This window comes from Agrococcus sp. GW821-FHT14H11, assembly GCF_058803545.1.
The window spans coordinates 1-54,715 of sequence record NZ_JBXAPA010000007.1 but is presented as its reverse complement, the minus strand read 5'-3'; the positions used below and the strand labels follow the sequence as shown (position 1 = coordinate 54,715).

Annotated in this window: 54 protein-coding genes and 2 tRNA genes (1 of these 56 cut by a window edge); 36 read left to right on the top strand and 20 right to left on the bottom strand. The window is 74.7% G+C overall.

The window, feature by feature from the left end; genetic code table 11:
- On the bottom strand, nucleotides 1-54 hold the start of the coding sequence (locus AC1RNL_RS09175; protein WP_492935043.1) for an aminopeptidase P family protein. 1,398 nt of this gene lie to the left of the window's left edge; 54 of the gene's 1,452 nt are visible here — the first part of the coding sequence; the start codon lies at nucleotides 52-54; the stop codon falls past the left edge of the window.
- Between the two features lie 57 nt (nucleotides 55-111).
- On the opposite strand from AC1RNL_RS09175, the gene AC1RNL_RS09170 reads away from it, so the two are divergent.
- The gene (locus tag AC1RNL_RS09170) at nucleotides 112-891 is read left to right on the top strand and encodes an esterase/lipase family protein (RefSeq protein WP_492935042.1); all 780 of its coding nucleotides are present in this window, start codon (nucleotides 112-114) and stop codon (nucleotides 889-891) included.
- Here AC1RNL_RS09170 and AC1RNL_RS09165 read toward each other — a convergent pair.
- Entirely contained in the window at nucleotides 879-1,886 is a 1,008-nt protein-coding gene (locus tag AC1RNL_RS09165) for an endonuclease/exonuclease/phosphatase family protein (protein WP_492935041.1), read from the bottom strand. The genes AC1RNL_RS09170 and AC1RNL_RS09165 overlap by 13 nt on opposite strands.
- Before the next feature lie 23 nt (nucleotides 1,887-1,909).
- Between AC1RNL_RS09165 and AC1RNL_RS09160 the strand changes: the two genes are divergently transcribed.
- A complete protein-coding gene (locus AC1RNL_RS09160; RefSeq protein WP_225792763.1) occupies nucleotides 1,910-2,779 on the top strand; it encodes a PHP domain-containing protein in 870 nt (289 codons plus the stop codon).
- Between the two features lie 420 nt (nucleotides 2,780-3,199).
- On the opposite strand, the gene AC1RNL_RS09155 is transcribed toward AC1RNL_RS09160, so the two are convergent.
- Nucleotides 3,200-4,639 carry a DEAD/DEAH box helicase gene (locus tag AC1RNL_RS09155; protein ID WP_192575897.1) on the bottom strand — a complete coding sequence of 480 codons (1,440 nt, stop codon included), beginning with the start codon at nucleotides 4,637-4,639 and terminating at the stop codon, nucleotides 3,200-3,202.
- Nucleotides 4,640-4,762: 123 nt separating this feature from the next.
- Between AC1RNL_RS09155 and AC1RNL_RS09150 the strand changes: the two genes are divergently transcribed.
- A complete protein-coding gene (locus AC1RNL_RS09150) occupies nucleotides 4,763-5,485 on the top strand; it encodes a ferritin-like fold-containing protein (RefSeq protein ID WP_246991701.1) in 723 nt (240 codons plus the stop codon).
- A 36-nt stretch (nucleotides 5,486-5,521) separates the two neighbouring features.
- On the opposite strand, the gene AC1RNL_RS09145 is transcribed toward AC1RNL_RS09150, so the two are convergent.
- Entirely contained in the window at nucleotides 5,522-5,827 is a 306-nt protein-coding gene (locus AC1RNL_RS09145) for a hypothetical protein (protein ID WP_246991699.1), read from the bottom strand.
- Nucleotides 5,827-6,045: a DUF3107 domain-containing protein gene (locus AC1RNL_RS09140; RefSeq protein WP_128190749.1), complete on the bottom strand. Its 219-nt coding sequence runs from the start codon at nucleotides 6,043-6,045 to the stop codon at nucleotides 5,827-5,829. Before AC1RNL_RS09140 ends, AC1RNL_RS09145 begins: the two co-directional genes overlap by 1 nt.
- 113 nt (nucleotides 6,046-6,158) lie before the next feature.
- On the opposite strand from AC1RNL_RS09140, the gene AC1RNL_RS09135 reads away from it, so the two are divergent.
- Both AC1RNL_RS09135 and AC1RNL_RS09130 read left to right on the top strand, forming a co-directional pair.
- Entirely contained in the window at nucleotides 6,159-9,248 is a 3,090-nt protein-coding gene (locus AC1RNL_RS09135) for a PD-(D/E)XK nuclease family protein (protein ID WP_492935040.1), read from the top strand.
- The gene (locus tag AC1RNL_RS09130; RefSeq protein WP_492935039.1) at nucleotides 9,245-12,391 is read left to right on the top strand and encodes an ATP-dependent DNA helicase; all 3,147 of its coding nucleotides are present in this window, start codon (nucleotides 9,245-9,247) and stop codon (nucleotides 12,389-12,391) included. Before AC1RNL_RS09135 ends, AC1RNL_RS09130 begins: the two co-directional genes overlap by 4 nt.
- An 11-nt stretch (nucleotides 12,392-12,402) precedes the next feature.
- Here the strand turns inward: AC1RNL_RS09130 and AC1RNL_RS09125 are convergent, their stop codons facing one another.
- Nucleotides 12,403-13,443 carry a phosphotransferase gene (locus AC1RNL_RS09125; RefSeq protein WP_492935038.1) on the bottom strand — a complete coding sequence of 347 codons (1,041 nt, stop codon included), beginning with the start codon at nucleotides 13,441-13,443 and terminating at the stop codon, nucleotides 12,403-12,405.
- 58 nt (nucleotides 13,444-13,501) lie between these two features.
- Between AC1RNL_RS09125 and nudC the strand changes: the two genes are divergently transcribed.
- Nucleotides 13,502-14,416, top strand: a complete 915-nt coding sequence (gene nudC / locus AC1RNL_RS09120; RefSeq protein ID WP_492935037.1) for an NAD(+) diphosphatase — start codon at nucleotides 13,502-13,504, stop codon at nucleotides 14,414-14,416.
- Nucleotides 14,383-16,122: an ATP-dependent helicase gene (locus AC1RNL_RS09115; protein WP_246991692.1), complete on the top strand. Its 1,740-nt coding sequence runs from the start codon at nucleotides 14,383-14,385 to the stop codon at nucleotides 16,120-16,122. The genes nudC and AC1RNL_RS09115 overlap by 34 nt, the downstream gene beginning before the upstream one ends.
- Here the strand turns inward: AC1RNL_RS09115 and AC1RNL_RS09110 are convergent.
- Nucleotides 16,049-16,756 carry a hypothetical protein gene (locus AC1RNL_RS09110; protein ID WP_492935036.1) on the bottom strand — a complete coding sequence of 236 codons (708 nt, stop codon included), beginning with the start codon at nucleotides 16,754-16,756 and terminating at the stop codon, nucleotides 16,049-16,051. The two genes, AC1RNL_RS09115 and AC1RNL_RS09110, sit on opposite strands and share 74 nt — an antisense overlap.
- A gap of 67 nt (nucleotides 16,757-16,823) precedes the next feature.
- Complete coding sequence (locus tag AC1RNL_RS09105; RefSeq protein ID WP_492935035.1) at nucleotides 16,824-18,302, bottom strand: zinc-dependent metalloprotease; 1,479 nt, start codon at nucleotides 18,300-18,302, stop codon at nucleotides 16,824-16,826.
- Nucleotides 18,303-18,322: 20 nt separating this feature from the next.
- On the opposite strand from AC1RNL_RS09105, the gene AC1RNL_RS09100 reads away from it, so the two are divergent.
- The 4 genes from AC1RNL_RS09100 (at nucleotide 18,323) to AC1RNL_RS09085 (ending at nucleotide 23,447) form a co-directional block, all read left to right on the top strand.
- Nucleotides 18,323-19,459, top strand: coding sequence for a YlbL family protein (locus tag AC1RNL_RS09100; protein ID WP_128188422.1), 1,137 nt, complete (start codon nucleotides 18,323-18,325; stop codon nucleotides 19,457-19,459).
- Between the two features lie 121 nt (nucleotides 19,460-19,580).
- On the top strand, nucleotides 19,581-22,481 hold the full coding sequence (locus AC1RNL_RS09095) for a UPF0182 family membrane protein (RefSeq protein ID WP_492935034.1): 2,901 nt from the start codon (nucleotides 19,581-19,583) through the stop codon (nucleotides 22,479-22,481).
- A 46-nt stretch (nucleotides 22,482-22,527) separates the two neighbouring features.
- Nucleotides 22,528-22,601, top strand: a tRNA-Met gene (locus AC1RNL_RS09090).
- A gap of 78 nt (nucleotides 22,602-22,679) precedes the next feature.
- Nucleotides 22,680-23,447, top strand: a complete 768-nt coding sequence (locus AC1RNL_RS09085) for a class I SAM-dependent methyltransferase (protein WP_492935033.1) — start codon at nucleotides 22,680-22,682, stop codon at nucleotides 23,445-23,447.
- A 5-nt stretch (nucleotides 23,448-23,452) separates the two neighbouring features.
- Here the strand turns inward: AC1RNL_RS09085 and AC1RNL_RS09080 are convergent, their stop codons facing one another.
- Nucleotides 23,453-24,166, bottom strand: a complete 714-nt coding sequence (locus tag AC1RNL_RS09080; RefSeq protein WP_128188424.1) for an AIM24 family protein — start codon at nucleotides 24,164-24,166, stop codon at nucleotides 23,453-23,455.
- Nucleotides 24,163-24,468: a thiamine-binding protein gene (locus AC1RNL_RS09075; RefSeq protein WP_128188425.1), complete on the bottom strand. Its 306-nt coding sequence runs from the start codon at nucleotides 24,466-24,468 to the stop codon at nucleotides 24,163-24,165. Before AC1RNL_RS09075 ends, AC1RNL_RS09080 begins: the two co-directional genes overlap by 4 nt.
- Nucleotides 24,469-24,541: 73 nt before the next feature.
- Here AC1RNL_RS09075 and AC1RNL_RS09070 point away from each other — a divergent pair, with 73 nt between their 5' ends.
- Entirely contained in the window at nucleotides 24,542-25,351 is an 810-nt protein-coding gene (locus AC1RNL_RS09070; protein ID WP_492935032.1) for a carbon-nitrogen hydrolase family protein, read from the top strand.
- Nucleotides 25,352-25,355: 4 nt separating this feature from the next.
- Here the strand turns inward: AC1RNL_RS09070 and AC1RNL_RS09065 are convergent, their stop codons facing one another.
- Nucleotides 25,356-26,564 (bottom strand): aminotransferase class I/II-fold pyridoxal phosphate-dependent enzyme, encoded by a 1,209-nt coding sequence (locus AC1RNL_RS09065; protein WP_492935031.1) that lies wholly within the window; start codon nucleotides 26,562-26,564, stop codon nucleotides 25,356-25,358.
- 92 nt (nucleotides 26,565-26,656) lie between these two features.
- Between AC1RNL_RS09065 and AC1RNL_RS09060 the strand changes: the two genes are divergently transcribed.
- Nucleotides 26,657-28,033 carry a S1C family serine protease gene (locus AC1RNL_RS09060; protein WP_400529757.1) on the top strand — a complete coding sequence of 459 codons (1,377 nt, stop codon included), beginning with the start codon at nucleotides 26,657-26,659 and terminating at the stop codon, nucleotides 28,031-28,033.
- On the opposite strand, the gene AC1RNL_RS09055 is transcribed toward AC1RNL_RS09060, so the two are convergent.
- Nucleotides 28,030-28,977, bottom strand: coding sequence for a hypothetical protein (locus tag AC1RNL_RS09055; RefSeq protein WP_246991685.1), 948 nt, complete (start codon nucleotides 28,975-28,977; stop codon nucleotides 28,030-28,032). The genes AC1RNL_RS09060 and AC1RNL_RS09055 overlap by 4 nt on opposite strands.
- Nucleotides 28,978-29,075: 98 nt before the next feature.
- On the opposite strand from AC1RNL_RS09055, the gene AC1RNL_RS09050 reads away from it, so the two are divergent.
- Complete coding sequence (locus AC1RNL_RS09050) at nucleotides 29,076-29,369, top strand: DUF3039 domain-containing protein (protein ID WP_146356735.1); 294 nt, start codon at nucleotides 29,076-29,078, stop codon at nucleotides 29,367-29,369.
- Nucleotides 29,370-29,402: 33 nt separating this feature from the next.
- On the opposite strand, the gene AC1RNL_RS09045 is transcribed toward AC1RNL_RS09050, so the two are convergent.
- Nucleotides 29,403-30,692, bottom strand: coding sequence for a nicotinate phosphoribosyltransferase (locus AC1RNL_RS09045; protein WP_435869492.1), 1,290 nt, complete (start codon nucleotides 30,690-30,692; stop codon nucleotides 29,403-29,405).
- Between the two features lie 81 nt (nucleotides 30,693-30,773).
- Between AC1RNL_RS09045 and AC1RNL_RS09040 the strand changes: the two genes are divergently transcribed.
- Complete coding sequence (locus AC1RNL_RS09040) at nucleotides 30,774-31,331, top strand: GNAT family N-acetyltransferase (protein WP_492935030.1); 558 nt, start codon at nucleotides 30,774-30,776, stop codon at nucleotides 31,329-31,331.
- A 27-nt stretch (nucleotides 31,332-31,358) separates the two neighbouring features.
- Here AC1RNL_RS09040 and AC1RNL_RS09035 read toward each other — a convergent pair whose 3' ends face one another.
- The 4 genes from AC1RNL_RS09035 to AC1RNL_RS09020 are packed head-to-tail and all read right to left on the bottom strand — an operon-like array spanning nucleotide 31,359 to nucleotide 34,458.
- Nucleotides 31,359-32,291, bottom strand: a complete 933-nt coding sequence (locus AC1RNL_RS09035) for an ABC transporter substrate-binding protein (protein ID WP_146356739.1) — start codon at nucleotides 32,289-32,291, stop codon at nucleotides 31,359-31,361.
- Nucleotides 32,288-32,998, bottom strand: coding sequence for an ABC transporter permease (locus AC1RNL_RS09030; protein ID WP_400529762.1), 711 nt, complete (start codon nucleotides 32,996-32,998; stop codon nucleotides 32,288-32,290). The genes AC1RNL_RS09035 and AC1RNL_RS09030 overlap by 4 nt, the downstream gene beginning before the upstream one ends.
- Nucleotides 32,995-33,636 carry an ABC transporter permease gene (locus AC1RNL_RS09025; protein WP_492935029.1) on the bottom strand — a complete coding sequence of 214 codons (642 nt, stop codon included), beginning with the start codon at nucleotides 33,634-33,636 and terminating at the stop codon, nucleotides 32,995-32,997. Before AC1RNL_RS09025 ends, AC1RNL_RS09030 begins: the two co-directional genes overlap by 4 nt.
- A gap of 9 nt (nucleotides 33,637-33,645) precedes the next feature.
- Complete coding sequence (locus AC1RNL_RS09020) at nucleotides 33,646-34,458, bottom strand: ABC transporter ATP-binding protein (RefSeq protein WP_492935028.1); 813 nt, start codon at nucleotides 34,456-34,458, stop codon at nucleotides 33,646-33,648.
- Nucleotides 34,459-34,548: 90 nt separating this feature from the next.
- Here AC1RNL_RS09020 and murI point away from each other — a divergent pair, with 90 nt between their 5' ends.
- Genes murI through AC1RNL_RS08985 form a run of 7 tightly spaced genes read left to right on the top strand, consistent with a single transcriptional unit; the run spans nucleotide 34,549 to nucleotide 39,914 of the window.
- Nucleotides 34,549-35,385, top strand: coding sequence for a glutamate racemase (gene murI, locus AC1RNL_RS09015; RefSeq protein ID WP_128188435.1), 837 nt, complete (start codon nucleotides 34,549-34,551; stop codon nucleotides 35,383-35,385).
- Between the two features lie 11 nt (nucleotides 35,386-35,396).
- Nucleotides 35,397-36,122 (top strand): ribonuclease PH, encoded by a 726-nt coding sequence (rph, locus tag AC1RNL_RS09010; protein ID WP_492935027.1) that lies wholly within the window; start codon nucleotides 35,397-35,399, stop codon nucleotides 36,120-36,122.
- Nucleotides 36,119-36,736 (top strand): RdgB/HAM1 family non-canonical purine NTP pyrophosphatase, encoded by a 618-nt coding sequence (gene rdgB / locus AC1RNL_RS09005; RefSeq protein ID WP_492935026.1) that lies wholly within the window; start codon nucleotides 36,119-36,121, stop codon nucleotides 36,734-36,736. The genes rph and rdgB overlap by 4 nt, the downstream gene beginning before the upstream one ends.
- Before the next feature lie 59 nt (nucleotides 36,737-36,795).
- A complete protein-coding gene (locus AC1RNL_RS09000) occupies nucleotides 36,796-37,683 on the top strand; it encodes a metal ABC transporter solute-binding protein, Zn/Mn family (RefSeq protein ID WP_492935025.1) in 888 nt (295 codons plus the stop codon).
- Nucleotides 37,680-38,408 (top strand): metal ABC transporter ATP-binding protein, encoded by a 729-nt coding sequence (locus AC1RNL_RS08995; protein WP_128188439.1) that lies wholly within the window; start codon nucleotides 37,680-37,682, stop codon nucleotides 38,406-38,408. Before AC1RNL_RS09000 ends, AC1RNL_RS08995 begins: the two co-directional genes overlap by 4 nt.
- Entirely contained in the window at nucleotides 38,408-39,280 is an 873-nt protein-coding gene (locus AC1RNL_RS08990) for a metal ABC transporter permease (protein ID WP_246991652.1), read from the top strand. The genes AC1RNL_RS08995 and AC1RNL_RS08990 overlap by 1 nt, the downstream gene beginning before the upstream one ends.
- A complete protein-coding gene (locus AC1RNL_RS08985; protein ID WP_128188441.1) occupies nucleotides 39,261-39,914 on the top strand; it encodes a metal-dependent transcriptional regulator in 654 nt (217 codons plus the stop codon). Before AC1RNL_RS08990 ends, AC1RNL_RS08985 begins: the two co-directional genes overlap by 20 nt.
- Nucleotides 39,915-39,945: 31 nt before the next feature.
- Here the strand turns inward: AC1RNL_RS08985 and AC1RNL_RS08980 are convergent, their stop codons facing one another.
- Both AC1RNL_RS08980 and AC1RNL_RS08975 read right to left on the bottom strand, forming a co-directional pair.
- Entirely contained in the window at nucleotides 39,946-40,671 is a 726-nt protein-coding gene (locus tag AC1RNL_RS08980) for a DedA family protein (RefSeq protein ID WP_128188442.1), read from the bottom strand.
- A 31-nt stretch (nucleotides 40,672-40,702) separates the two neighbouring features.
- Nucleotides 40,703-40,785: transfer RNA gene (locus AC1RNL_RS08975), tRNA-Leu, on the bottom strand.
- Between the two features lie 64 nt (nucleotides 40,786-40,849).
- Between AC1RNL_RS08975 and AC1RNL_RS08970 the strand changes: the two genes are divergently transcribed.
- The 14 genes from AC1RNL_RS08970 (at nucleotide 40,850) to AC1RNL_RS08905 (ending at nucleotide 51,932) form a co-directional block, all read left to right on the top strand.
- A complete protein-coding gene (locus AC1RNL_RS08970; protein WP_246991650.1) occupies nucleotides 40,850-41,629 on the top strand; it encodes an SDR family NAD(P)-dependent oxidoreductase in 780 nt (259 codons plus the stop codon).
- On the top strand, nucleotides 41,626-42,483 hold the full coding sequence (locus AC1RNL_RS08965; RefSeq protein ID WP_246991648.1) for a 3-hydroxyacyl-CoA dehydrogenase family protein: 858 nt from the start codon (nucleotides 41,626-41,628) through the stop codon (nucleotides 42,481-42,483). Before AC1RNL_RS08970 ends, AC1RNL_RS08965 begins: the two co-directional genes overlap by 4 nt.
- An 89-nt stretch (nucleotides 42,484-42,572) precedes the next feature.
- Nucleotides 42,573-43,346: an SDR family NAD(P)-dependent oxidoreductase gene (locus AC1RNL_RS08960; RefSeq protein ID WP_310124379.1), complete on the top strand. Its 774-nt coding sequence runs from the start codon at nucleotides 42,573-42,575 to the stop codon at nucleotides 43,344-43,346.
- 66 nt (nucleotides 43,347-43,412) lie between these two features.
- Nucleotides 43,413-44,117 (top strand): flavodoxin family protein, encoded by a 705-nt coding sequence (locus tag AC1RNL_RS08955; RefSeq protein WP_128188445.1) that lies wholly within the window; start codon nucleotides 43,413-43,415, stop codon nucleotides 44,115-44,117.
- Nucleotides 44,118-44,127: 10 nt separating this feature from the next.
- A complete protein-coding gene (locus tag AC1RNL_RS08950) occupies nucleotides 44,128-44,931 on the top strand; it encodes an alpha/beta fold hydrolase (RefSeq protein ID WP_492935024.1) in 804 nt (267 codons plus the stop codon).
- Nucleotides 44,931-45,857 carry a hypothetical protein gene (locus AC1RNL_RS08945; RefSeq protein ID WP_492935023.1) on the top strand — a complete coding sequence of 309 codons (927 nt, stop codon included), beginning with the start codon at nucleotides 44,931-44,933 and terminating at the stop codon, nucleotides 45,855-45,857. Before AC1RNL_RS08950 ends, AC1RNL_RS08945 begins: the two co-directional genes overlap by 1 nt.
- Nucleotides 45,858-45,912: 55 nt before the next feature.
- Complete coding sequence (locus AC1RNL_RS08940) at nucleotides 45,913-47,142, top strand: TadA family conjugal transfer-associated ATPase (protein WP_492935022.1); 1,230 nt, start codon at nucleotides 45,913-45,915, stop codon at nucleotides 47,140-47,142.
- The gene (locus AC1RNL_RS08935; protein WP_400529788.1) at nucleotides 47,139-47,996 is read left to right on the top strand and encodes a type II secretion system F family protein; all 858 of its coding nucleotides are present in this window, start codon (nucleotides 47,139-47,141) and stop codon (nucleotides 47,994-47,996) included. The genes AC1RNL_RS08940 and AC1RNL_RS08935 overlap by 4 nt, the downstream gene beginning before the upstream one ends.
- Nucleotides 47,993-48,928: a type II secretion system F family protein gene (locus AC1RNL_RS08930; protein WP_246991667.1), complete on the top strand. Its 936-nt coding sequence runs from the start codon at nucleotides 47,993-47,995 to the stop codon at nucleotides 48,926-48,928. The genes AC1RNL_RS08935 and AC1RNL_RS08930 overlap by 4 nt, the downstream gene beginning before the upstream one ends.
- A gap of 11 nt (nucleotides 48,929-48,939) precedes the next feature.
- Nucleotides 48,940-49,128: a hypothetical protein gene (locus AC1RNL_RS08925; RefSeq protein ID WP_246991623.1), complete on the top strand. Its 189-nt coding sequence runs from the start codon at nucleotides 48,940-48,942 to the stop codon at nucleotides 49,126-49,128.
- Complete coding sequence (locus AC1RNL_RS08920) at nucleotides 49,128-49,508, top strand: TadE/TadG family type IV pilus assembly protein (RefSeq protein ID WP_310124406.1); 381 nt, start codon at nucleotides 49,128-49,130, stop codon at nucleotides 49,506-49,508. Before AC1RNL_RS08925 ends, AC1RNL_RS08920 begins: the two co-directional genes overlap by 1 nt.
- On the top strand, nucleotides 49,483-49,956 hold the full coding sequence (locus AC1RNL_RS08915; RefSeq protein WP_246991621.1) for a hypothetical protein: 474 nt from the start codon (nucleotides 49,483-49,485) through the stop codon (nucleotides 49,954-49,956). The genes AC1RNL_RS08920 and AC1RNL_RS08915 overlap by 26 nt, the downstream gene beginning before the upstream one ends.
- Complete coding sequence (locus AC1RNL_RS08910; protein ID WP_246991619.1) at nucleotides 49,953-50,399, top strand: pilus assembly protein TadG-related protein; 447 nt, start codon at nucleotides 49,953-49,955, stop codon at nucleotides 50,397-50,399. Before AC1RNL_RS08915 ends, AC1RNL_RS08910 begins: the two co-directional genes overlap by 4 nt.
- 48 nt (nucleotides 50,400-50,447) lie before the next feature.
- Nucleotides 50,448-51,932 (top strand): serine/threonine-protein kinase, encoded by a 1,485-nt coding sequence (locus AC1RNL_RS08905; RefSeq protein ID WP_400529796.1) that lies wholly within the window; start codon nucleotides 50,448-50,450, stop codon nucleotides 51,930-51,932.
- A gap of 10 nt (nucleotides 51,933-51,942) precedes the next feature.
- Here AC1RNL_RS08905 and AC1RNL_RS08900 read toward each other — a convergent pair whose 3' ends face one another.
- Complete coding sequence (locus AC1RNL_RS08900; protein WP_492935021.1) at nucleotides 51,943-54,651, bottom strand: PKD domain-containing protein; 2,709 nt, start codon at nucleotides 54,649-54,651, stop codon at nucleotides 51,943-51,945.
- Nucleotides 54,652-54,715: the final 64 nt, after the last annotated feature.

Below are 54,715 nucleotides of genomic sequence, written 5' to 3'. Positions count from 1 at the left end.
CGTCGGCGTGGTGGAACGGTTGGTCGTGCCCTGCATCGTCGTCGACTCGCTCATGGGCCCCATCATCCCACCGCCGAGGAGGCTCGCAGGCCCGCGATCTAGACTGCCCCGATGCGCGTGCCGGCACCGATCGACCTCAGCGGGATCGACCCGATCGCGCCCGAGGAGGTGCGCGTGTGGGCGCGCGACTACGCCTTCGCGGCGCACATGCACGTGCGCTCCGCGCTCGACCCGTCGCCGCCGCGGCTGACGGGGATGCCGGGCGCGCGCGTGCACGCGGTGCTCATCCCCGGCGTCGTCGAGACGTGGCGCTTCATGGAGCCGCTCGCGAAGCGGCTCGTGCACGCCGGGCACGCGGTGCACTTCGTGCCCGACCTCGGCCGCAACCTGCGCCCGGTGCTCGAGTCGGCGCCCGTCGTCGGGGCGGTCGTCGATCGCGTCGCCGCCGCGCACCCGCACGCGCGCATCGTGCTCGTCGGCCACTCGAAGGGCGGCCTGATCGGCAAGCGCGTGCTCGTCGACCGCGCGCTCGACGCGGCGCAGGCGCAGCCGGCCGGGCTCGTGGCGCTCGCCACGCCGTTCGCCGGCTCGTCGCGCGCCAGGCTGCTGCCGGGCGGCTACATCCGCGAGTTCGACCCGTCGAACGCGATGCTCGCCGCGCTCGCGGCCGAGCGCAGCGCCGACGCCCGCATCCGCGTGGTGCTGCCGCGCATCGACCCGCACGTGCCGCAGAACCGCGTGCCCGACGGCATGCGCGGCGTGCGCCTCGAGGCCGCCGGGCACTTCCGGCCGCTCGCGACCCGGGAGGCGGCGGATGCGGTGCTCGCGGCGATCGCGGAGCTCACGGGGGAGCCGGCCGGGTCGCCCGCGGCCCCGGCTCAGCCGCGGTAGCGCAGCTGCACGAGCACCGGCCGGTGGTCGGTGCCGACGTCGTCGAGCCCCGTCAGCACGCGCGCGGCGACCGGCTCCCAGTCGGGCGTCGCGACCACGTGGTCGATCTGCGCGCCGAGCCACGGCGGCGCCCACGTCGGCCACGAGCCGACCGCGCCCGCGCCCACGGCGCTCGCGGCGTCGCGGCACGTGCCGAGGTCGCCGCCGTCGGTGCGCGTCGACCACCAGTGGTCGAGGGTCGAGTTGAAGTCGCCGGCCATCACGACCGAGTCGGAGCCGTCGCAGAGGCCCGCGACGAAGTCGAGGTCGGCGCGCCAGTTGCGCATCTGCTGCGGCACCGGCGCGACCGGGTGGGCCGACACGAGCACCGGCCCGTCGCCGTCGTCGGGCCGCGCCACGACGGTCGGCAGCGTGCGCGTGCCGCCGACCGACAGGTCGGTCGTGTACTCGCCGAGGGCCGCCGAGATGAGCAGCGTCGTGTTGAGCGCGCCGTAGCTGGGGGAGTAGTCGGTGGTGTGCACCCAGAACGGGTTGCCGCGCGCGCCGAGCAGCTCGGCCACCTCGACGCCCAGCGGCAGCGTCGTCTCGGGCAGCATCACCGCATCCGCCCCCGTCTCGTCGATGACGCGCGCGATCTCCTCGGCGCCGGGCTCGTCGCCGAGGGTGTTCCAGGTGAGCACGATGAGGTCGTCGGAGGCGCGGTCGAGCGCCTGCCCGTCGTCGAGGCCGCGCGAGGCGTGGATGCCGCCCGAGACGAGCGAGAACACGAGCAGCATCGATACGACGCCGAGCACGAAGGGCCGCACGCGCCGCCAGCCGACGAAGCACAGCGCGATCACCGCGAGCGCGAGCGCGATGCCGATGACGCCCACCCGCATCGACACCACCTGCGCCACGACCGGCGCCTGCTCGAGCCCGAGCGCCTGCGGCCACGCGGCGACCGCGAGGCACGCGGCGATCACGAGGGCGAGCAGCCAGCCGAGGATCACGAGCATCACGGCGAGCGTAGTCTTCCAGGGTGGAGCACGACTGGGAGGGCATCGGCCCCATCGACCTGCACGCCCACTCGCGCGAGTCGGACGGCACGGATGCGCCGGGCGACGTCGTGCGGGCGGCCGCGGCCGCGGGCCTCGGTGCCGTCGCGCTCACCGACCACGACACGGTCGCCGGCTGGGCGGAGGCCGCGGTCGCGGCGATCGAGAGCGGCATCGTGCTCATCCCCGGCGTCGAGTTCTCGGCGCAGATCGGTCCGGCGAGCGTGCACGTGCTCGGCTACCTGCTCGACCCGGAGGCCGAGGCGTTCATCGGCGAGCGCGAGCGCATCCGGCTCGAGCGCGTCGAGCGCGCCGAGCGCATGGTGCACGCGATCGGCCAGGACTACCCGCTCACGTGGCAGCACGTCGAGGAGCACTCCGCGCCCGGCGCCACGATCGGCCGCCCCCACATCGCCGACGCGCTCGTCACGCTCGGCATCGTCGCCGACCGGTCGGCCGCGTTCGAGGGCATCCTGCACTGGCAGGGCGGCTACTACCAGCCGCACCACGCGCCGGCGCCCGAGGAGGCGATCGGCATCATCAAGGACGCGGGCGGCGTCGCCGTGCTCGCGCACCCGGCGGCGCGCGGGCGCGCGGTGATGCGGATGGGCTCGCTCGGCGACCTGGTCGGAGCCGGCCTCGACGGCGTCGAGGTGTGGCACCGCGACAACGACGAGCCCTCCCGGCGACAGCTGCTCGCCGACGCCGAGCGGCTGTCGCTGCTCGTCACCGGCTCGAGCGACTACCACGGCGACGGCAAGCCGAACCGGCTGGGGGAGCACACGACCGACCCCGCCGTGCTCGCCGAGATCGTGCGCCGCGCGACCGGCTGGGCCCCGGTCATCCCCGCCTGACACGCGCGGCGGCGCCCCGTCCGCGCCCCGTCCGCAGCGCGACCGGTCGAGTGGCGCCCCCGGCGGTCCAGTGGCGCCTGCGGTCATCGAGTGGCGCCCCCGGCGATCGAGTGGCGCCCGCGGCGATCGAGTGGCGCCCCCGGCGATCGAGTGGCGCCCCCGGCGATCGAGTGGCGCTTCCGGGGAATGACTGGCGCCTCCGGTCATCGACAGGCGGAAGCGCGAGGTCAGCCGGCCGTCGCCGCTCGATCGCACAAGCCGCCACTCGATCGCACAAGCCGCCACTCGATCGCGCGGGGCGCCACTCGATCGCGGGAGGCGCCACTCGGGGGAGGCGGGGCGCGGGCGGGGCGCACGACGACGGCCGCCCCGCGGAGTGCGGAGCGGCCGTCGAGCGGATGCGCGGTGCGCGGCGGGCGGTCAGGCCTGCGCGGGCGGCGGGGTGGCCGAGCCCGAGCGGCTGCGGCGGCGCCGACGGCGCGCCGGGGCGGCGTTGCCGTCGTGGTGCTCGGTGCCGCCGCCGTCGTGCGTGCCGCGTCCCTCGGGCGCGGGCACCGCATCCGTGGTCCTGGGCTGGCCCTCGCCGCCCGAGCGGCCGCGGCCGCCGCGACGACGGCGCGGGCGGTCGCCCTCGGCGCGCTCGCGGCCGGGCGCCTCGGCGCGCGCGCCGGGCGCGACGCCCTCGCGCTTGGCCTCCTTGTTGGGCGGCGTCGCGTGCAGGCGGCCCTTGACCCCGGCCGGGATGTTGAGGTCGCTGTAGAGGTGCGGGCTCGACGAGTAGGTCTCGACCGGCTCGGGGCGCCCGAACTCGAGCGCGCGGTCGATGAGCGCCCACTTGTGCAGGTCGTCCCAGTCGACGAACGTGACGGCGATGCCGGTGCGGCCGGCGCGGCCGGTGCGGCCGACGCGGTGCAGGTAGGCCTTCTCGTCCTCGGGGATCGTGTGGTTGATGACGTGCGTGATGTCGTCGACGTCGATGCCGCGGGCGGCGACGTCGGTCGCGATGAGCACGTCCTTCTTGCCGGCCTTGAACTGCGCCATGGCGCGCTCGCGCGCCTCCTGGCTCATGTCGCCGTGCACGGCGGCGGCCGAGAAGCCGCGGTCGATGAGCTCCTCGGTGAGCCGCGAGGCGGCGCGCTTCGTGCGCGTGAAGACGACGGCCTTGCCGCGGCCCTCGGCCTGCAGGATGCGGGCGACGACCTCGTCCTTGTCGAGCGAGTGCGCCCGGTAGACGACGTGCTGGATGTTGGCCTGCGCGATGGTCTCGTCGACGTCGGTCGCGCGGATGTGCAGCGGCCGCGACATGAAGCGGCGCGCGAGGGCGACGACCGCGCCCGGCATGGTGGCCGAGAACAGCATCGTGTGCCGCACCGCGGGGGTCTTCGAGAAGATCTTCTCGACGTCTGGGAGGAACCCGAGGTCGAGCATCTTGTCGGCCTCGTCGAGCACCATCTCCTTCACGTTGGAGAGGTCGAGGATGCGCTGCTGCACGAGGTCGAGGAGGCGGCCGGGGGTGCCGACCACGATCTGCGCGCCGGCCTTCAGCTGGTCGATCTGGCCCTCGTAGGCCTTGCCGCCGTAGATGGAGACGACCGTCGTCGGACGGTTGGAGGTGATGAGCTCCATGTCCTCGGTCACCTGCACGGCGAGCTCGCGCGTGGGCACCACGATGAGCGCCTGCACGCCGGCCGCGGGCTCGGCGCCGAGGCGCTGCGCGAGCGGCAGGCCGAACGCGAAGGTCTTGCCGGTGCCGGTCTTCGCCTGGCCGATGATGTCCTGGCCCGACAGCGCGAGCGGGATCGTCTGCGTCTGGATCGGGAAGGGCTCGAGGATGCCGCGGTCGGCGAGGGCCTGGACCATGTCGGCGTCGATGGAGAGGTCTTGGAAGGTCAAGAGAGGGTTCCGCCTGTTCGTCTACTCCGACCAGCGTACCCGGGGGCGTGCGGGCGCGGCCGCATCGCGGCCCTAGACTGCTCGACTGTGGTGAAGTGGTTCGACAGGACGCCGCGCGACGTGACGCGCCAGCTGCTGCGGCATCACCGCGTGCCGGTGGTCGGCGACCGCGTGCTGCTGCAGGACGTGCGGCCCGCGCTCGTGCCGTTCGTCGGCCAGGCGCTCGGCCTCGAGCTCGACCTCGTGGCGAAGGCCGGCCGCGTGCTGGAGCAGGCGCCGTCGCTCGAGACGCAGGTGGCGCTCGCCGACGTGGTGCGCATCCACGCGACGCGCGCGGGGGCGTTCGCGCGCATCCTGGACGGCGAGGGCGTCGAGCCCGAGGAGGCGATGCGCCCGTTCGCCGATGCCACGCGGGACTTCTCGAACCTGGTCGAGGGCGCCGACTGGTACGAGCAGGTGCTCGCGATCCACGTCATCAGCGGCCTGCTCGAGGACTTCTTCGTCGCGATCGTGCCGGGGCTGCCCGAGGACGACCAGGACGCCATGCTGCGGGCGCTCCGCGGCGAGAGCGCGCACGGGCACCTCGTGCGCATCCTCCAGGCCGCGATCCACGCGACGCCGCGGCTCTCCGACCGGCTGGCCGTGTGGGGCCGCCGGCTCGTCGGCGACGCGCTGCTGCAGATGTACCTCGCGGTCAACGGGCCCGACGACTCCGGTCGCGCCGTGCCGAGCCAGCCGCGGCTCGAGCCCGCGTTCAACGACATCGTCGCGTCGCACACCCGCCGCATGGACGAGCTGGGCCTCACGGCCTGAGGCCGAGCCCCGCGGCTCAGGCCGGGTTGGTGGGCGTCAGGCCTTGCGTGCCCCGGTGAGCTCTGCGAGGTACGCGGCGTCCGCGCGCTCGCGGCGCTGCGGCAGGACCTTCGGCAGCGCGACCGCGACGACGAGCGCGGCGACGAGGCTGCCGATCCAGGCCCAGCCGTTGTCGGCTGCGGCGCCGAGCATCGCGGCGACCGTCCACACGACGCCGGCGGCGGCGGCGGGCGCGAGCACGTTGAGGAAGAGGCCCACCCACTCGCGGCCCGGCAGCAGGTAGCGGGCCACGAGCCCGATCGCGGCGCCGAACACCATCGGCACGATGACCAGGATGGGCATCAGGCGACGAAGCCGATCTTGCGCGTCGACTCGCTGCCGATCTCGACGTAGGCGATGTTCGCGCTCGGCACGATGTAGCGGCGCCCCTTCGCGTCGTCGAGCGCGAGGTGCCCGGCCTCGAGCGCGGCGAGCACCGCGGACTCGACCTCCTGGGCGGTCTGCGACGAGTCGAATGCGATCTCGCGTGCCGAGTCCTTGATGCCGATGCGGATGTCCATGCTCCCGAGGATAGGCGATCGGATGCGGCCGTCCCGCCGTGTCCGCCGAGGGCGATCACCGCCCTCGCGCGGCGCTCGCGCCGCCTGTGGGCGGCCGCGGATACCGTGGCCGCATGCCCAGCCAGAGCCTGCTCGAGACGAGCGTCGACCTCGACGAGTCCCAGCGCGCCGTGCTCGCGCTGCCCGAGGGCGCATCCGCCATCGTCCTCGGCGTCGCCGGCTCCGGCAAGACCACCGCGCTCGTCGAGCTCGCCGCCGCGCGGCTCGCGGGCGGGCTCGAGCCGTCGGGCCTGCTCGTGGTGGCCGGCTCCCGGCAGGCCGCGACGGCGCTGCGCGACCGGCTCGCGCGACGCACGGCGCGCGTCACGCCCGGGCCGCTCGCGCGCTCGATGCCGTCGTTCGCGCACGCGCTGCTCACGGCCGCGGCGATGGCCGACGAGCGGCCCGCGCCGCAGCTGCTCTCGGGCGCCGAGCAGGACCGCATCATCGCGGCGATGCTCGCCGGCCACGCCGACGACGCGGCCGAGGGCGTCGCGCGCGGGCCGCGCTGGCCCGAGCACCTGCACGCCGAGGTGCGCGAGCAGGCGGGCTTCCGCGCCGAGCTGCGCGAGCTCATGGCGGCGGCCGAGGAGCGCGGCATGGATGCGTCGGCGCTCGCTGCGCGCGCGGCCGAGCGCGGGGTGCCGGAGTGGGCGGCGGCCGCCGAGTTCATGGCCGAGCTCGAGCGGCTCCAGCGGCTCGAGCGGCGGGGCGCCGAGGCCGTGACCGCCGCGTCGCTGCTGCGCCGCGCGGCCGGCGCGATCGCCGAGACCCGGGTGCCGCTGCCGAGCCTCGTGCTCGTCGACGACGCGCAGGAGCTCACCGAAGGCGCGGTCGTCGTGCTCGAGGCGCTCCGCGCGCGCGGCGCCGCGGTCGTCGCCTTCGGCGACCCCGACACGACGACGGGCGGCTTCCGCGGCGCCGACGCCGCGCTGCTCGCGGCCCTGCCCGCGCGGCTCGGGTTCGCGCACGAGCACGGCCACCGGCTCGAGCTCGCGCACGACCACCGCCACGGCGAGACGGTGCGCGCGTTCCTCGCGAGGTCCGTGCAGGGCATCGGCACCGCAGGGGCGGGCACGCACCGGCAGGCCGCGCCGCGCGCCGAGGCGGGCGACGACGTGCTCGAGCTGCACCTCGCCCAGTCGCTCGACGAGCAGGCGCGCCGCATCGCGCGGCTGATCCACGAGCGCCGGGCGCGGGGCGTCGGGTTCGACGAGATCGCGGTGATCGCGCGCACCGGCCGAGCCGCCGCCGAGCTCGGCTCGCTGCTGTCGGCGCTCGAGGTGCCGGTCGCGTCGGGCGGGCCGACGCGCCTGCGCGAGGCCGAGGTCGTCGAGGCGCTCGTGAGCGTGCTCGCCGTCGCCACCGGCCGCCGAGTGCTCGACGCGCAGCTCGCCGAGCAGCTGCTGCGCAGCGATCTGCTCGGCCTCGACGCGCTCGCGGTGCGCCGGCTGAAGCGCGCGCTGCGGCACCGCATCGTCGCTGCCGGCGGCCAGGTGCACGTCGCCGGGGCCGAGCTCGTGCGCGATGCGATCGTCGCCGCCGCGGCGGGCGACGACCAGCAGCTGGAGGGGCTCGCCGCCGCCCGCCAGGGCGCCGCCGGCGCCCGCCGGCTCGCGCGCATGCTCGCCGACGCGCGGGCGCTGCTGACGGCCGACGATCCGGCGGGAGCCGACCGCGTGCTGTGGGCCGCGTGGAGCGCCGCCGGCGTCGCCGAGGCGTGGCGTCGCGCGGCGCTCGCGGGCTCGGGCGTCGAGAGCGCGCTCGCGAACCGGCGGCTCGACGCGGTCGTGGCGCTCTTCGACCAGGTGGCGCGCCTGATCGAGCGGCGGCCCGACGCCGACACCGGCGCCTTCGTCGACGCGTGGCTCGCGTCGAGCGTCGACGACGACTCCCTCGCCGCCCGCGCCGAGGGCGCCCGCGTCGCGATCGGCACCCCCGGCCAGTTCGTCGGGCGCGAGCTCGACACCGTGATCGTCGCCGGGCTGCAGGACGGCGTGTGGCCCAACCTCCGGCCGCGCGGGTCGCTGCTGGGCGCCAACCGGCTCGACGGCGACCCCACCGAGGACGCCCGTGCGGGGGTGCTCCACGACGAGCTGCGCACGTTCGTGAAAGCGGTCTCGACCGCGCGCGCCGCCGTGCTGCTGACGGCGGTCGCGAGCGAGGACGAGCAGCCGTCGCCGTTCGTGCTCGCGGTCGAGCCGGAGCCGGTCCCCGGCGCCGACGACAGCTGGCACTCGCTGCGCTCGCTCGTCGCGAGCCTGCGGCGGAGGGTCGTCGACCGCCGCCCCGACGCCGACCGGGCGGCGGCGGCGCTCCGCCGCCTCGCCGATGCGGGCGTGCCGGGCGCCTCGCCCGCCGAGTGGGCCGGGCTGCTGGCGGTCTCGACGACCGAGCGGCTCGACGCGAGCGAGCAGGTGCGCGTGAGCCCCTCGGCGCTGCAGGGCCTCGTCGAGTGCGAGCTCTCGTGGGTGGTGGGCCGGCTCGCCGGCGGCACCTCCAACCGCGCCGCGGCGCTCGGCACGATCGTGCACGACGCGGTCGAGCGCGTCGACGCGACCGACGCCGCGGCGATCGAGGCGGCCGTCGAGGCGCGCTTCGCCGAGCTCGACCACCCCTCGACGTGGGAGGCGGCGCAGCAGCGCGACGAGGTCGTGCCGATGGCGGGCGCGCTCGCCGGCTACTTCCAGGTGCTGCGCGGCGCCGGCTGGAGGATCGAGCGCGACGAGCGCGAGGCCCGCTTCTCGGTCGAGGTCGGCGGCGCGGTGCTCTCCGGCGCGATCGACTGGATCGAGCACGGGCCGGCGGGCGAGGTGCGCATCGTCGACCTGAAGACGGGCAAGAAGGTGCCGAGCACCGTGCCCGGGCTCGGCAACCTCCAGCTGCGCGCCTACCAGCTCGCCGTCGCGCTCGGCGGCATCGAGGGCATCGAGGCGGGCGCGCAGACCACGGCGCGGCTCGTCATGCCCAAGCTCGCCCGCAAGGAGAAGACGGTCGACTCCGAGCCGTTCGACGAGGTGGCGGATGCGTTCCGCGAGCACCTGCGGACGGCGGTCGAGACCATGGGCGGCGCCACGTTCGTCGCCCGGCCCGAGCTGCACTGCAGCGGCGACTACAGCTTCGGCCAGTGCGCCATCCACGTCATCCCGGAGGTCACCGAGTGATCAGCGCCATCGAGATCACCGAGGCGATCGCTGCCGTGCGGGGCCGCGATCCGCAGCTGCCGACCGACGAGCAGATCGCGGTCATCGAGGCGCCCGAGGCTCCCACGCTCGTCGTCGCGGGCGCCGGCAGCGGCAAGACGCACACGATGGCGCAGCGCGTGCTGTGGCTCGTCGCGAACGGCTCGGTCGCGCCCGACGAGGTGCTCGGGCTCACGTTCACCCGCAAGGCCGCCGGCGAGCTCGGCGAGCGGCTGCACGCCGAGCTGCGCGCGCTGGCGCAGGCGGGGCTCGTCGACGCGGAGGTCGCCGCGACGCGCAGGCCCGTCGTGCAGACCTACAACTCCTTCGCGAGCGCGCTGTTCCGCGAGTGGGCGCTGCTCATCGGCCGCGACCCCGAGTCCGAGGTGCTCACCGACCCCGCGGCCTTCCTGCTCGCGCTGCGCGTCGCGCGCGCCTCCGACGACCTGCGGCTCGCGGCGCTCGGCCGCGCCGAGACGATCGCCGACCGCGTCGTGCAGCTCGCCGGAACGCTCGGCGACCACCGCGTCTCGACCGCGGAGCTGCGGCGCGGGCGCTACCCGGAGCGCTTCCGCGCGCTGCTCGAGCTGCCGACCGCCGACGAGCCGAAGGACTTCCGCGCGGCCCACGCGAAGGCGATCGCGCAGGACGTGGAGCGCATCGGTGGCCTCGAGCCGCTCGCCGACCTGGTCGACGCGTTCGACGACGCCAAGCGCCGCCGCGGCGCGGTGCAGTTCAGCGACCAGGTGCGGCTCGCGCTCGACGCCGTGAGCGCGCACGCGGGCGCGGTCGACGAGCTGCGCTCGCGCCACCGCGCCGTGCTGCTCGACGAGTTCCAGGACACCTCCGTGCTGCAGCTGCAGCTCATCCACGCGCTCTTCGACGGCTCACCCGTCATGGCCGTCGGCGACCCGAACCAGGCGATCTACGGCTTCCGCGGCGCGAGCGCCGGCACCCTCGCCCTCTTCGCGCAGCGCTTCCGCGTCGAGCGCACCCTCACGCTCTCGACGAGCTGGCGCAACGACGAGGACGTGCTCGCGCTCGCGCACGCCGTCGCGAGCGAGCTGCCGGAGCAGCCGGGCGTGCCGGTCAAGCGGCTCGAGCCGCGCCGGGGCGCCGGCCCGGGCGACGTCGCCGTGCGCCACCTGCCGACGATCGAGGACGAGTCGCGCGAGCTCGCGGCCTGGCTGCGCTCGCACGGCGCCGGCGTCGCGGGTTCGCCGGTGACGGGCGCGGTGCTCGTGCGCTCCCACTCGCAGGGCGTCGAGCTCACGCGCGCGCTCCGTGCCGAGGGCATCCGCGTCTTCCGTTCCGGCGGCGGCGGGCTGCTCGACGAGCCGGAGGTCGTCGACCTCGTCGCCGCGCTCCGCGTGCTCGGCCGGCCGGAGGAGGGCTCGAGCCTCGTGCGGCTGCTGGCCGGCAGCCGCTGGCGCGTCGGCGTCGCCGACCTCGCGGCGCTGCAGCGCCACGCCGCCGCGCTCGCGAAGCGCGGCCTGAGCGACGACCAGCGCAGCGCCGACCGCGGTGCGATCGCGCCGGAGGCCCACGTGTCGATCGTCGACGCGCTCGATGCGCTCGTCGACGACCCGCGCCTCGACGGCGCGACCGAGGTCGGGATCGCGCGCATGCGCGAGGCCGGGTCGCTGCTGCGCGAGCTGCGCCGACGCGCCGGCATGCCGCTCGCCGAGCTCGTGCGCAGCGTCGAGCAGGCGCTGCGGCTCGACATCGAGGTGGCGGCGAAGCGCCACCACGCCCACGGCGCGCTCGACGCGTTCGGTCGCGAGGTGCAGGCGTTCGCCGCCGCCGACGAGCGCGGCTCGCTCGAGGCCTTCCTCACCTACCTCGACGTGCTCGAGGCGGGCCGCGGGCCCGATGTGCCCGAGCCCGAGCCGGAGCCCGGCTGGGTGCAGGTGCTCACCATGCACGCGTCGAAGGGGCTCGAGTGGGACGTCGTGGCCCTGCCGCGGCTCGCGGCCGCGAAGCAGGACGACCAGCCGCTCGGCTGGCTCACGCACGCGACGCTGCCCTACCCGCTGCGCGGCGACGTCGACCTGCTGCCGCACCTCGAGTGGCAGGGGCACGCGACGCAGCACGACTACGCGCTCGCCCGCGAGCGCTTCCTCGGGCAGCTCTGGGAGCACTACCAGTCCGAGGAGGACCGGCTCGCCTACGTCGGCGTCACGCGCGCCCGCCGCGCGCTGTGGCTCTCCGGCGCGCAGTGGTACGGCATGGCGCGCACGCCCGCGAAGCCCAAGCGCCTGCTCGAGCTCGCGGCCCGCGCCATGCGCGCCGAGCTGCTCGAGCAGCCCGAGAAGGGCGCCGAGAACCCGCTCGGCGACCGCAGCCCCTCGCTCGCGTGGCCCGTCGATCCGCTCGGCGCCCGGCGCGCCGCGGTCGAGGCGGCCGCCGCGAGCGTCGAGGCGGCGGATGCGTCGACGCCGACCCCGTGGGACGAGGCGATCGAGCTGCTGCTCGCCGACCGCGGCGCGACCGAGCTCACCCTCCCGACCCGCATCGCCGCATCCGGCTTCAAGGACTGGGCGGCCGACCCCGTCGCGGTCGCCCGCCAGATCGCACGCCCCATGCCGCAGCAGCCGTTCGCCGCGACGCGCCTGGGCACGCTGTTCCACGGCTGGGTCGAGCGGCGCGGGAGCGCCGTCGGCCTCGGCGACGCGATCGACGACGAGGCCCTCGATGAGGAGCTCGTCGGCATCGACGCCGAGCGCCTCGATCGGCTGAAGCGCACGTTCGCGGCCTCGCCCTACGGCGACCGCGCGCCGGCCGAGACCGAGATCGAGATCCACCTGCCGCTCGCGGGCACGACCGTCGTCTGCAAGATCGACGCCGTCTACCGCGACGGCGACCGCGCGACCGTCGTCGACTGGAAGACCGGCGCCCTCCCGAAGGGCGCGGCCGACCTCGAGGCGAGGCAGCTGCAGCTCGCGCTGTACCGCGCGGCCTACGCGGCGCACGCCGGGCTCGACCCCGAGCAGGTCGACGCGGAGCTGTACTTCGTCGAGCACGACCGCGTCGTGCGGCCCGAGCGCATCGAGTCGCTCGCCGAGCTCGAGGCCCGCTGGCTGCGGGCGCAGCAGGCGGTGGCGGAGGCCTCGGCGCTCGCCTGAGCGCCGTCCCGCTAGGGCCGGTCGCCGTCCGCGCGATCGGGCGCCCCGGGCACCTCGCCCGTGGCGGCGGGCGACTCGCCGAGGTACTCCTGCACCCCGGTGAGGTCCATGGTCTCGAGCCGCTGCGGGGCGATCGCGGCGCCCGGATCGCGGTCGACGCGGGCGACGAGGCCGGCGAGCATGCCCTTCGCGTCGTCGACGATCGACTCGTCGCCCTTCGCGACGCCGTGCAGCAGCCAGCGGGCGATGTCGAGCTCCGCGTGCAGCATCGCGCGCTGCCGCACCTGCCGATCGCCGATGCCGCGCGCGGCGGCGTGCGCGTCGAACGCCTCGTCGACGCTGCCGAACTCCGTCGAGCCGAGCAGGAACGCGAGATCGCGCGCGGGGTCGCCCACCGAGAGCGCGTGCCAGCCGTCGAGCCCCACGACGCGCGGGCCCTCCACGCGGAACGCGGGCGCCTGCAGGTCGCCGTGCACGAGCGTCGGCTTGAACTGCCACAGGCGGTCGTCGCCGAGCGCGCCCTCCCAGCGCTCGAGCAGCGCCGCGGGCACCGCACCGGTCGCGGCGGCGCGGTCGAACGTGTCGAGCAGCTGCTGGCGGAGCGCCGGCGCGCCCTCGTGCGGGAGCCCGGCGTCGGCGGCGACCGACGTCGGCAGCTCGTGGATCGCGGCGATCGCCTGGCCGACGGCGGCGGCGAGCCCGGGGCGCGCGGGGGAGAGGTCGCCGAGCCGCATGACCTCGCCGCCGAGCCGCGTGAGCACGAACAGCCGGGACCGGCCGGCGTCGACGGTGCCGAGCACCGACGGCACCTCGAACGGCAGGCGCGAGCGGGTCGCGAGCGTCAGGGCCGCGAGGGCGGCCGCGTGCTCCTCGGCGGAGCGCAGCGCCGCCACGGAGCGGGGGAGCACGACCTGGACGGTCTCGCCGTCCGCGAGCCGCGCGGCGACGACCGAGCGGTGCTCGTCCGAGCCGTCCTCCGAGGCGCCCACGACGTCCAGGCCCTCGACGGCGGTGGTGGCGAGCGCGGCTAGAGTGAAGGGGTTCGTGCTCATGGATGCCAGGCTAGGCCGACCTCGACCCGAGGCGGACGCGCCACGCGACGGAGGTGACGTGGAGGTTCCCCCGCTCGCCCGATCGGGCCTCGATCGCGACCACGCGACCCGCATCGCGGACGACGCGGTCGATCGCGCGCTCGAGGACCCCTCGACGCGGATCGTCGTGATCGCCGGCGATCGCGCGCCGGTGCGCGACGGCCGGCTCGTGCGCCTCGCCCACCACGAGCTGCCGGATGCCGTGGTGCGCGTCGAGCCGCACGTGCCGCCCAGCTGGCTCGGCAGGCTGCGCCCGCTCCCGGACGGCACGCCGGGCGGGGTGGTGCTGAGCCTGCTCGTCGCCGAGCCGTTCGAGGTCGAGGGCGCCGAGTGGCGGTCGCTGCGCGAGGTCGGGGCCGACCTCGACGACGCCGACGCCGGCGTGCTCGTGCAGGCGGTCGCGCTCGGCGTCTGGCAGCGCGAGAGCCACCACAGCCCGGTCGACGGCAGCGCCGCGGCGTTCGAGGAGTCGGGCTGGGTCCGGCGCGACGCCGGCGGCGGTGCGCACTTCCCGCGCACCGACCCCGCGGTGATCGTGGCGATCCACGACCCCGCCGACGAGCGCATCCTGCTCGGCCACAACGCGGCGTGGCCCGAGGGGCGGTACTCGCTCATCGCCGGCTTCGTCGATCCGGGCGAGTCGCTCGAGGCCGCGGTCGTGCGCGAGGTGCTCGAGGAGACGGGCCTGCGCGTCGAGCGGCCCCGCTACCTCGGCTCGCAGCCGTGGCCGTTCCCGCGCAGCCTCATGATCGGCTTCGAGTGCGTCGCGCCCGATCCGAGCACGATCGTGCCCGACGGCGTCGAGATCCTCGACGTGCGGTGGTTCGCCCGCGACGAGCTGCGCGCGGGCGCGGTGCAGCTGCCCGGCCGCACCTCCATCGCCTCCTGGATCCTCGACGCGTGGCTCGCCCGGCAGCCGGGCTCGGCGCGGTGACCGCGGGCGCGAAGCCCGACGCCGACCGCATCCTCGCCGGTCTCGACGAGCAGCAGCGGCTGGCGGCGACCACCCTCGGCGGCCCCGTCGCGATCCTCGCCGGCGCCGGCACGGGCAAGACGCGCGCGATCACGCACCGCATCGCCTACGCGGTCGCGACCGGCGACCAGGTCGAGCACGCCTCGCTCGCGCTCACCTTCACGAGCCGCGCCGCGGGCGAGATGCGCACGCGCCTCGCGCGCCTCGGCGCCGGCGGCGTGCAGGCGCGCACCTTCCACGCCGCCGCGCTCGCGCAGCTGTCGCACTTCTGGCCGCGCATCACCGGCTCGCGCATGCCGCAGCTGCTGCCGCAGAAGGCGAAGCTGCTCGCCGACGCCGCCGCGCAGCTGCGGCTGCGGCTGCCGACGGCGCAGCTGCGCGACGCCGCGGGCGAGATCGAGTGGCGCAAGTCGCAGGCGATGACGATGGAGGACTACGGGTTGCAGGCGCGCATCCGCCCCATGCCGACGGGCGTCGACGCCGAGACGATGATCGACCTGCACATGGCGTACGAGCGCGTGAAGGACGAGCGCCGGCAGATCGACTTCGAGGACGTGCTGCTCGCGACCACCGGCATGCTCGAGCGCGAGCCCGTCGTCGCCGACGAGGTGCGCTCGCGCTACCGGCACTTCACCGTCGACGAGTACCAGGACGTCTCGCCCATGCAGCAGCAGCTGCTCGCCGCGTGGCTCGGCGACCGCCGCGACGTCTGCGTCGTCGGCGACCCGAGCCAGACCATCTACTCGTTCGCCGGCGCCGACCCGGCGAGCCTGTCGCGCTTCGTGCACGACAACCCCGACGCCGAGGTGGTGCGGCTCGAGCGCTCCTACCGCTCCACGGCCGCGATCGTCGGCTGCGCCAACCGGCTGATGCGCGGCCGCGACGCGCTCACGCTCACCGCCGCGTCGGGGGAGCACGGACTCGAGCCCGCGGTCGCGGTGCACGGCAACGACACCGCCGAGGCGGCGGCGATCGCGGCCGCATGCCGCGCGCAGGTCGACGCGGGCGCCGACCCCGGCAGCATCGCCGTGCTCACGCGCTTCCACGCGCAGTCGGGCCTCATCGAGCAGGCGCTCGCCGGCGTCGGCCTGTCGTCGACGGTGCGCGGCTCGGTGCGCTTCTTCGAGCTGCCCGTCATCAAGCGCGCCGTCATGATGCTGCGGAGCGCCCCTGCCGACGGCCGGCCGGTCTTCCAGGCGGTCACCGACATCGTGATGGGGCTCGGCTACCGGGCGGAGCCGCCCGCCACGCACGGCGAGGAGCGCTCGCAGTGGGATGCGCTGCACGCGCTCGTCACGCTCGCGGAGGAGGCGGGCGGCACCGACCTGCCCGCGTTCGCCGCCGACCTGCAGCGCCGGGCCCAGACCGAGCACGAGCCGACGGTCGCGGCCGTCACGATCGCCACGATCCACGCGGCGAAGGGCCTCGAGTGGCAGCACGTGCACGTGTGCGGCCTCGCCGAGGGGCTCCTGCCGATCTCGCACGCGACGACGCTCGCCGAGATCGACGAGGAGCGCCGGCTCCTCTACGTCGCCATCACCCGCGCGCAGCGCAGCCTGTCGCTGACGTGGGCGCAGCACTCGGGGCACGCCGTCAGGCAGCCATCCCGGTTCCTCGCCGAGCTGCGTGCGGGCAGGCCCGCGGCCGCGGGCGGCGCAGCGCGCTGACCGCGCCGTCGCGCTGCGCGATCCGGGCGCCCCACCCCGCCGGCAGGCCGTCCGCCTCGAGCCGCCGCAGCGCATCCAGCACCGTCACGACGGTCTGCGCGGCGGCGCTCGGGCTCGGCACGGGCACGAGGTGGCCCGGCACGAGCGCATCGTCGACCGGCGCGCACGCCGAGCAGCCGGCGCCGCCCGGCACGTAGGGGCCGACCTGCACCCAGGCGTCGCCGACGACGACGGGCAGGTGCGCGACGCCGGCGTCGAGCAGCCGCTCCTGCTCGCGCGGCGGCAGGCGCCACGCGGCGACCGGGATCACGAGCCCGTCGTCGGCGGCCGGGTGCCCCGCGGCGCGCACCGCGCGGTGCACGTCGAGGGCGAGCCGGATGCGCCCGCGCACGCGGGCGGGCAGGCGCGGCGCGGTCTCGACGAGCGCGGGCGCGAGCCGCTCGAGCAGCGCCCCGGCCGGCTCGTCGCCGAGCAGCTGCTCGAGCTCGCGGCGCACGACGCCCCGCGTCAGCAGGGCGACGCCGCGCAGCGTCGGCTCGTCGGCGTCGAGCTCGACGACCGGCTGCTGCGCGCCGATCGCGATCCGGTCGGGGGAGGTGCGGAAGACGGCGAGGTGCGGATCGAGTCGGAGCATGGCGGCATGGTGCGCCAGCAGCCGCGATCGCGTCGGCGGCTCTCCACAGGCGCGGCGGCGCCCCGGCTCAGGCCCGGGTCGGCCCGCCGTCCGCGTCGTCGTCGGGCTCGGGCTCGTCGGCGCTGGCCTCGTCGGCAGCTGGCTCGTCGACGCTGGCCTCGTCGGCGCCGGCCTCCTCGGCAGCGGGCCCTTCGCCGTCGGCCGGCTCGGACCCCGCCGCCGGCTCCGCCGCGCCGCGCTCGGCGTCGTCGAGCAGCTCCTGCAGCGCGAGGTCCATCTCGTCGAGCTCGCCCGCGCCCTGCAGGCGGGCGATCACGCGCGAGGGGTCGTCGATGTCGGCCGAGCCGGCCATGAGGTCGGGCTGGTCCCAGAGCGAGTCGCGCACCTGCGGGCCCACCGCATCCGTCACCGCGCGCCAGAACGCCGCGGCCTCGCGCAGCCTGCGCGGGCGGATCTCGAGGCCGACGAGCGTGCCGAACGCCTTCTCGGCCGGGCCGCCCGAGGCGCGGCGGCGCCGCACGGTCTCGGCGATCGCGTCGCGCCGCGGCAGCCGCTGCGTCGCCGACTCCGTGACGGCGTCGACCCAGCCCTCGATGAGCGCGATCGTCGTCTCGAGCCGCGCGAGCGTCTCGACCTGCTCGTCGGTCTTCGGCGGGATGAGCGCGCCGCTCTGCAGCGCCTGCCGCAGCTCCTCGGGGTTGGTGGGGTCGAAGGTCTCGGCGAGCTCCTCGAGGCGGTCGACGTCGATGCGGATGCCCTCGGCGTACTCGCGCACGGAGGAGAGCACGTGCAGCCGCAGCCAGCGCGCGTGGTGGAACAGGCGCGCGTGGGCGAGCTCGCGCACCGCCATCCAGATGCGCACCTGGTCCTCGGGGATCTCGAGCCCCTCCGCGGCGGTGCGCAGGTTCACCGGGAGCAGCGCGCCGTGCCCCTCGAGCAGCGGGAAGCCGAAGTCGCCGCCCGCGACGGTCTCGCGCGCGAGCTGGCCCACGACCGTGCCCAGCTGCATCGCGAACATCGTGCCGCCCACGTTGCGCAGGATGCGCTCGGCGCCCGCGAGCATCTCCTGCGCCTCCTCCGGCGCGTGCTCCTGCATGGCGCGCGTGAGGGCGCTCGCGATGCTGTTGGCGACCGGCTCGCTCATCTCCTGCCAGACGGGCATCGTGGCGTCGACCCACTGCTGGCGCGAGAGCAGCTGCAGCTCGGTCGCGGCCACGCCGATGTCGGTCGTCTCGCCGAGCCACAGGGCGGCGAGGTCGGCGGCCTGGCGCACGGCGTCGCGCTCGGCGCTCGTGACGGAGCCGGGGTCGCGCTGCACGGCGGCGGACGCCTGCCGCGTGGCGGCCGACCAGTCGATGCCGTCCTCCGTGCGCGAGAGCGCCGCCTGCAGCTGCGCCATGAGCGCCTGCAGCTGCGCGGGGTCGGCGGGCATGCCCGCCGCGCCCGCGAGGCGGGTGGGGTCGATGGGCCCCTCGCCCGAGAGGAAGCGCTGCAGCATCTCTCGCAGCTCGTCCTCAGGGCGGCGGTCGTCGGAGTCCTCAGGCATGCGACTACGCTAGCCCCGTCATGTCTGAACCCGCCGGGATCGCGCCCCTGACGCCCTCCGCCGTCCGCGAACAGCACGCGCGTCCGCGCTTCCCCGACATCCGCCCGAGGCGCCTGCGGCGCATCGGCTGGGTCGGCCTCGCGGCCGCCGGCGCCGCCTCGCTCGCGCTCGCGTTCGTGCCGTCGCCCTACGTGGTCGAGGTGCCGGGGCCGACGTTCGACACCCTGGGCGAGACGGATGCGGGACCGCTCATCTCCATCGAGGGCGTCGAGACCTACCCCACGGAGGGCGAGCTGCGGCTGCTCACCGTCTCGCTCTTCGGCAACCCCGAGCGGCCGCTGACGTGGGTCGACGTCGCCGAGGCGTACCTCGACCCCTCCGACTCGATCATCCCGATGGACGCGGCGTTCCCGCCCGACGTGTCGGTGCAGGACTCGAACGAGGCCGGCCGCATCGAGATGCAGAACTCGCAGGCAGCCGCGATCGCGGCCGCGCTGCTGCACGAGGGCTACCCGGTCGACAGCGACGTGCGCGTCGCGGGCGTCATCGACGGCTCGCCCGCCGAGGGCGTCCTGCGCGAGGACGACCGCATCCTGCGGGTCAACGGCGACACCGCCTACGACGTGTGGTCGATCCGCGAGTCGATCGCCGCCGTGGACGGCGCGACGTCGTTCGAGATCGAGCGCGACGGCGAGCCGCTGACGGTCGAGGTGACGCCGCTCGTGGAGGGCGACCAGCGGCTCGTGGGCATCTACCCGGCCAACGAGTTCGAGTTCCCCTTCGAGGTCGACATCCAGCTGCCCAACGTGGGCGGGCCGAGCGCCGGCATGATGTTCGCGCTCGGCATCGTCGACGAGCTGACGCCGGGCGCGCTCACCGCGGGCACGCAGTGGGCGGGCACGGGCACCATCTCGGCGCTCGGCGACGTGGGCGGCATCGGCGGCATCGTGCAGAAGATGCACGGCGCGGTCGACGCGGGCGCGACGCACTTCCTGGCGCCGGCGGACAACTGCGGCGAGGTCGTCGGGCACGTGCCGGAGGGGCTCACCGTGTACGCCGTCGAGACGCTCGACGACGCGATCGCCGCCGTCGAGGCGGTGGCGATGAACGCCGACACCTCGGGGCTGCCGGTCTGCGGAGCCGCACCGGCCTCATAGGCTCGGCGGATACGATGGGCGGCACCGCCCGCACCACAGCTTGGAGCTCCACGACGTGTCCGCCAACGCCGAACGACCGACCGCCTCGACGACGGGCAGGAGGGGCCCTTCGCCGCTCCTGGTGACGGTGCTGATCGTGGGTGCCATCATCGGCGCCTTCGTGATGTTCTCGGGCTTCTACGCCGACATCCTCTGGTTCGACCAGCTCGGCTTCATCCAGGTGCTCCAGACGCGCTGGCTGTCGATGCTCGTGATGTTCCTCATCGGCTTCGTCGCGATGGCCGTGCCGGTCGCCCTCAGCGTGCAGATCGCCTACCGCTCGCGCCCCGTCTACGCGCAGCTCAACTCGCAGCTCGACCGCTACCAGGAGCTCGTCGAGCCGCTGCGGAAGGTCGGCATGTGGACGGCGCCGGTCGCGCTGGGCCTCTTCTCGGGGCTCGCGTCGGCCTCGCAGTGGGAGACGGCGCAGCTGTGGCTCAACAGGAAGCCCTTCGGCGAGGTCGACCCGCAGTTCGGCCTCGACATCGGCTTCTACGTCTTCGAGCTGCCCTTCTACCAGCAGGTGCTCGGCTTCGCGCTCGCGGTGCTGTTCATCTCGGCCGTCGCCTCGCTCGCCACGGCCTACCTCTACGGCGCCATCCGCGTCACGGGCCGCGAGGTGCGCGTCTCCCGGTCGGCGCGCATCCAGCTCGCCGTCATCGGCGCGCTCTACATGCTCGCGCTCGGCGCTTCGATCTGGCTCGGCCAGTACGCGGCGCTCGCGCAGACCTCGCAGGGCTTCCTCGCCACCGGCGCGGGCTACACCGAGGTCAACGCCACCATCCCCGGCGCGCAGATCCTCGCCGGCATCGCCGCGCTCGTCGGCGTCTTCTTCATCGTCACCGCCGTGATCGGCCGCTGGCGCATCGCCGTCGTCGGCACGGCCCTGCTCATCGCCGCGTCGCTCGTCGTCGGCGTCGCCTACCCGGCGATCGTGCAGCGCTTCCAGGTCGACCCGAGCGCGCGCACGCTCGAGGCCGAGTACATCCAGCGCAACATCGACGCGACCCGTGCAGCGTGGGACGTCGACGACATGGTCGAGACCGACTCCGACGCGCGCACCGACGCCGAGCCCGGCGCGCTCCGCGCCGACGCCGAGACGACGGCGAACATCCGCATCATCGACCCCGCGCTCGTCTCCGACGCCTTCGCCAACCTGCAGGAGTACCGCCAGTACTACGGCTTCGCCGAGCAGCTCGACGTCGACCGCTACGAGATCGACGGCGAGATCCAGGACACCGTGATCGCGCTGCGCGAGCTCGACCTCTCGGGGCTCGACGAGGACAGCTGGTACAACCGCCACATCGTCTACACGCACGGCTACGGCGCCGTCGCGGCGTACGGCAACCAGCGCGGCCAGGAGGGCCAGCCCGTCTTCCTGCAGGGCGGCATCCCGACCGACGGCGCGCTCGGCGAGTTCGAGCCGCGCGTGTACTTCGGCGAGTCGACCCCCGACTACTCGATCGTCGGCGGCCCCGAGGGCTCGCCCGACCTCGAGCTCGACTACCCGCGCTCGACCGAGGAGGGCAGCGGCAACGCGACGACGACCTTCTCGGGCGACGGCGGCCCGCGGCTCGACAGCGTCATCAACCGGCTCGCGTACGCGCTGAAGTTCCAGTCCGAGCAGATCATCCTCTCCGACGCCGTCACCTCCGAGTCGCAGATCCTCTACGACCGCCACCCCCGCGACCGCGTCGCGGCCGTCGCGCCGTACCTGACGCTCGACTCCGACACCTACCCGGCGGTCGTCGACGAGCGGCTCGTGTGGATCGTCGACGGCATGACGACCTCGTCGAGCTACCCGTACTCGTCGCACCGGTCGTTCTCGCAGACGATCGCCGACACCACGAACGCGAACCCGTCGCTCGTGCCCGGCGACATCATCAACTACATGCGCAACTCGGTGAAGGCCGTGGTGGATGCGTACGACGGCTCGGTCACGCTGTACGCGTGGGACACCGAGGACCCGGTGCTGCAGGCGTGGCAGCAGATCTACCCCGGCACGATCCGGCCGATCAGCGAGATGTCGGGCGACCTCATGAGCCACGTGCGCTACCCGGCCGACATGTTCAAGCTGCAGCGCAACATCCTCGGCGACTACCACGTGACGAACCCGGCGACGTTCTTCTCGGGCGACGACCAGTGGTCGACGCCCGCCGACCCGACGTGGTCGAACTCGCAGGTGCCCGCGCCGCCGCAGCCGCCCTACTACCTGACGATGTCGGTCGACGGGCAGGATCCGGCGTTCACGCTCTACTCGACGTTCATCCCGCGCGACGGCCGCGAGATCCTCTACGGCTACCTCTCCGTGAACGCCGATGCTGGCTCGACGGATGGGGAGGTCTCCGAGGACTACGGCAGGCTCACGCTCCAGATGCTCCCCAAGGACAGATCGATCCCGGGGCCCGGCCAGGTGCAGAACACCTTCGACACCGACGACGAGGTCTCGCGGGAGCTCAACCTGCTGCGGCAGGGCGCGTCCGACGTGCTGAACGGCAACCTGCTGACGCTGCCGGTCGGTGGAGGCCTGCTCTACGTGCAGCCGGTCTACCTGCAGTCGACGGGTGCCACCTCGTACCCGGTGCTGCGGAAGATCCTGGTGGCGTTCGGCGACGACATCGCCTTCGAGGACACCCTCGACGAGGCGCTCGACTCGCTCTTCGGCGGCGACTCGGGCGCCGAGGCGGGCGACTCCGACGTCGACCCGACGGCGCCGGGGGAGGAGCCGGCCGAGCCGGGCGAGGAGCCCTCGACCGACCTGCAGGCGCAGCTCGACGCGGTGCTGCAGGAGGCCGGCGCGGCGCTCCAGGAGCGCCAGGCGGCCTACGCCGAGAACGACCTCGTCGCGGCCGCGGAGGCCGACCAGCGACTCACGGCGGCGTTGCAGCAGGCCGTCGAGCTCTCGGCGCAGATCGAGGGCGAGCCGCTGCCGGAGGAGTCCGCTCCCGCCGAGCCGGCGCCCACGGAGTCGCCCGCGCCGTAGCCGAGTTGCCGAGCGGCGACATCCCTGGTAACGTCTCTTCTCGTGCCGCGGGGTGGAGCAGCTCGGTAGCTCGCCGGGCTCATAACCCGGAGGTCGCAGGTTCAAATCCTGTCCCCGCAACGAAGTCCGCGAACTGCGGCACGAGAAGAGGCGCCCGAGAGGGCGCCTCTTCTGCATGTCCGGGCGTAGCCTCAGCGCATGGGGTTCGCGGTCTCGGCCGAGTCGTACGACCGGTTCATGGGCAGGTTCTCGGAGCCGCTCGCCGCGGCGTTCGCGGATCTCGCCGCGGTGCCCGCCGACGCTCCCCGCCGCACGCGCGTGCTCGACGTCGGCTGCGGACCGGGCGCGCTCACGGCGGAGCTGCTGCGCCGCGGCGCCGACGTCGCGGCCATCGACCCGTCGCCGCCGTTCGTGGCCGCGGCGCGCGCACGGCACCCGGGCGTCGAGGTGCTCGAGGCGGCGGCCGAGGCGCTGCCCTTCGCGGACGGCGCGTTCGACGCGGCGCTCGCGCAGCTCGTCGTGCACTTCATGCGCGACCCGGTGCAGGGCGTGCGGGAGATGGTGCGCGTGACGCGTCCCGGCGGCACCGTCGCGTGCTGCGTGTGGGATCACGCGGCGGGGCCGCTCGGCGTCTTCTGGGAGGCGGTGGCGTCGCTCCACGTGGCAGCGGGGCCGCCGCCCTCGGAGGCGGCGCAGCCCGGATCGCGCGAGGGCGACCTCGCGCGCATCCTCGCCGACGCCGACATCGCACGCCCGCGCGAGGTGCCGATCGCCGTCACCGTGGCGTTCGCCTCGTTCGACGACTGGTGGGCGCCGTTCGAGCTGGGCGTGGGCCCCGCGGGCGACCACGTCGCGGGCCTCGACCCCGCGGCGCGGCAGCGCCTCGCGGCGCGCTGCCGAGCCCTGCTGCCGGCAGCGCCCTTCGAGGTGCGCGCCGTGGCGTGGGCGGCCGTCGGCAGGTGTTGAGCGCGCTACTCGAACAGGCCGCCGATGCCGCCGCCCCCGCCGCCGCCGTTCGAGCCCGACGGCTGCTGCCGGCCCTCGCTCGGCTGCACGACGACGAAGCCCGGGCCGTGGAAGGCCAGCTGGAAGGCCTCGCCCGTGCCGCCGCGCAGCATCGAGCGCATGTTCATGCTGCTCACGACGCTCGGGCTGAGGTTCGACGACCAGCAGACCGCCGCGTTCGGGTCGACGAACGTGGGCTGGCGCGAGCAGTCGAGCAGCAGCGGCTGCCCCTCGCACGAGACGCCCACGGTGCCGTGCCCGCCGAGCTCGAGGTTGAAGAGCCCGCCGGCCATGATGTTGCCGCTGCGGAGCATCTTGATGTCCCACTGCAGGTTCGGGTCGAAGGCGAGCAGGTTCTTGCCGCTCACCGACAGCCCCTCGTTCTCGAGCAGCACCGTGAACACGTTCGCCGCATCCCTGGCGAGGAACACCTCGCCCTGGCCGCGCATCCGCATGAGCGGGGCGCCCTCGCCGGTGACCAGCTTCTTCAGCATGCGCGCGGCGCCCGCGCCCTCGTGCTGGAACTCGATCTGGCCCTGGTAGGCGACCATCGCGCCCTTCGCGGCGAGCACGTCGCCGCCGTTCGACACGTTGACCCGCAGCATCTTGCTCGACTGCTTGACCCACCGATCGGTCGACTGGGCCTCCTGGTTCGCCTCGGCGAACAGCTCACTCCTCATGCGTCCCCCTCCAGGGCGTGCTCGAGCCTGACGACCTTGCCGTCGAGCTCTCCGGTCCATCCCGGTCGGATGTCGGCCTTCAGGACGAGGGATGCGCGCGGGCTCACGGCGAGGACGGCGTCGGTGGCGCGCCGCACGACGTCGAACACCTCGTCCCACTCGCCCTCGAGCGTCGTGAACATCGCGTCGGTGCGGTTCGGCAGCCCGCTCTCGCGGACGACGCGCACGGCCGCGGCGACCGCGTCATGCACGGAGCCGTCGGGGCCCGCGGTGGCCGGGGCGATGGAGAATGCGACGAGCATCCTGCTCCCTTCGTCCCCGCGATCCTCGCATCCCGGCCCTGAGCGCGCCACCGCGCCTGCGTAGGCTGGGGGCGTGAGCGACCCGAGAGCATCCGAGCCGCCGCTGCTGGCCGCCGCCGTGCAGTGGGCGCCGACCGAGGACGTCGAGGCCAACCGCGCGGCGGCCGCGGCGTGGATCGACCGCGCGGCCGAGCGCGGGGCGCGGCTCATCGTGCTGCCCGAGTACTCGCAGCACTGCTCCGCCGACCTCGCCGCCACCGCTCCCGCCGCCGCCGAGCCGCTCGAGGGGCCCTTCACCGCGATGCTGCGCGAGCGCGCGGCGGCGCACGGCGCGCTCGTGATCGCCGGCATGCTCGAGCGGATCGAGGGCGGCGTCGCGAACACGGTCGTCGCGGTCGACGCCGACGGCATCCGGGAGGCGTACCGCAAGGTGCACCTCTACGACGCGTTCGGCACCCGCGAGTCCGACTGGCTCACGGCCGGCGACGTCGCGCAGGCGCCCGTCGTCGAGGCGCTCGGCACGCGCATCGGCATCGAGACCTGCTACGACCTGCGCTTCCCGGAGGCGACGCGCAGGCTCGTGGATGCGGGGGCCGACGTGATCGTCGTGCCCGCGGAGTGGGTGCGCGGGCCGCAGAAGGAGCGCCACTGGACGACGCTCGTGACGGCGCGCGCGATCGAGTCGACCGTGCACGTCGTCGCCGCCGACCAGGCCCCGCCGCTCGGCGTCGGCTGCTCGGCGATCGTCGACCCGATGGGCGTCGCGCTCGCCGCGCTCGGCGACGGCGAGGGCATCGCCGTCGCGCCGATCGACCCGGCCGTGACGGCGGCGACCCGCGCGCGGAACCCGTCGCTCGCGAACCGGCGCTACCGCGTCGCCTGAGGGCTCAGCGCGCGGGCTCGAGCACCGCGTCCTTCAGGTCCGCGAGCTGCGATGCCGCCCGGTGGAGCGTGTCGTCCGACTTGCAGAAGGCGAAGCGCATCGTCGAGCGCAGGTCGCGCCGCGACGGGCGCGCGAGCGCCGACAGCGGCACGCCGACCACGCCGACGAGCTCGGGCATCCGCCGCGCGAGCGCCGCGGCGTCGTCGATGCCGAGCGGTGCGGCGTCGGCGAGCAGGAAGTAGCCCGCCATCGCGTCGTGCACGGCGAAGCCGGCCTTCCGGAGGCCGCGCGCGAGGATGTCGCGCTTGCGCGCGAAGGTCTGCACGATCGTGTCGTAGTGCTCGTCGGCGAGGCGGAGGCCCACCGCGACGGCCGGCTGCAGCGGCGACGCGTTGACGAACGTCAGGTACTGCTTCACCGCGCCGATCTGCGCGATGCGCTCGGGCGTCGACATGATCCAGCCGACCTTCCAGCCCGTGATCGAGAAGGTCTTGCCCGCCGACGAGATCGAGACGAGGCGCTCGCGCGCGGCCTCGAATGCCGCCACGGGCACGTGCCGCTCGTCGTACACGAGGTGCTCGTAGACCTCGTCGGTGACGATGATCGCGTCGCGTCGCTCGGCGACCCGCACGATGTGCCGCATCGCCTCCTCGCTGAACACCGCGCCCGTCGGGTTGTGGGGCGAGTTGACGATGATCATGCGGGTGCGCGGGCTCGTCGCGCGCTGCAGGCGGTCGGGGTCGGGCTGGAAGTCGGGCGCGGCGAGCGGGACCGGCACGAGCACGGCGCCGGCGAGCGCCGCCACCGCCGCGTAGGCGTCGTAGTACGGCTCGAAGACGATCACCTCGTCGCCGGGGGAGAGGTACGCGAGCATCGTCGCGGCGAGCGCCTCGGTCGCGCCCGCGGTGACGAGCACGTCGCCGCGGCCGAGCCCGATGCCGTAGAAGCGCCGCTGGTGCTCGATGATCGCGTCGATGAGCTCGGGCGCCCCGCGGCCGGGACCGTACTGGTTGCGGCCGTGGTCGATCGCGTGCTTCGCGGCGTCGAGCACGGCGCGCGGGCCGTCCTCGTCGGGGAAGCCCTGGCCGAGGTTCAGCGCCCCGGTCCTGGTCGCGAGCGCCGTCATCTCGGCGAAGATCGTGGGGGCCAGCCGGCCGTCCGCCCCGAGCAGGCCCGCGCCCGCCGCCGTCCGCTTCCAGGGTGCCTGCTCCATGCTCCGACGCTACCCGTTCCGGCATCCCTTCCGGTGGATCGACATCGGGACCGCATGGGAATCGCATGGACTCCGGTGCGATGCTCGAAGCCATGAGCAACCCGCACGACCGCGTCCCGAACCCCATGGGACCGCAGCCCGCGCAGCCGCCCCAGGGCGACTGGCGCTGGCAGCACCCGACCGCATCCGTCCCCGCCGGCGCCCCCGTCGGCACCCCGGCCGCTGCCGCGCCGCAGGCCGACCGGCCCGACCCCTGGGCCGCGACCCGGCCGTTCCAGCCGGTCCCGCAGGCGCAGCCGCACCCGGCGCCGGCCGCTCCGCGCCGGCGCACCGGCCTCGTCGTCACCTCGGTCGTCGCGGCGGCGCTGCTCGGCGGCGCGGCCGGCTTCGGCGGCGGCGCGCTCGCCGGCACGCTGCAGCCGCAGGCGCAGTCGCAGTCGGCGACGCAGGACGCCGGCACGACGGGCGAGACGGTCGCCGACCCGCAGACGATCGCCGACGTCGCGGCCGCCGCGGGCCCCTCCGTCGTCACCGTGCAGGCGTCGTCCCAAGCGGGCTCGGGCGAGGGCTCGGGCGTGGCCGTCGCGGCCGGCGGCTACATCGTGACCAACAACCACGTCGTGACGCTCGACGGCCAGGCGGCCGACGCATCCATCACCGTCGAGACGAGCGACGGCCGGCTGCTCGCCGCCGAGATCGTCGGCACCGACCCCGTCGTCGACCTCGCCGTGATCAAGGTCGACGCCGACCTGCCGGTCGTGACCTTCGCCTCGAGCGACGACGTGCGCGTCGGCGACACGGCGATCGCGATCGGCGCGCCGCTCGGCCTGTCGAACTCGGTCACCGACGGCATCGTCTCCGCCGTCGACCGCGGCCTGCGCATCGCCGGCAGCGCGGCCCCCGAGGGCGACGAGCAGCAGTCCGAGCAGTCGCCGTTCGGGTTCTGGCAGGAGAACGGCGCGCAGGCCGCGCAGGAGGCCATCTCGATCCCCGTGGTGCAGACGGATGCGTCGATCAACCCGGGCAACTCGGGCGGCGCGCTGCTGAACGCCTCCGGGCAGCTCGTCGGCGTCAACGTCGCGATCGCCAGCATGGGCCAGGGCGAGTCGGCCGGCTCGATCGGCATCGGCTTCGCGATCGAGTCGAGCCTCGTGCAGCGCGTCGTCGAGGAGCTCATCGGCTCGGGCGAGGCGACGCACGGCCTGCTCGGGGCGACCGTCAGCGACGTGACCGACGCCTCCGTCGGCACGGTCGGCGCGCAGATCCGTGAGCTGTCGGAGGGCGGCGCCGCCGAGGCGGCCGGGCTGCAGCCGGGCGACGTGATCACCGCCGTCGACGGCGCCCCGGTGACGAACGCGATCGACGCGACCGCGCAGGTGCGCGCCCATGCCGCCGGCGCGACCGTGACGATCGCCTACCAGCGCGACGGCCAGGAGGCCGAGGCCGAGGTGACGCTGGGCGGGCTCTAGCCCGCGCGGCTCTCGTCCGACGGCGCGTCGCCGGGTGCATCCTGCATCTGCGACGCGCCGTCGCCGCGTCGCAGCTCGGTGACGTCGCCGCCGACCTCCTCGTCCGGGCCGAGGCCCGGCTCGTGCTGCGGCTCCTGCGCACGCCGCTCGCGCAGCCGGCGCAGGCCCCCGGCGAGGCCCTCGCGCTCGATGTCGCGCGCCTCGCGGATGCGCTGGCCGAGGTTGGGCCGCACCTCCTTGATGACGGGGGTCAGGTTGGCGTCGAACGAGACCGGCGCGGGCCCGAAGGCCTCCTTCGCGGCCTTCACGATCTGCCGGCCGAGGATGTTGTTGCCGACGCCGCCCACCACCGCGCCGATGCCGAACGGCATCGCGCGGCCGAGCATCGACGCGCCGGTGTTGCGCGCCATGCGCCGCAAGAAGGCGCGGCGCAGGAAGTCGACGACCTGCCCCATCGAGCCGCTCGGCAGGCGCGAGGTGATGAGCTCGCCCCAGAACGCGTTGCCGGCCGCGCCGCGGCCGAGGGCGCGCTCGGTCGCCCGCTTCACGAGCGCCGTGCCGCCGTTGCCGAGCATGATGCCCATCACGAGCGCCTTCGCGCGCTCCTCGTCCTCGACGACGATGCCGTGCACCTCGGCGACCGCCTGCGCGTAGAAGGCGCTCGCCTCGAGGAAGCCGATCGTCTCGGCCATCGTGAGCCCGAGCGAGGCGACCGTGCCGATGCCCGGCGCGACCGCGCTCGCGCCGACCGCGGCGCCGCCGGTGGAGACGGCGGCGAGGTACTGCCGCTCGAGCCGGCCGAGCATCTCGGCGGGGGTCATCTGCGGGTTGCGGCGACGCAGCGCTCGCAGGTGGTTGACGACGAGCGGCCGCTGCACGCCCAGGATGCCCTCGAGCGTCCTGACCATCCAGCCCAGGTCCTCGTCGCGGTCGATCTCTCGCATGGCGTCCCCCTGCCGGTCGGTGCCGAGCCGTGCCCGGCGTACCCCAGAAGCATGGCCCAGGAGAGCCGGGAACGGGCTGAGCGTGGGATCATGGACCCATGACTGACACGTTCGGACCGGACAGCCCTGGCCCCGGCAGCGTCGGCTCCGGCGGGAGCACCGACGTGCTCGACCGCGAGCTCGAGAAGCTCCTCAACGAGGAGTCGGTGGAGGACGGCGACCACGATCGCTTCTCCCACTACGTCAAGAAGGAGAAGATCCTGCAGTCGGCGCTCTCGGGCAAGCCGGTGCGGGCGCTCTGCGGCAAGAAGTGGACGCCGGGCCGCGACCCGGAGAAGTTCCCGATCTGCCCGAGCTGCAAGGAGATCTACGAGCGCCTGCGCGAGGAGTAGCCGCGCGCCGGACGCCTCAGCGGAACACGGGCCTCAGCGGAACACCGTCGGGATGGCGGGCTCGCCGCGGGCGAGGCGGTGCGCCTCGACCGGCAGCTCCTCGACCGACGCGGCGTGGCGCTCGCGCGCCAGCTCGACGCCCCCGTGGCCGAGCCAGCGGTCGTCGATCTCCCCGCCCGCCACGAGCGGCACCTGCAGCGCGCGGCCGCCGGCGGCCGCCGGGTCGAGCGTCGCGCGGTGGTCGGTGACGAGCACCGCCTCCTCGACGGCGACGCCGCCCTCGAGGCGGCGCACGGCCACCTTCTCGCCCGGGTGCGACGCCTTGTCCTCGCTCCGCTTGCCGACGCCCACCCAGGCGCCGTCGTCGCCCTGGCGCGCGACGAGCTTGTAGACCATGCCGGCGGCGGGCGCGCCCGAGCCGGTGACGACGCTCGTGCCCACGCCGTACGCATCCACCGGGCTCGCCTGCAGGCCCGCGATCGCGTACTCGTCGAGGTCGCTCGTGACGGTGATGCGCGTGCCGGTCGCGCCGAGCGAGTCGAGCAGCGCGCGGGCATCGGCGGCCACCTCGGCGAGGTCGCCCGAGTCGAGGCGGATGCCGCCGAGGCCGGTGCCGGCGACCTCGATCGCCGTGCGGATGCCCTGCTCGATGTCGTACGTGTCGACGAGCAGCGTCGTGCCGACGCCGAGCACGTCGATCTGCGCCTGGAAGGCCTCGGCCTCGGAGTCGTGCAGCAGCGTGAAGGAGTGCGCCGCCGTGCCCATGGTGGGGATGCCCCAGCGGGCGCCCGCGGCGAGGTTGCTGGTGGCGTCGAAGCCGGCGATGTACGCGGCGCGGGCGGCCGCCACGGCCGACTCCTCGCTCGCGCGGCGCGAGCCCATCTCGGCGACCGGCCGCCCCTTCGCGGCGCGCGTCATGCGCGTCGCGGCGTTCGCCACGGCCGAGTCGTAGTTGAGCACCGAGAGCGCCACGGTCTCGAGCACGACCGCCTCGGCGAAGGTGCCCTCGACCACCAGGATCGGGGAGCCGGGGAAGTAGAGCTCGCCCTCCGCGTAGCCGCGGATGTCGCCCGAGAAGCGGTAGTCGGCGAGCCAGTCGAGCAGCTCCGCCGAGACGATGCGGTGGTCGCGGAGGAAGCGCAGCTCCGCGTCGCCGAAGCGGAACTCCGCGACCCGGTCGAGGAAGCGGCCGGTGCCGGCGACCACGCCGTAGCGGCGGGCGCCCGGCAGGCGGCGGGCGAAGGCCTCGAAGACGGAGGGCCGGAACGCGGTGCCGGAGCGCATCGCGGCATCGATCATCGTCAGCTCGTAGCGGTCGGTCATGAGCGCGGTGTCGGTCACGAGCGCCAGCCTACGACGGCGGCCTGGGGCGACCGCCTCGACGACGCCCGGTAGCGTGGCTCGGTGCCCCGAACCATCCGCCCCCTGCCCGACGGCGTCGCGCTGCGCGAGCCGACGCCCGCCGACGCGCCCGCCTGGGCCGCCTTCCTCGTGCGGGAGCAGGAGCGCACGTACGCGGGCAGGCTGCCCGACGACTTCGGGGTGCGCGGGCTCGCGCAGGCGAACGTCGTCGGGCTCGCGCGCGCCTTCGCGGAGCCGGGCGACGCCGTGCGCCGCATCGCGTGGCAGGGCGACCGCATCGTGGGGCTCGCGGCGACGAGCGCCGCGCCCGCCCGCTGGGAGGTCGAGCTCGGGCTCGTGCCGCCGCCCGCCGAGCGAGAGCTCGACCGGCTCTACGTGGCCGCCGAGATGCACGGCACCGCGGTCGGCGCCGCGCTCTTCGACGCGGTCGTCGACGACCGCGCGCTGTACCTGTGGCTCATCGACGGCAACGAGCGCGCGGGCCGCTTCTACGAGCGCCGCGGCTTCCGGCACCTCGACGAGCGGGTGTCGACGGGCCCGACGTGGGGCGGCATCCCGATGCACCGGATGGTACGGGAAGGGCGCCCACCGCGAGGGTGAGCGCCCTTCCCGGGTCGTCGCGGAGGCTCAGCCGAGCAGGCCCTGCTCCTCGAGCCAGGCGGCGGCGATGTCGGCGGCCGGCGCCTGCTCGTCGACCGAGCGGCCGTTGAGGGCGAGGAGCTCCTCCGAGGTCAGCGCTGCGCTCACCTCGTCGATGATGCCCTGCGCCTCCTCGTCGACGCGGTCGCTCACGACCGGCACGACGTTCGAGGCGAGGAACAGGCCCTCGGGGTCCTCGAGCACGACGAGGTCGTTCGCGGCGATCGACGGGTCGCCGGTGTAGACGATCGCGAGCTGGACGTCGCCGTCCTGCAGCGCGCGGATCGTGAGCGGGCCGCCGCTGTCCTCGATCGGCGTGAAGCCGACCTCGATGCCGTAGGTGTCGGCGAGGCCCTGCGGTCCGTTCGGGCGGGTCTCGGCCTCGGAGTTGGCGCCCATCGTGAGCGGCTCGTCGACGTTCGCCAGGTCGGCGATCGTCGTGAGGTCGTGCTCCTCGGCGAACTCGCGCGTGACGACGTAGGAGTCCTGGTCGGTCGCGGGCGCCTGGTCGAGCACCGTGATGCCCTCGGGCGCGGCCTCGGTGAGGGCGGCGTAGACGTCCTCGCTGAGGCGCTCCGTGGGCTCCTCGGCCCACACCTGCAGCAGCGGGCCCGTGTACTCGGGGAAGACGTCGATCGCGCCCGACTCGATCTCGGGCAGGTAGACCTCGCGCTGGCCGATGCGCAGGTCGCGCTCGATCGTGTAGCCGCCCGCCTCGAGCGCCTGGGCGTAGAGCTCGGCGATGATCTCGTTCGAGTAGTAGTCCTGCGAGCCGACGACGAGGCTCGTCGCGTCGCCGCTCGTCGTGGGTTCCGCGGAGCCCTCCTCGAGCGGGTCGGCGTTGGCGCAGCCGGTGAGCACGAGGCCCGTCGCTGCGATCGCGGCGAGGGCGGCGCCCGCCTTGCGGGGGATGCTGGTCATGCGGTGCTCCTCTCTGGAGCGCGGGCGGACGCCCGCGCGGGGACGGTGTGCGGTTCGGCACGACGGCCGGCCGCGGATTGGATCGCCTGGAAGACGAGCTCGACGACGAGCGAGAGCAGCGCCACGAGCAGGGCGCCGGCCAGCATGACCTCGTAGTCGCCCGCCTTGACGCCCTGGAAGATCGGCCTGCCGAGGCCCGTGTTCGAGACGTACGCGGCGAGGGTCGCGGTCGAGATGACCTGGAGGGCCGCCGAGCGCACGCCGCCGATGAGCACCGGCGCCGCGAGCGGCAGCTCGACGCGCTGCACGATCTCGCGCTCGGTCATGCCGATCGCGCGCGCCGCGCCCACGACCTGCCGGTCGACGGCCTCGACGCCGGCGTACGCCCCGGCCAGCACGGGCGGCAGCGCGAGCACGAGCAGGGCGAGGAAGGGGGCCTCGAGCCCGATGCCGAGGGCGAGGCCGAAGATCGTGAGCAGCCCCAGGGTGGGGATCGCCCGCGCACCGCTCGTCAGCGCCACGACGAGCCCGCGACCCCTGCCGGTGTGGCCGATGAGGACGCCGGCGGGGATGCCGATGGCGGCCGCGGCGAGCAGCACGGCGCCCGAGAAGCCGAGGTGCTCGAGGATGCGCAGGCCGAGCGAGTTCGTGCCCTGCCAGCTGGCGGGGTCGAAGAGGTGGGCGAGAGCCTCGGCGAACAGGTTCATGCGCGCACCGCCGCCTGCCAGGGCATCGCGAGCCTGCCGAGCAGCAGCACGACCGCGTCGATCGCGAAGGCGACCAGGACCGTGAGCACGATGCCCGTGATGATCGAGGCGTCGATGCCGCGCTGGAAGCCGTCGGTGAACAGCGTGCCGAGGCTCGAGATGCCGATCACGGCGCCGATCGTGACGAGGCTGACGGTCGAGACCGCCATCACCCGCAGCGACGAGACGAGCACCGGGCCGGAGAGCGGCAGCTCGACCGCCCAGAACCGCGCCCAGGGGGAGTGGCCGAGGGCGTCGGCGGCGAGCATCGTCTCGCGCGAGACCGATCCGAAGGCGTCGGCGGCTCCGCGCACCATCAATGCGCAGCCGTAGAGCGTGAGGCCGATGATCGCGACCCAGGGGGAGCGCGCCGAGAGGCCCACGATCGCGGGGATCATGATGAACAGTGCCAGCGAGGGGATCGCGTAGAGGAGGCCGGTGCCGGTCAGCAGCGCGGTGCGGGCGCGCGGATAGCGGGCGGCGAGCCAGCCGAGCGGGATCGAGATGACGAGCGCGAGCACGATGGGCACGATCGAGAGCCACAGGTGGTCGAGCAGCAGCGACCACACGATGTGCAGGTTCTGGCTCAGCCAGTTCATGGGCTGGGCCTACTCCGCCAGCACGCCGGTGGGGCGGTCGTCGCCGTCGACGACGATCCGGCGGCCGTCGACCTCGCGCACCGAGAGCGTGCGACGCGCGGTGCCCGCGCCCACGAAGCGCGAGACGAACTCGTCCGCGGGGTGGGCGAGGATATCGGCGGGCGTGCCGCGCTGCGCGATCTCGGCGCCCTTGCGCAGCACGAGCACCTCGTCGCCGAGCGCGAAGGCCTCGTCGATGTCGTGCGTGACGAAGAGGATCGTCTTGCCGAGCTCGCGCTGCAGCGTGCGCATCTCCTCCTGCAGCTGGTCGCGCACGATGGGGTCGACGGCGCCGAAGGGCTCGTCCATGAGCAGGATGTTCGGATCGGCGGCGAGGGCGCGGGCGACGCCGACGCGCTGCTGCTGGCCGCCCGAGAGCTGCAGCGGGTAGCGGTCGCCGAGCGCCGGATCGAGGCCGACGCGCTCGAGCAGGCCGAGCGCGGCGCGGCGCGCCTCGCGACGGTTCGCGCCCTCGAGCACCGGCACCGTGGCGACGTTGTCTGCGACGGTGCGGTGGGGGAGCAGGCCGCCCGCCTGGAGCACGTAGCCGATCGAGCGGCGCAGCTGCACCTTGTCCATCGCGCGCACGTCGTCGCCGTCGATGGAGACCGTGCCGCTCGTGGGATCGACCATGCGGTTCACCATGCGCAGCAGGGTCGTCTTGCCGCAGCCGGAGGAGCCGACGAGCACGACGACGGCGTGCGAGGGGACGACCAGGCTGAAGTCCTCGACGGCGACCGTGCCGTCGGGGTACTCCTTGCGCACGGCTGCGAACTCGATCACGCGGGGGCTCCTCCCGGTCGCGGGGTGCTGACAATACCGGCCGACCCCTCGGCGAGTCTGTGCCCTCGCCCCGCGGCTAGGCTTGCCGACGTGCAGCGGCCGATCGGAGTCTTCGACAGCGGCGTCGGCGGGCTCACCGTGGCGCGCGCGATCATCGACCAGCTGCCCGCCGAGTCGATCACGTACATCGGTGACACCGCCAACGGCCCCTACGGCCCGCGCGCGCAGTCGGAGGTGCGACGCCTCGCGCTCGACGTGCTCGACACGCTCGTCGCGCAGGGCGTGAAGATGCTCGTCATCGCCTGCAACACCGCATCCGCGGCGACCCTCGACGTCGCGCGCGAGCGCTACGAGCAGGGGATGGGCATCCCGGTCGTCGAGGTCATCGACCCGGCCGTGCGGGCGGCCGTGCGCCAGAGCCGCTCCGGGCGGATCGGCGTCATCGGCACCGCGGGCACGATCGGCTCGGGCGCCTACCAGCGCGCGTTCGCCGAGGCCGGCGTGCCGCACGTCGCGGCCGGCGCCGCGCCGCGCTTCGTCGAGTTCGTCGAGGCGGGCGTCACCACCGGCGACGAGGTGCTCGCCGCCGCGCACGAGTACCTCGAGCCGCTGCTGGCCGAGGAGCTCGACACCCTCGTGCTCGGCTGCACGCACTACCCGCTGCTCGCCGGCGCGATCGGCTACGTCGCCGGCCCCGGCGTGCGGCTCGTGTCGAGCGCGGAGGAGACCGCCGCCGACGTCTACCGCATCCTGAGCGACCGGCGCATGCTCGCGCCCGAGCACGCCGCGCCCGCCTACGCGTTCGAGGCGACGACCGCTGCGCAGGAGCCGTTCCTGCGGCTCGCGCGCCGGTTCCTCGGGCCCGAGGTGACGCACGTGGAGTTCACGCAGACCGGGGTCATCCAGCTCCCCGGCCGCACCGACTGAGAGGACCAGGCATGGCACGCAAGGACGGCAGGCAGCTCGACGAGCTGCGCGACGTGACGATCGAGCGGGGCTGGAGCCAGCAGGCCGAGGGCAGCGCCCTCATCTCCTTCGGCGCCACGAAGGTGCTGTGCACCGCATCCGTCATGCCCACGGTGCCCCGCTGGATGGCGGGCAAGGGCAAGGGCTGGGTGACGGCGGAGTACGCGATGCTGCCGCGCTCGACGAACGAGCGGATGGATCGCGAGAGCGTGCGCGGCAAGGTCGGCGGCCGCACGCACGAGATCTCGCGCCTCATCGGCCGCTCCCTGCGGGCCGGCGTCGACATGCGGGCGCTCGGCGAGCTCTCGATCGCGGTCGACTGCGACGTGCTGCAGGCCGACGGCGGCACCCGCACCGCCGCGATCACGGGCGCCTACGTGGCGCTCGCGGACGCGATCCGCTGGGCGCAGGCCGAGGGGCGCGTGCCCAAGAGCGCGACGCCGCTGGTCGACTCCGTCGCCGCCGTGTCGGTGGGGATGATCGATGGCGAGCCGATGCTCGACCTCGCCTACGTCGAGGACGTGCGCGCCGGCACCGACATGAACGTCGTCGCGACCGGCCGGGGCCTGCTCATCGAGGTGCAGGGCACCGCCGAGGGCGCGCCCTTCGACCGCGCGGAGCTCGACGGGATGCTCGACCTGGCGCTCGCCGGCACGGCGCGCCTGACCGAGCTGCAGCGAGAGGCGCTCGGCGCATGACCGACCTGGGAGCGACCGGCATCGACGTCGTCGGCGGGGGCCTGCAGGTGGTCGTCGCGACGCGCAACCCGCACAAGGTGGAGGAGCTGCAGCGCATCCTCGCGCCGCTGCTGCCCGGCGTCGAGCTCGTGCCCGACAGCGGCCCGGAGCCCGTGGAGGATGGCGAGACGTTCGAGGCGAACGCGCTCATCAAGGCGCGCGCCGCGCACGAGCGCACCGGGCTGCCCGCGCTCGCCGACGACTCGGGCATCGAGGTCGACGCGCTCGACGGCGCGCCCGGCATCCACTCGGCCCGCTACGCCGGCACGCGCGACGACCGCGACAACCTGGAGCTGCTGCTGCAGAACCTCGCTGGGACCGCCGACCGCGGGGCGCAGTTCGTCTGCGCCGCGGCGTGGGTCGACGCCGACGGCGAGCTCGCGGTGCGGGCCGACTGGCGGGGCGAGATCGCGGATGCGCCGCGCGGCGAGGGCGGGTTCGGGTACGACCCGGTGTTCGTGCCGCACGACGCCGACGGTCGGGCGGCGGCCGAGCTGACCCCGGAGGAGAAGGACGCGCGCAGCCACCGGCGGCTCGCGTTCACGGCGCTCGCGGAGCGCGTGCTCGGGCGCTGACGCTGTGGCATGATTTCGGTGTGCCGAAATCACAGCGTGCGGGACGGCGAAGGATCGCCGTGGCCGTCGCGTGCGTCGTCGCCGCGCTGACGGGCTGCGCCGCGCCCGCGCCGCCCGCGGTCGAGGACGACGGCCGGCCGCTCGTGCTCGCGACCTTCACGGTGATCGCCGACATCGCGCGCGAGCTCGCGGGCGACGCCGCCCGGGTCGAGTCGCTCACCCGCGTCGGCGTCGAGGTGCACGACTACGAGCCGACGCCCGGCGACCTCGTGCGTACCGAGGGCGCCGACCTCGTCGTCACCAACGGCATGGGCATCGACGACTGGCTGCTGATCCTGGTCGAGCGCGCGGATGCGCCGCACGTCGTGCTGAGCGACGTCGTCGACCCGATCCCGATCGAGACCGGCCACTACGCGGGCAATCCCAACGCCCACGCCTGGGTCTCGCCCGCCGAGGGCGCGCGCTACGTCGAGGCGCTGCGCGTCGCGATCGGCGACCTCGTGCCCGCCGAGCGCGACACGATCGACGCGCGCGCCGCAGCCGTGACGGCCGCGCTCGAGGCTGAGGGCGAGCGGCTCCGCGAGGGCGTCGCGCGGCTGCCCGAGCAGCATCGCGTGCTCGTCACGTGCGAGGGCGCCTTCAGCTACCTCGCCCGCGACGCGGGCCTCGCCGAGGCGAGCCTGTGGCCCGTGAACGCCGGCGGGCAGGGCACGCCGCAGTCGATCGCGGCGGTCGCGGGCGTCGTCGCCGAGACGCGCGTGCCGACCGTCTTCTGCGAGTCCACGACGCATCCGGGCACCCAGCAGCAGATCGCGCGGAACGCCGGCGTGCGCTTCGACGGCGGGCTGCACGTCGACTCGCTCTCGGAGCCCGACGGGCCGGCGCCCACCTACCTCGCGCTCATCGCGCACGACATCGACATCATCCTGGAGGGGCTGGGAGCATGACCGACGCCATCGTCGCCGAGCACCTCGGCGTCCGCTACGGCGACGTGCGCGCGCTCGCCGACGTGACCGCGCGCATCCGCACCGGCGAGATCACCGGGCTCGTCGGGGTCAACGGCTCCGGCAAGTCGTCGATGCTCGCGGCCGTGCTCGAGCGGGTGCCGCACGAGGGCACCGTGCGCATCCTCGGGCGCACCCCCGCCGAGGCGCGCCGCGCCGGCCTCGTCGCCTCGGTGCCGCAGGCCGAGACGGTCGACTGGGACTTCCCGGTGACGGTGCGCGACGTCGTCACGACCGGCCGCTACGGGCGGATGGGGCTGCTGCGCATCCCGCGCGCCGCCGACCGCGCGGCCGTCGACGAGGCCCTCGCGCTGCTCGGCATCGCCGACCTCGCCGACCGGCAGATCGGCGAGCTCTCGGGCGGGCAGCGCAAGCGCGCCTTCGTCGCCCGCGCGATCGCGCAGGACGCCGAGCTGCTGCTGCTCGACGAGCCGTTCGCGGGGGTCGACCGCACGAGCGAGGCGCAGATCACCGAGGTGCTGCGCGGCATCCGCGCCCAGGGCCGCACCGTGGTGATCGTGCACCACGACCTCTCGGGGGTGGCCGAGCTCGCCGACTCGGTGCTGCTGCTGCGCGGGCGGCTGCTGCACCACGGGCCGCCCGCCGAGACGCTCACGCCCGAGCGCATCGCCGCGGCCTTCGGCGCCGGCACGAGGGAGGAGCGGTGATGGATCCGGGGCTCGTCGACGCGCTGCTCGCGCCCTTCGCCTACGACTTCATGCTGCGGGCGATCCTCGTGACGCTCGTCGCCGCCGTCGCCTGCGCGCTGCTGTCGACGTGGCTCGTGCAGATGGGGTGGTCGCTCATGGGCGATGCGGTCTCGCACTCGGTGCTGCCGGGCGTCGCGCTCGCGTACATCCTGGGGCTGCCGTTCGCCATCGGCGCCGCCGTGTTCGGCATCGGGGCGGTCGCGCTCATCGGCGGCGTGCGGGCGGCGTCGAGGATCAAGGCGGATGCGGCGATCGGCGTCGTGTTCACGACGCTGTTCGCGCTCGGGCTGGTGATCGTGTCGGTGACGCCCGCTCAGACCGACCTGCAGCACATCCTCTTCGGCAACGTGCTCGGCGTCTCGGACGCCGACATCGCCCAGGTGCTCGTCGTCGGCGCCATCGTCTGCGCGACGCTCGTCGTGCTGCGCCGCGACCTGACCCTCGTCGCCTTCGACCCGGGCCACGCCCACGCGATCGGCCTGCGGCCGCGCCTGCTGCACGCGGTGCTGCTCGGCGCGCTCGCGCTCACCGTCGTCACCGCGCTGCAGGCGGTCGGCATCATCCTCGTCGTCGCGATGCTCGTCATCCCCGGCGCGACCGCGTCGCTCATCGCCGTGCGGTGGGACGCGCTGCTCGCGTGGTCGGTCGGCATCACCGTCGCCGCGTCGATGGTGGGGCTCATCGCGGCCTTCTGGATGGACATCTCGCCCGGCGGCGCGGTGGTGCTGACGCAGGGGCTCGCGTTCGGGCTAGCGTTGCTGTTCGGGCCCCGCCGGGGGCTCGTCATCCGGTGGGCGAGAGCGAGGCGTCATGCAGTCGACGGCGGCTGAGGACTACGTCAAGGCGATCTACCACCACACCGAGTGGCAGCCCGAGCCCATCACCCCCTCGCAGCTGGCATCCCGCCTGGGCCTGGCGAACTCCACCGTGACCGAGATGGTGAAGAAGCTCGCCGCCGCGGGCCTCGTGCGCCACCGCCCGTACGGCGCGGTCGAGCTCACCGACGACGGGCGCGCGCTCGCGGTGCGGCAGGTGCGCCGCCACCGGGTCGTCGAGACGTGGCTCGTCGAGCGGCACGGCTACGACTGGGACGAGGTGCACGACGAGGCCGAGATCCTCGAGCACGCGCTGAGCGACCGGCTGCTCGACTCGATCGCCCGCTCGCTCGGCGACCCGGAGCGCGACCCGCACGGCGATCCGATCCCGGCCGCCGACGGCACGGTGCGGCGACCGGATGCGGTGCTGCTCGCCGATGCGGAGGTCGGCCACGCGGGCGCGGTGGTGCGCATCTCGGACGCCGACCCGGCCATGCTGCGGTTCCTCGCCGGGGCCGGGGTCGCGCTCGACGCGCGGCTGACGGTGCTCGGCCAGAAGCCCTACTCGGGCTCGATCCAGGTGCGCAGCGGCTCGACGACGATCGACGTCGGGCCCGACGTGGCGCAGGCGATCTGGCTCGCCGCCTGACCCGCCGGCTGACCCGACGGGCAGGGGGCGATCAGCGCTCGATGCCCGGCTGCTGGCCGGTGCCCGAGAGGTCGAGCGTCTCGACGGCGCCCGTCGCGCTGCCGTCGCGGATCTCGCGCTCGACCTCGCGCCGCGACTGGATCGCGTGCCAGACGATGAAGCAGATGGCGATCGCGACGACGCCGAGCAGCACGAGGTCGATGTACTCGGTGACGAGGTCGGCGACGCCCGGGATGTGCGCGACGCCCCAGCCGAGCAGCGGCAGCCCCGCGCCCCAGAGCAGGCCGCCGAGCACGTCGAGCCGGAAGAACAGCGGCCACGGCATGCGCCCGACGCCCGCCGCGACCGGCATGAACGTGCGGACGATCCCGATGAACCGGGCGATGATGACCGCCGCCGCGCCGTACTTCAGGAAGAAGCGGTTGGTGCGCTCGATCGTGCGATGCGAGAAGAGCCCCGACGACTTGCGCTGGAAGATGGGCGGCCCGGCCTTGTGCCCGATGAAGTAGCCCAGCTGGTCGCCCGCGACCGCGCACGCCCAGATGCAGAGCATGACGAGCCAGATGGGCTGCGGGATGACGCCGGTGTAGGAGAGCACGCCGGCGATCACGAGCAGCGTGTCGCCCGGCAGCAGGAAGCCGACGAGCAGCCCCGTCTCGACGAACACGATGGCGCACACGAGCAGCAGCGCCCAGACGCCGGCGCCCGAGATCAGCCCCTCGATGTCGATGAGGAACTCGGCTGGCAGGTGGGGCACGGACGCTCCTTCGCGCGATGGGCGGTCGCCGTGCGGGAGAGGGGACTCGAACCCCCACGCCACGTGGGCACAGGAACCTAAATCCTGCGTGTCTGCCAATTCCACCACTCCCGCGTGGGTGTGATCAGCGTACCTTTTCGCGCAGGTCCCGACGCTCCGGCTCTGCCAAGGTTGTGCCATGCAGATGCGCGCCCTCGTGACCGGCGCCTCGGCCGGGCTCGGCGCGGAGTTCGCGCGCCAGCTCGCCGCCGACGGCTTCGCGCTCGTGCTCGTCGCGCGCAGCGCCGACCGCCTGCGCGAGCTCGCGGCCGAGCTGCCCGCGCTCGGCGCGGCCGACGTCGAGGTGCTGCCCGCCGACCTCACGGACGAGGCCGGGCTCGAGCGGGTCGCCGCGCGCCTGCAGGACGCCGCGCAGCCGGTCGACGTGCTCGTCAACAACGCCGGGCACGCCGTCGCCGAGCCCTTCCACGCATCCGCCATCGCCGACGAGCGCGCCATGCACGAGCTGCTCACGTGGGTGCCGCTGCGGCTCGCGCACGCGGCGCTGCCCGGCATGCGCGAGCGCGGCCGCGGCGGCATCCTCAACGTCGCGAGCCTCGCCGGCCGCCTGCCGAGCGGCTCGTACGCGGCGGCGAAGGCCCAGGTGATCGCCCTGTCGCGCGCGCTCGACGCCCGCTATCGCCGCGACGGCGTGACCGTCACGGCGCTCCTGCCCGGCTTCGTCGCGACGGAGTTCCACGAGCGGATGGGCGTCGCGGCCGACACCGTGCCGCGAGCCGGGTGGGCGGATGCGCCGACCGTCGTGCGCGAGGGGCTCACGGCCCTGCGTCGGCGGCGCGGCGTCGTCGTGAGCGACTGGCGCTACCGGCTCGCGGCGCCGCTGCTGCCGCTCGTGCCGTCGCGGCTCATCGCCGGCTTCGGGCTCGGCGCCCGGATCGAGCGGGGGAGCGGCCGATGAGCGAGGTCGTCGCGGTGCTCGGCGCCGGCGTCATGGGCGCCGGCATCGCGCGGGTGCTCGCGCGCGCCGGCCACGAGGTGCGGGTCTTCGACGTCGACCCGGCCGCCGCCGCCCGCGCAGCCGACTCGGCCGGCGCTTCCGCCCACGCCTCGGTCGCCTCGGCGGTCGAGGGCGCGACGCTCGTGCTCGAGGCCGCGCCCGAGCGGCTCGAGCTGAAGCGCGCGCTGCTCGCCGAGGTCGAGGCGGCGAACGCCGACGCGGTCATCGCCTCGAACACCTCGTCGATCGGGGCCGACGCGCTCGCGGCCGGCATGCGCGACCCGTCGCGCCTCGTGATCGCGCACTTCTTCAACCCCGCCGACACGGTGCCGCTCGTCGAGGTGGTGCCGGGGCCCGCGACGCCGCCGGAGACCGTCGAGCGGATGGTGGCGCTGCTCACCGCGGCGGGCAAGACGGCCGTGCCGCTCGCGCACCAGGTCGAGGGCTTCATCGCCAACCGCCTGCAGGCGGCGCTCTACCGCGAGGCGATGCACCTCGTCGAGCGGGGCGTCGCGAGCCCCGAGCAGGTCGACCGCGTGGTGACCGCCGGGCTCGGGCCGCGCTGGGCGCTCGCGGGCCCGTTCGAGATCATGGACCTCGGCGGCCTCGACGTCTGGACGAGCGTGGCCGACGGCATCCTGCCGACCCTCGGCGACGCATCCGCCGCCCCCGCGATGCTGCGGGACCGGGCCGAGCGCGGCGACCTCGGCGCGAAGACCGGGCGGGGCTTCCTCGAGCGCGAGGCGGATGCGCCGGCGCGGTTCGCGGCGAGGCTCGCGGCGCTCATCGCGGCCCGCGACGCACTCGAGCCGTAACGTTCAAACTCGGAATAACCCCGTACACGGGATGTTGCCCCTCATGGAGGGCGACGACGAGCGCCGCCCGTGAGGGAGAGGATCCGAAGATGACGTTCCCGGTGCTGCAGGACAAGGTCGCGATCGTGACCGGCGCCGCCATGGGCATGGGCGAGGCGACGGCGCGGCTGTTCGCCGAGGCCGGCGCGAAGGTGGTCGTCGCCGACTTCAACGTGGAGAAGGGTGAGGAGGTCGCCGCCGACATCCGCGCGAAGGGCGGCGATGCGCTCTTCGTGCAGGTCGACATCTCGAAGGGCGAGCAGGTCGAGGCGATGGTCGCGACGACCGTCGCGCGCTACGGCCGGCTCGACGTCGCGGTGAACAACGCGGCGCTCACGCCCGACCAGGGCCTGGTCTCCGAGATCGACGAGGCCTACTGGGACCGCCTCATGTCGGTGGACCTGAAGGGCACCGCGCTGACGCTCAAGTACGAGCTGCGCCAGATGCTCGCGCAGGGCGACGGCGGCTCGATCGTCAACATCTCGTCGACGTCGGGCTTCCGCGTGCAGCCGATGACGGTCGCCTACAACGCCGCCAAGCACGGCGTGAACGCGCTCACGAAGACCGCCGCGGTCGAGAACGGCCCGCACGGGATCCGCGTGAACTCGGTCGCCCCCGGCGCGGTCGACACGCCGATGCTGCGCGGCGCCATCGAGCAGTTCGGCCTCGACCCGCAGGAGTACCCGAAGCAGCTCTCGGCGCTGCACCGCTTCGCGCAGCCGGCCGAGATCGCGCAGGCGAGCCTGTGGCTGGCCAGCGACGCCTCCTCCTACGTCACGGGGACGACGCTGCACGTCGACGGCGGGTACACCGGCGCCATGTGAGCCGACGCGGCCGGGAGCGCCGAACTGCCATGGCGCTCCCAGCCGCTCCGTGCCAGCGTGGAGGGCATGACCGAGACCCTCAAGGCCGTCTACTTCAACGGCAGCCTCACCCCGTCCCCGGGCGAGAGCCACACCGACCTGCTCATCGAGGCGAGCGCGCGCATCCTGCGCGAGCAGGGCGTCGAGGTCGAGGTCGTGCGCGCCGTCGACCACGCGATCGCCCCGGGCGTGCAGCCCGACATGACCGAGCACGGCGCCGCCGAGGACGCCTGGCCCGCCATCTGGGAGCGCGTGCTCGCGGCCGACATCCTCGTGCTCGCCACCCCCATCTGGCTCGGCGACGCCTCGAGCGCCACGCGCCGCGTGGTCGAGCGCCTCTACGCCGAGTCGGGCGAGCTCAACGAGCACGGGCAGTCGATCTACTACGGCAAGGTCGGCGGATGCCTCGTCGGCGGCAACGAGGACGGCATGAAGCACGTCGCGCGCGAGGTGCTCTACGCCCTGCAGCACCTCGGCTGCACCATCCCGCCGCAGGCCGACGCGGGCTGGGTGGGCGAGGCAGGCCCCGGCCCCTCCTACGGCGACGAGCTCGACGACGGCTCGCACGCGGGCGCCGACAACGACTTCACGCAGCGCAACATCACGATCATGACGTGGAACCTGCTGCACCTCGCGCGCATGCTGCGCGGCGGCATCCCGACCGAGGGCAACGACCGCAACGCCTGGGAGCGCGGCGAGCGCTTCGGGTTCCAGAACCCCGAGTACCGATAGGAGCGCGACCATGACCGACATCCGCCTGCACATCGAGGACTCCGGCGGCGACGGCCGCCCCGTCGTGCTGCTGCACGGCTGGCCGCTCTCGGCCGAGGCGTGGGCGGCGCAGACCGCGGCGCTCACCGCCGCCGGCCACCGCGTCGTCGCCTACGACCGCCGCGGCTTCGGCCGCAGCGACAAGCCCGACGAGGGCTACGACTACGACACGCTCGCGGCCGACCTCGACTGGGTGCTCACCGAGCTCGACCTGCGCGACGTCGCGCTCGTCGGCTTCTCGATGGGAGGCGGCGAGGTCGCGCGCTACGTCTCGACCTACGGCGAGGAGCGCGTGCGCTCGGTGGTGTTCGCGGCAGCGGTGCCGCCGTACCTGCTGCACGCCGACGACAACCCGGAGGGCCCGCTCACCGAAGAGGCCTACCGCTCGCTCCGCGCCGGGCTCGAGGCCGACCGGGAAGCGTTCTTCGACGAGTTCACGACCGGCTTCTTCTCGACCGAGGAGGGCCTGCAGGTGAGCGAGGCGCAGCGCCACGAGGGCATCCGGCTCTCGCTGCAGTCGCACCAGCCGGCGGCGCTCGGGGCGATGGACGCGTGGGCGACCACCGACTTCCGCGACGACCTCGGCACGATCACCGTGCCGGTGCTCGTGCTGCACGGCGACGGCGACCAGACGGTGCCGTTCGAGGGCTCCGGCCGGCGCACGCACGAGACGATCGAGCACAGCGAGCTGCACGTCATCTCCGGCGCACCGCACGGCTGCAACGTGAGCCACGCCGACGAGTTCAACCGGGCCCTCATCGCCTTCTTGGGCTGATGGAGGTCATCGACTGGCTGCTGCAGGGCGATCCCTCGATCCGCTGGCAGGTCATGGCCGACCTGCTCGACGAGGATCCGGATGCCGTGGCACGCGAGCGCGCGAGGGTCGCGCACGAGGGCCACGGCGCGGCGCTGCTCGCCGCCCGCGGGACCGACGGGCAGTGGGCCGGCGGCGCGCACTTCCCGAAGGCCGAGCCGACGCTGCCCGGCCAGCCGTGGACGTCCACCGCCCACGTGCTCACCGAGCTGCGGCTGCTGGGCGTCGACCCGGCGGATGCGGCGGTGCGGGAGGCGATCGCCGACGTCAAGCGCGTCACGCGCTGGGAGTACGACGACGAGCCGTTCTTCGAGGGCGAGGTCGAGCCGTGCATCAACGGCGCGCTCGTGACGAACGCCGTCTACTACGGCGAGGACGCGACGCCGATCGTCGAGCGGCTGCTCGGCGAGCGCATGGAGGACGGCGGCTGGAACTGCGAGCAGGAGCGCGGCTCGGTGCGCTCGTCGTTCGACACGACGATCGCGGTGCTCGAGGCGCTCGCGGCGTTCGAGCGCGTGAGCGACGACCCGCGCGTGCCCGAGGCGCGGGCGAGCGGCGAGGCCTACCTGCTCGAGCGCTCGCTGCTGCGACGGCGCTCGACCGGCGAGATCGTCGACGAGGGCTACCTGCGCTTCGCCTTCCCGCCGCGCCACGAGTACGACGCGCTGCGGGCGCTCGAGCACTTCCGCGCCGCCGGCGCCCGCCCCGACGAGCGCATGGCCGAGGCGATCGAGCTCGTGCGCTCGAAGCGGCGGGACGACGGCCGCTGGCCGCTCGACGTCGTGCACGGCGGCGACCGGGTCGTCGACCACGGGCCGGTCGGGGAGCCGAGCCGCTGGATCACGCTCGAGGCGCTGCGGGTGCTGCGGTGGGCTGACGGCGGCTGAGGCGGCTGTGGACAACTTCCGCGAGGCCTGACGCGCTCGCGGTTCACTGGCTCGCATGCGCCAGGCCGTCGCCGAGATCACCGCCACCGTGCGGGCGAGGGTGCGCCGCGACGGCGTCGACCTGGCCCGCTCGGGCGACCTCGCCGAGCGCTACGTGCGCGACGCGGTGCGCTCCTACGCCGAGCGCTCGCTCGGCGGCAGCGTGCCGCTGCTGTCCGACGAGCGGCAGGCCGAGCGCGACGTGCTCGCGGCGGTCTCGGGCTACGGGCCGCTGCAGCCCTACCTCGACGACCCTGAGGTCGAAGAGCTGTGGGTGAACCACGGCTCCCGCGTCTTCTGCGCGCGCGGCGGCGTCAGCGAGCAGTTGCCGATCCGGCTCACCGAGACCGAGGTGCGCGACCTCGTCGAGCGGATGCTCTCGACGACCGGCCGCCGCGTCGACCTCTCGTCGCCCTTCGTCGACGCGTCGCTGCCCGACGGCTCCCGCCTCCACGTCGCATCCGGCGACGTCGCCCGCGGCGCGATGTCGATCAACATCCGCAAGTTCGCCCGGCGGCTCGCCGCGCTCTCGGCGCTCGTCGAGCGCGGCGCGCTCAGCCAGCAGGCGGCCGCGTTCCTGCGCAGCGCGGTCGTCGCCGGCTGCAACATCCTCGTCTCCGGGCCGACGCACGCCGGCAAGACCACCATGCTGAACGCCCTGCTCGCCGCCGTGCGGCCGGGCGAGCGGGTGGTGACGGTCGAGGAGACGTTCGAGCTCGATCCGCCCGTCGACGACATCGTGGGGCTCCAGTGCCGGCAGCCGTCGCTCGAGGGCACGGGCGAGATCTCGCTGCGGCGGCTGGTGAAGGAGAGCCTGCGGATGCGCCCCGACAGGCTCGTCGTCGGCGAGGTGCGCGAGGCCGAGGCGCTCGACCTGCTCGTGGCGCTCAACTGCGGCGTCTCCGGCATGTGCTCGATCCATGCCAACTCCGCGCGTGACGCGCTCACGAAGCTCACGACCCTGCCGCTGCTCGCGGGGCGCAACATCGACGCCGGGTTCGTCGTGCCCACCGTCGCGCAGTGCGTCGACCTCGTGGTGCACCTCGCGATCGACGCCCGCGGCAACCGCCGCGTCGTCGAGATCCTCGCGCCCACCGGGCAGGTCACCGCTGGCGTCATCGAGGCGTCCGTGCTGTTCGCCGTGCGCGACGGGCTGCTCGAGCCGACCGGGTCGCATCCGGCGAGGACGGCGAAGTTCGCCGCGGTCGGCATCGACCCCGTCGCGCTGCTCGGGAGCCGCGCATGACGTGGCTGCTCGGCTGCCTCCTCGGCCTCGGCATCGTGCTCGCCGTCAGCCCGTGGCTGTGGCCGCGAAGCGCCCGCACGCCGGATCCGCAGCCGCGCCGCCGACTGCTCGACCGCCTCACGCACGCGGGCCTCGAAGGCGTCCCGCCGGTCGCGCTCGCGGCGGTGTCGGTGCTGGCCGGCGTCCTCGCCGCGGGCGTCGCGCTCGCCCTCGCACCGGTGGTCGCCGTCGCGGCCGCCGCGTTCGCCGCCGGCGCCGCCGGGCCCGTGATCGCCGTGCGCTGGCGCGCCAAGCGGCGCCGCCGAGCGCAGGCGTCGGTCTGGCCCGACGTCGTCGACCACCTGGTCTCCGCCGTGCGGAGCGGGCGGGCGCTGCCGGATGCGGTGGCGCAGCTCGCGCACGCCGGTCCGGAGATCACGCGAGCGGCCTTCACCGCCTACGCGGCCGATCACCGCGCGACCGGCTCGTTCGCCTACGCCCTCGACCGCCTGAAGGACCGCCTGGCCGATCCGGTCGCCGACCGCATCCTCGAGACGCTGCGCATGGCGCGCGAGGTCGGCGGCACGGAGGTGACGACGGTGCTGCGCGAGCTCGCCGCCTACCTGCGCGTCGATCTCGCCACTCGCGGCGAGCTGGAGGCGAGGCAGACATGGATCGTCAGCGCGGCGCGGCTGGGGGTCGCCGCGCCGTGGATCGTGCTGCTCATCCTCTCGACCCGTCCCGAGGCGGCGCAGGCGTACAACGCGCCCGGCGGCCTCGCGCTCATCGGCGGCGGCGCGGTCGTGACGTTCATCGCGTACCGCGTGATGCTGCGCATCGGCGCGCTGCCGACCGAGGCGCGGTGGTTCGCGTGACCGCATCGGTCGGGTGGAGCCTGATCCTCGGCGCCGGCCTCGGGCTCGGGCTGTGGATGCTCGTGAGCCTCGTGCCGATCCTGCGCCGACCGCTGCTGCTGCACCGGGTCGCGCCGTACGTGCTCGACGTCTCGCCGGGCGCGCGCGACCTGCTCGCACGCAGGCGGGTGGACCCGGCGCGCGTGCTGGGCGTGGTCGCGTCGCCGGTCGGCGATCGGCTGGCGCCGCTCGTGCACGCGGTGCTCGGCGCGCCCGACGGCATCCGCCTGCGGCTTCGCCAGGCGGCGGCGAGCGAGACGGTGAGCGACTTCCGCGGCCGCCAGCTGCGCTGGACCGTGCTCGGAGCCGCCGTCGGCGCGGCGCTCGGGGTGGTGGCCGCGGTGCAGCAGGGGCAGCTCGCGCTGCCCGCGGGGCTCGCGCTGCTCGGCGCCGCGATCGGCGCCGCCACCGTCGACTGGCTGCTCCAGCGACGCGCGAAGCGGCGGCTCGCGCGCATCTCGAGCGAGCTGCCGTCGATCCTCGAGTTCCTGTCGCTGAGCCTCGCCGCGGGGGAGGGCCTGCAGGACGCGCTGCGCCGGGTCGGCGCCGCGGGCCGCAGCGCGCTCGGGAGCGAGCTCGCGGGCGTCGTGGCGCGGTCGGCGGCGGGGGAGAGCCTCTCGAGCGCGCTCGCGGCGCTCGCCGACGAGCTCGGGCACCCCGGCGTCACGCGCAGCGTCGAGCAGATGCGCGGCGCCATCGAGCGCGGCACGCCGCTCGCCCAGACGCTGCAGGCGCAGGCGCTCGACGCGCGCGACGCCGCGAAGCGCGACCTGCTCGAGGCGGCGGGCCGCAAGGAGATCTCGATGCTCGTGCCGCTCGTGTTCGGGCTGCTGCCGACCACGGTGGCGTTCGCGATGTGGCCGGGCATCCATGTGCTGCAGGTCGGATTCTGAAGGAGGAGACCATGTCCACGATCAGCTGTCGCTTCGCCCGCCTCGTCGGGAGGATGCGCGACGAGGAGCGCGGCGACGTGCCCGGCTGGGTGCTCGTCACGCTCATGACGGCGGGGCTCGTCATCGTCATCTGGACGGTCGCCGGGCCCGCCCTGTCAGGCGTGTTCGAGCAGGCCATCGCGAGGGTCACGAGCTTCTGATGCGCCTGGCCGACGAGCGGGGCTCGGCGGTCGCGGAGTTCACGATGGTCGCAGGGCTGCTCGTGCTGCTCGTGCTCTCGGTCGTGCAGCTCTCGCTCGCGCTGCACGTGCGCGCGACGCTCGCCGACGCGGCCGCGGAGGGGGCGCGGCACGCGTCGCTGGTCGGGTCGGATGCGTCGGCCGGCATCGCGCGCACGCGCGAGCTGATCACGACCGCCGTCGGGCCCGCCTACGCGGAGCAGGTGTCGGCGGGGACGGCGGTCGTCGCAGGGCTCGAGACGATCGAGATCCGGGTCGCGGCGCCGCTGCCGGTGATCGGGCTCGTCGGGCCGGTCGGGCTGGAGGTGCGCGGCCATGCGCCGCTCGAGTCGCTGGGCTGAGCTGCGGCGCGCGCTCGGAGACGACGCCGGCAGCGCCTCGCTCGAGTTCCTGACGGTAGGTGTGCTGCTGCTCGTGCCGCTCGTCTACCTGGCGCTCTCGCTCGGGCAGATCCAGCACGCCGTGCTCGGCATCGAGGGCGCGGCGCGGCACGCGGCGCGCGTCATCGCCGCGGCGGACGGGCACGACGAGGGGCTCGCCGCCGCCGACCGCGCGATCCGCGTCGCGCTCGCCGACGCCGGGGTCGAGCCCGCGGCCGCCGAGGTCGCGATCACGTGCGCGCCGGCGGCGGGCGACTGCCAGACGCCGCGCGGCACCGTCACCGTGCAGGTCGACGCGACGGTGCCGCTGCCGCTCGCGCCGCCCGTGCTCGCGCTCGACGTCGGAATGGGCGTCCCGGTCTCGGCGCTCGCGTCGCAGCCGGTCTCGGCGTTCGGCGGTGCGCCGTGAGGCGCGTGCTGCGGCGCCTCGCGCGCGAGGACGACGGCTCGACGCTCGTGCTCACCATGGGGTTCGCGGCGCTCGCGCTCGCGCTCATCCTCGCGGTGACGGCGGCGACCAGCATGCTGATCGAGCGGCGCCGGCTCTTCACCGTCGCCGACGGCGCGGCGCTCGCGGCGGCCGAGGCGTTCGCGCTCGAGCAGGTGCGCTTCGACGGCACCGCCGCCGCGCCCGAGCTCGCCGACGCGGCCGTCGACGAGGCGGCCGCGGCATGGGCGTCGCGCGCTGCCGCCGGGCTCGACGACGTGCGCGTCGACGGCGCGAGCGCCGATGCGCGCAGCGCCTCCGTCACGGTCTCGAGCGCGTGGCGACCGCCGGTGGTCTCCCTCTTCCTGCCGGAGAGCATCCGCCTCGACGTGACGTCGACCGCGCGGGCGGTCTTCGTCGACTGAGCGCGCGCATGGAGCGTCTCGGGCGGTCGGTGCGGGAGGATGGCCGGCATGATCCCCGGCACCGTGCTCGCAGCGCGCTACGAGCTGCAGCAGCCGCTCGGCCACGGCGGGATGGGGCAGGTGTGGCTCGGCTTCGACCGCGTGCTCGAGCGCCAGGTCGCCGTCAAGGTGGCCGACCTGCGGATGGCGCAGGACCCGGCGGCCGAGGAGCGCTTCCAACGAGAGGCGCGGGCGGCCGCGGCGCTCGCGCACGACCACGTCGTGACGGTCTTCGACTCCGGCAGCGAGGGCTCGATCGCCTACCTGGTCATGCAGCTCCTGCCCGGGCCCGCCCTCGACGCCGTCATCCGCGACCGGGCCCCGCTGCCCGTCGACGAGGCGCTCGCGCTCGCCGAGCAGGCCGCCTCGGCGCTCGCGGCCATGCACGCCGCGGGCATCGTGCACCGCGACATCAAGCCGGCCAACCTGATGTTCGACGACCGCGGGCGCCTGCAGGTGCTCGACTTCGGCATCGTGCTGCTCACGGAGTCGGCCTCCGAGCTCACGGCGGCCTCGACCGTCGTCGGCAGCGCCGCCTACATCTCGCCCGAGCAGGCGCAGGGGGAGCCCGCCTCCCCGGCGAGCGACCTCTACGCGCTCGGCTGCGTGCTGACGGCCCTGCTCACCGGCGCGCCGCCCTTCGCCGCCGAGCAGCCGCTCGCGCTCCTGCAGCAGCACCGGGACGCCCCGCCGCCGGGAGTGCGGGAGCGCCGGACGGAGGTGCCGGAGGCCGTGGCCGCGCTGGTGTCGGAGCTGCTGGCCAAGGAGCCCGAGCGGCGGCCGGCGTCCGCTGCCGAGGTGCGCGACCGCATCGCGGCGCTGCGCACGGCTGCTGCCGACCGCACGCTGCCGCTGCCGGCCGCGAGGGACGGCGAGCGCGCCCCCGCCCGCGGGGCCGCCGCTGCGACCACGATGCTGCTGCCGCCCGCGGGGCCGGCCGCGCTCGAGCCGCCGTCCACGCTCGGCCATGCTCGCAGGCGCTGGCTCGCGGTGGCAGGGTCCCTCGTCGCGCTCATCGTCGCGGCCGTGGTCATCGGCTCGATGCTCGCGCGCGACGGCGAGCGCTCGCCCGCCGCGACGGACCCTGCGGCCTCCGCTGCGGCATCCGAGCCCGCCACGCCGGATGCGGCCGACACCGCCCCCGTCGAGCCCCCTGCCGAGACCGCTCCCGTCGAGACGGCCGCCCCGAATCCGGCCGAGCCGCAGCCCGCGGAGCCGGAGACCGCCGGCGCCGCCCCCGCGCTCGAGGCCCTCCGGCAGGCCATCCAGGACGCCGAATACGAGGAACGGCCCGGCCAGACGCGAGGCGACCTGCGGGACCGGGTCGACGAGCTCGAGGATCGCCTGAGCGAGGGCAGGACGGACGACATCGCCCAGCAGATCGACGAGCTGGGGCGGCGGGTCGACGAGCTCGAGCGCGAGGGACGGCTGGCGTCCGCGGGGGCGGATGCGGTCCGCGCCGCGCTCGCCGAGCTCGAGGCAGCACTGGGGTAGCGGCGTCGTCTCAGGGCTCGGTGACGGTGATGCGGTCGAAGGCGACGCTGCCGCCGCCTGGGTTGTTCGGCACGTAGGTGAACACGCTCACCGCGCCGGGGCCCTGCAGGGCGGCGAGGCTGTTCGTGCCGGAGCGCATCCAGCCGGGCTCTGCCTGGCCGACGGGCCACAGCTTGGCGCGCACGGTGGTGGGCGAGGTGCCCGTCACCTCCATGCTGAAGGCGTACTGCTGGCCCGGCGCGATCGTGATGGGCACCTGCAGCATCGGCGCCATCGCGGTCGCGCCGTCCTGCAGCAGGTAGAGGCGCACGCCGCCGTCGGCCTGCAGCCGCAGCCTCGCGATGTAGTTCGCCGAGCCGATGCGGCGCCCGACGAGCGAGACGTACTGCGCCTCGACCAGCGAGCCGACGGAGAAGACCGCGTCGATGCGGGTGCTCGCGCTCGAGACGCCGTTGAGGTCGGCGAAGACCGTCTGGGTCGTGGCGGGCGGGATGGTCATGCGGCCGGCCCCGCCGGAGACCGAGAACCTGCTCGCCGTGCCCCGCAGGGTCCAGGGGCCGCCGACATCCGCCGACCCCCATGCGTTGGCGACCGTGCGGGTGAAGGCGTCGTCCGCGAGCACGTCGGTCGCGGGCGCGACGACCGTCACGCTCCGCTCCGCCACGGCGGTCGCGCCGTCGTCGTCGGTGACGCGCAGGCGCACGGTGTGCTCGCCCGCCGCCGCGTAGACGTGGGACGCCGTCGAGCCGCCGGCGGCGAAGCCCGCGCCGAAGTCCCACTCGTACGCGGCGATGGACCCGTCCGAGTCGGAGGAGCCGGCGCCGTTCGCGGTCACCGTCAGGCCGGAGGCGGCGACCGAGAACGAGGCGGTCGGCGCAGCGTTCGGGCTCGGCGCGCCTCCCGCCGGATCGGTGACCGTGATCCGGTCGAAGGCGACGCTGCCGCCGCCTGGGTTGTTCGGCACGTAGGTGAACACGCTCACCGCGCCGGGGCCTTGCAGTGCGGCGAGGCTGTTCGTGCCGGAGCGCATCCAGCCGGGCTCCGCCTGGCCGACGGGCCACAGCTTCGCACGCACGGTCGTCGGCGAGGTGCCCGTCACCTCCATGCTGAGGGCGTACTGCTGGCCCGGCGCGATCGTGATGGGCACCTGCAGCATCGGCGCGATCGCGGTCGCGCCGTCCTGCAGCAGGTAGAGGCGCACGCCGCCGTCGGCCTGCAGGCGCAGCCTCGCGATGTAGTTGGCTGAGCCGATGCGGCGCCCGACGAGGGAGACGTATTGCGCATCCACGCGCGACCCCACGCTGAACAGCGCGTCGATGCGGGTGCTCGCGCTCGAGACGGCGTTGAGGTCGGCGTAGACGGTCTGGCTCATCGAGGGCGGGACGGTCATGCGGCCTGCGCCGCCGGAGACCGAGAACCTGCTGCTCGGGCCGCGCAGGGTCCAGGCGCCGCCGACATCCGCCGACCCCCAGGCGTTGGCGACCGTGCGGCCGAAGCCGTCGAGGGCGAGCACGCGCTCTGCGGGGTCGAGCACGGTGACGCTCCGGACGGCCTCGCCGCTCGCGCCCTCGTCGTCGGTCACGGTGAGGGTGATCGGGTAGACGCCGGTGCCGGCGTACGTGTGGGTCACGGTCTCGCCTGTGGCGGTGCTGCCGTCGCCGAGCTGCCAGGCGTAGGACGCGATGGTGCCGTCGGCGTCGCTCGAGCCGCTCGCGCTCGCCGTCACCGCGAGGCCGTCGGACTCGACGGCGATCGATGCCGTCGGCGGGGCGTTGGCGGCGGGGGTGCGCAGCGTCCACGTCGAGGACGTCGTGGTCGACGCCCCGTCGGAGACGACCGCTCGCCACTCGTGCTCGGTGCCCAGCGCGAGGTCGGGCCACTCCACGGAGGCGACCTCGCCCGCGTCGATCCGCACGGTGCCGATCGGCTCGAACGGGGCCGGCTCCCGCGACGTCAGGTCGAACGGGAGGGTGAAGGACGAGTCGGCGTCGGTCTCGTACTGCCCGAGCACCGGCGAGTAGGTGGTCGCGGTCAGCGTGCCCTCCGTCGGCTCGAACGAGTAGTACCGCAGCCACCCGTTGCCGCCGTTGGCCCGGGCCTGGTAGTCGGTCAGGATCTGGTGCACCGGCTGGCCGCAGACGTTCTCGTCGGTGCGGCTCGCCTCGCCGAGGTCGCCGTCGTGCTCGTGGCCGGAGAGGACCAGGCGGATCTGGCAGTGCTGCGCGACGAAGTCCTGCCACATCGCCGCGGGTGCGGTCCCGCCCGGGCGCTGGGGCGTCGTGCGATGGGTCCCCGTGATGCTCAGGAAGCTGTGGGTCGCCATGATGACCGTGCGGTCGGGGTGCGCGTCGAGCACGCGGTCGGCCCAGTCGAGCGCGTAGCCCGGCGCCTCCCACTCGAGGTTGAGCACCAGGAAGTCGACGCCGCCGGCGGTGAAGAGCGCGTAGCTGTCGGCGTTGCCGCGGTCGATGGGGTCCGGCCCGAACTGGTCCTGCCCCAGGTAGCCGCCGTAGCGGGTGGTCTCCGTGCTCCACGAGCCCTCGGCGTAGCGCGACGGCGGGAAGTGCGCGTTGTACGGGCCCATGTCGCCGGTGGCGATGTCGAAGTCGTGATTGCCCGGCACGACGCTGTTCGGCACCGCGCCGTCGTCGAGGATCCGGAAGGCCTCCGAGATGTTATCCCAGCCGCGCTCGAGCGTCCAGTCGTCGACGAGACTCACGTGAAGTGCCCGCGACAGGTTTGCGGTGCCTCACGTAGGAATGCCCGCGAAACTCTGAGGGCAT

Coding starts and splice junctions, on each gene's coding strand:
- AC1RNL_RS09170 (WP_492935042.1), top strand. CDS start 112: ATGCGCGTGCCGGCACCGATCGACCTCAGCGGGATCGACCCGATCGCG.
- AC1RNL_RS09165 (WP_492935041.1), bottom strand. CDS start 1,886: ATGCTCGTGATCCTCGGCTGGCTGCTCGCCCTCGTGATCGCCGCGTGC.
- AC1RNL_RS09155 (WP_192575897.1), bottom strand. CDS start 4,639: ATGGTCCAGGCCCTCGCCGACCGCGGCATCCTCGAGCCCTTCCCGATC.
- AC1RNL_RS09145 (WP_246991699.1), bottom strand. CDS start 5,827: ATGCCCATCCTGGTCATCGTGCCGATGGTGTTCGGCGCCGCGATCGGG.
- AC1RNL_RS09140 (WP_128190749.1), bottom strand. CDS start 6,045: ATGGACATCCGCATCGGCATCAAGGACTCGGCACGCGAGATCGCATTC.
- AC1RNL_RS09135 (WP_492935040.1), top strand. CDS start 6,159: ATGCCCAGCCAGAGCCTGCTCGAGACGAGCGTCGACCTCGACGAGTCC.
- AC1RNL_RS09125 (WP_492935038.1), bottom strand. CDS start 13,443: ATGAGCACGAACCCCTTCACTCTAGCCGCGCTCGCCACCACCGCCGTC.
- AC1RNL_RS09110 (WP_492935036.1), bottom strand. CDS start 16,756: ATGCTCCGACTCGATCCGCACCTCGCCGTCTTCCGCACCTCCCCCGAC.
- AC1RNL_RS09105 (WP_492935035.1), bottom strand. CDS start 18,302: ATGCCTGAGGACTCCGACGACCGCCGCCCTGAGGACGAGCTGCGAGAG.
- AC1RNL_RS09100 (WP_128188422.1), top strand. CDS start 18,323: ATGTCTGAACCCGCCGGGATCGCGCCCCTGACGCCCTCCGCCGTCCGC.
- AC1RNL_RS09085 (WP_492935033.1), top strand. CDS start 22,680: ATGGGGTTCGCGGTCTCGGCCGAGTCGTACGACCGGTTCATGGGCAGG.
- AC1RNL_RS09080 (WP_128188424.1), bottom strand. CDS start 24,166: ATGAGGAGTGAGCTGTTCGCCGAGGCGAACCAGGAGGCCCAGTCGACC.
- AC1RNL_RS09075 (WP_128188425.1), bottom strand. CDS start 24,468: ATGCTCGTCGCATTCTCCATCGCCCCGGCCACCGCGGGCCCCGACGGC.
- AC1RNL_RS09065 (WP_492935031.1), bottom strand. CDS start 26,564: ATGGAGCAGGCACCCTGGAAGCGGACGGCGGCGGGCGCGGGCCTGCTC.
- AC1RNL_RS09060 (WP_400529757.1), top strand. CDS start 26,657: ATGAGCAACCCGCACGACCGCGTCCCGAACCCCATGGGACCGCAGCCC.
- AC1RNL_RS09055 (WP_246991685.1), bottom strand. CDS start 28,977: ATGCGAGAGATCGACCGCGACGAGGACCTGGGCTGGATGGTCAGGACG.
- AC1RNL_RS09050 (WP_146356735.1), top strand. CDS start 29,076: ATGACTGACACGTTCGGACCGGACAGCCCTGGCCCCGGCAGCGTCGGC.
- AC1RNL_RS09045 (WP_435869492.1), bottom strand. CDS start 30,692: ATGACCGACCGCTACGAGCTGACGATGATCGATGCCGCGATGCGCTCC.
- AC1RNL_RS09035 (WP_146356739.1), bottom strand. CDS start 32,291: ATGACCAGCATCCCCCGCAAGGCGGGCGCCGCCCTCGCCGCGATCGCA.
- AC1RNL_RS09030 (WP_400529762.1), bottom strand. CDS start 32,998: ATGAACCTGTTCGCCGAGGCTCTCGCCCACCTCTTCGACCCCGCCAGC.
- AC1RNL_RS09025 (WP_492935029.1), bottom strand. CDS start 33,636: ATGAACTGGCTGAGCCAGAACCTGCACATCGTGTGGTCGCTGCTGCTC.
- rph (WP_492935027.1), top strand. CDS start 35,397: ATGGCACGCAAGGACGGCAGGCAGCTCGACGAGCTGCGCGACGTGACG.
- rdgB (WP_492935026.1), top strand. CDS start 36,119: ATGACCGACCTGGGAGCGACCGGCATCGACGTCGTCGGCGGGGGCCTG.
- AC1RNL_RS08995 (WP_128188439.1), top strand. CDS start 37,680: ATGACCGACGCCATCGTCGCCGAGCACCTCGGCGTCCGCTACGGCGAC.
- AC1RNL_RS08990 (WP_246991652.1), top strand. CDS start 38,408: ATGGATCCGGGGCTCGTCGACGCGCTGCTCGCGCCCTTCGCCTACGAC.
- AC1RNL_RS08985 (WP_128188441.1), top strand. CDS start 39,261: ATGCAGTCGACGGCGGCTGAGGACTACGTCAAGGCGATCTACCACCAC.
- AC1RNL_RS08970 (WP_246991650.1), top strand. CDS start 40,850: ATGCAGATGCGCGCCCTCGTGACCGGCGCCTCGGCCGGGCTCGGCGCG.
- AC1RNL_RS08965 (WP_246991648.1), top strand. CDS start 41,626: ATGAGCGAGGTCGTCGCGGTGCTCGGCGCCGGCGTCATGGGCGCCGGC.
- AC1RNL_RS08960 (WP_310124379.1), top strand. CDS start 42,573: ATGACGTTCCCGGTGCTGCAGGACAAGGTCGCGATCGTGACCGGCGCC.
- AC1RNL_RS08955 (WP_128188445.1), top strand. CDS start 43,413: ATGACCGAGACCCTCAAGGCCGTCTACTTCAACGGCAGCCTCACCCCG.
- AC1RNL_RS08950 (WP_492935024.1), top strand. CDS start 44,128: ATGACCGACATCCGCCTGCACATCGAGGACTCCGGCGGCGACGGCCGC.
- AC1RNL_RS08945 (WP_492935023.1), top strand. CDS start 44,931: ATGGAGGTCATCGACTGGCTGCTGCAGGGCGATCCCTCGATCCGCTGG.
- AC1RNL_RS08940 (WP_492935022.1), top strand. CDS start 45,913: ATGCGCCAGGCCGTCGCCGAGATCACCGCCACCGTGCGGGCGAGGGTG.
- AC1RNL_RS08935 (WP_400529788.1), top strand. CDS start 47,139: ATGACGTGGCTGCTCGGCTGCCTCCTCGGCCTCGGCATCGTGCTCGCC.
- AC1RNL_RS08925 (WP_246991623.1), top strand. CDS start 48,940: ATGTCCACGATCAGCTGTCGCTTCGCCCGCCTCGTCGGGAGGATGCGC.
- AC1RNL_RS08920 (WP_310124406.1), top strand. CDS start 49,128: ATGCGCCTGGCCGACGAGCGGGGCTCGGCGGTCGCGGAGTTCACGATG.
- AC1RNL_RS08915 (WP_246991621.1), top strand. CDS start 49,483: ATGCGCCGCTCGAGTCGCTGGGCTGAGCTGCGGCGCGCGCTCGGAGAC.
- AC1RNL_RS08905 (WP_400529796.1), top strand. CDS start 50,448: ATGATCCCCGGCACCGTGCTCGCAGCGCGCTACGAGCTGCAGCAGCCG.